Origin of the sequence: Streptococcus suis, from assembly GCF_002960625.1 — a bacterium.
GTDB classification, from domain to species: domain Bacteria; phylum Bacillota; class Bacilli; order Lactobacillales; family Streptococcaceae; genus Streptococcus; species Streptococcus suis_T.
In genome coordinates this window covers 115,344-173,014 of record NZ_POJH01000030.1, presented here as the reverse complement: position 1 = coordinate 173,014, position 57,671 = coordinate 115,344, and the positions used below count along the sequence as shown (strand labels likewise).

General features: G+C 43.2%; 50 protein-coding genes and 1 other RNA gene (1 of these 51 only partly in view). 8 read left to right on the top strand and 43 right to left on the bottom strand.

Annotation, left to right across the window (positions count from 1 at the left end):
• The 3 genes in view from C1G49_RS06810 to C1G49_RS06800 are tightly spaced (each overlapping or abutting the next) and all read right to left on the bottom strand, a layout consistent with a single transcriptional unit that may run on beyond the window.
• On the bottom strand, positions 1–1,404 hold the 5' portion of the coding sequence (locus tag C1G49_RS06810; protein WP_105125090.1) for an ABC transporter ATP-binding protein. It extends 381 nt beyond the left edge of the window; only the first 1,404 of its 1,785 coding nucleotides appear in the window; the start codon lies at positions 1,402–1,404; its stop codon lies beyond the left edge, outside the window.
• Positions 1,405–3,111 (bottom strand): ABC transporter ATP-binding protein, encoded by a 1,707-nt coding sequence (locus C1G49_RS06805; RefSeq protein ID WP_105125089.1) that lies wholly within the window; start codon positions 3,109–3,111, stop codon positions 1,405–1,407.
• Positions 3,104–3,553 (bottom strand): MarR family winged helix-turn-helix transcriptional regulator, encoded by a 450-nt coding sequence (locus C1G49_RS06800; protein ID WP_105118673.1) that lies wholly within the window; start codon positions 3,551–3,553, stop codon positions 3,104–3,106. The genes C1G49_RS06805 and C1G49_RS06800 overlap by 8 nt, the downstream gene beginning before the upstream one ends.
• Before the next feature lie 224 nt (positions 3,554–3,777).
• Between C1G49_RS06800 and C1G49_RS06795 the strand changes: the two genes are divergently transcribed.
• Both C1G49_RS06795 and galU read left to right on the top strand, forming a co-directional pair.
• Positions 3,778–4,794 (top strand): NAD(P)H-dependent glycerol-3-phosphate dehydrogenase, encoded by a 1,017-nt coding sequence (locus tag C1G49_RS06795; protein ID WP_105125088.1) that lies wholly within the window; start codon positions 3,778–3,780, stop codon positions 4,792–4,794.
• A gap of 37 nt (positions 4,795–4,831) precedes the next feature.
• Positions 4,832–5,737: a UTP--glucose-1-phosphate uridylyltransferase GalU gene (galU, locus tag C1G49_RS06790; RefSeq protein ID WP_105125087.1), complete on the top strand. Its 906-nt coding sequence runs from the start codon at positions 4,832–4,834 to the stop codon at positions 5,735–5,737.
• Positions 5,738–5,764: 27 nt separating this feature from the next.
• On the opposite strand, the gene C1G49_RS06785 is transcribed toward galU, so the two are convergent.
• The 25 genes from C1G49_RS06785 to C1G49_RS06660 all read right to left on the bottom strand — a co-directional run bounded on the left by C1G49_RS06785 (position 5,765) and on the right by C1G49_RS06660 (position 35,549).
• A complete protein-coding gene (locus tag C1G49_RS06785) occupies positions 5,765–6,442 on the bottom strand; it encodes a rhomboid family intramembrane serine protease (protein WP_105125086.1) in 678 nt (225 codons plus the stop codon).
• The gene (locus C1G49_RS06780; RefSeq protein WP_105125085.1) at positions 6,426–6,968 is read right to left on the bottom strand and encodes a 5-formyltetrahydrofolate cyclo-ligase; all 543 of its coding nucleotides are present in this window, start codon (positions 6,966–6,968) and stop codon (positions 6,426–6,428) included. The genes C1G49_RS06785 and C1G49_RS06780 overlap by 17 nt, the downstream gene beginning before the upstream one ends.
• Before the next feature lie 40 nt (positions 6,969–7,008).
• The gene (locus C1G49_RS06775; protein WP_105125084.1) at positions 7,009–8,136 is read right to left on the bottom strand and encodes an N-acetyldiaminopimelate deacetylase; all 1,128 of its coding nucleotides are present in this window, start codon (positions 8,134–8,136) and stop codon (positions 7,009–7,011) included.
• A gap of 9 nt (positions 8,137–8,145) precedes the next feature.
• Positions 8,146–8,844 (bottom strand): 2,3,4,5-tetrahydropyridine-2,6-dicarboxylate N-acetyltransferase, encoded by a 699-nt coding sequence (gene dapD, locus C1G49_RS06770; RefSeq protein ID WP_105125083.1) that lies wholly within the window; start codon positions 8,842–8,844, stop codon positions 8,146–8,148.
• 107 nt (positions 8,845–8,951) lie between these two features.
• Complete coding sequence (locus C1G49_RS06765; RefSeq protein ID WP_105125082.1) at positions 8,952–9,791, bottom strand: hypothetical protein; 840 nt, start codon at positions 9,789–9,791, stop codon at positions 8,952–8,954.
• A 105-nt stretch (positions 9,792–9,896) separates the two neighbouring features.
• On the bottom strand, positions 9,897–10,637 hold the full coding sequence (locus C1G49_RS06760) for a metallophosphoesterase (RefSeq protein WP_105125081.1): 741 nt from the start codon (positions 10,635–10,637) through the stop codon (positions 9,897–9,899).
• A gap of 69 nt (positions 10,638–10,706) precedes the next feature.
• The gene (locus C1G49_RS06755) at positions 10,707–12,056 is read right to left on the bottom strand and encodes a glucose-6-phosphate isomerase (RefSeq protein ID WP_105118615.1); all 1,350 of its coding nucleotides are present in this window, start codon (positions 12,054–12,056) and stop codon (positions 10,707–10,709) included.
• Between the two features lie 81 nt (positions 12,057–12,137).
• On the bottom strand, positions 12,138–12,680 hold the full coding sequence (locus C1G49_RS06750; RefSeq protein ID WP_105125080.1) for a hypothetical protein: 543 nt from the start codon (positions 12,678–12,680) through the stop codon (positions 12,138–12,140).
• Positions 12,681–12,892: 212 nt separating this feature from the next.
• An RNA gene (ffs, locus tag C1G49_RS06745) (signal recognition particle sRNA small type) lies at positions 12,893–12,988 on the bottom strand.
• A gap of 41 nt (positions 12,989–13,029) precedes the next feature.
• Positions 13,030–13,551: a tRNA adenosine(34) deaminase TadA gene (gene tadA, locus C1G49_RS06740; protein ID WP_105125101.1), complete on the bottom strand. Its 522-nt coding sequence runs from the start codon at positions 13,549–13,551 to the stop codon at positions 13,030–13,032.
• Between the two features lie 353 nt (positions 13,552–13,904).
• Positions 13,905–15,875 (bottom strand): transketolase, encoded by a 1,971-nt coding sequence (tkt, locus tag C1G49_RS06735; RefSeq protein ID WP_105125079.1) that lies wholly within the window; start codon positions 15,873–15,875, stop codon positions 13,905–13,907.
• A gap of 102 nt (positions 15,876–15,977) precedes the next feature.
• Entirely contained in the window at positions 15,978–17,069 is a 1,092-nt protein-coding gene (gene ulaG / locus C1G49_RS06730; RefSeq protein WP_024376139.1) for an L-ascorbate 6-phosphate lactonase, read from the bottom strand.
• A 131-nt stretch (positions 17,070–17,200) separates the two neighbouring features.
• A complete protein-coding gene (locus tag C1G49_RS06725) occupies positions 17,201–18,889 on the bottom strand; it encodes a BglG family transcription antiterminator (protein WP_105125078.1) in 1,689 nt (562 codons plus the stop codon).
• Between the two features lie 118 nt (positions 18,890–19,007).
• A complete protein-coding gene (locus C1G49_RS06720) occupies positions 19,008–19,625 on the bottom strand; it encodes a phosphate-starvation-inducible PsiE family protein (protein WP_024376141.1) in 618 nt (205 codons plus the stop codon).
• 549 nt (positions 19,626–20,174) lie between these two features.
• On the bottom strand, positions 20,175–20,891 hold the full coding sequence (locus C1G49_RS06715) for an L-ribulose-5-phosphate 4-epimerase (protein ID WP_105125077.1): 717 nt from the start codon (positions 20,889–20,891) through the stop codon (positions 20,175–20,177).
• Positions 20,891–21,754 carry an L-ribulose-5-phosphate 3-epimerase gene (locus C1G49_RS06710; RefSeq protein ID WP_105125076.1) on the bottom strand — a complete coding sequence of 288 codons (864 nt, stop codon included), beginning with the start codon at positions 21,752–21,754 and terminating at the stop codon, positions 20,891–20,893. The genes C1G49_RS06715 and C1G49_RS06710 overlap by 1 nt, the downstream gene beginning before the upstream one ends.
• Positions 21,755–21,759: 5 nt before the next feature.
• Positions 21,760–22,425, bottom strand: a complete 666-nt coding sequence (locus C1G49_RS06705) for a 3-keto-L-gulonate-6-phosphate decarboxylase UlaD (protein WP_029179493.1) — start codon at positions 22,423–22,425, stop codon at positions 21,760–21,762.
• A 95-nt stretch (positions 22,426–22,520) separates the two neighbouring features.
• Positions 22,521–23,006 (bottom strand): PTS sugar transporter subunit IIA, encoded by a 486-nt coding sequence (locus tag C1G49_RS06700; RefSeq protein ID WP_044773537.1) that lies wholly within the window; start codon positions 23,004–23,006, stop codon positions 22,521–22,523.
• Positions 23,007–23,062: 56 nt separating this feature from the next.
• Positions 23,063–23,341, bottom strand: a complete 279-nt coding sequence (locus C1G49_RS06695; protein ID WP_029179495.1) for a PTS sugar transporter subunit IIB — start codon at positions 23,339–23,341, stop codon at positions 23,063–23,065.
• Positions 23,342–23,657: 316 nt separating this feature from the next.
• Positions 23,658–25,106, bottom strand: a complete 1,449-nt coding sequence (locus C1G49_RS06690) for a PTS sugar transporter subunit IIC (protein WP_105118622.1) — start codon at positions 25,104–25,106, stop codon at positions 23,658–23,660.
• 327 nt (positions 25,107–25,433) lie between these two features.
• Positions 25,434–32,102: a pullulanase gene (locus C1G49_RS06680; protein ID WP_161942097.1), complete on the bottom strand. Its 6,669-nt coding sequence runs from the start codon at positions 32,100–32,102 to the stop codon at positions 25,434–25,436.
• 112 nt (positions 32,103–32,214) lie between these two features.
• Positions 32,215–33,156, bottom strand: coding sequence for a LacI family DNA-binding transcriptional regulator (locus C1G49_RS06675; protein WP_105125074.1), 942 nt, complete (start codon positions 33,154–33,156; stop codon positions 32,215–32,217).
• 158 nt (positions 33,157–33,314) lie between these two features.
• Positions 33,315–34,058 carry an amino acid ABC transporter ATP-binding protein gene (locus C1G49_RS06670; RefSeq protein ID WP_105125073.1) on the bottom strand — a complete coding sequence of 248 codons (744 nt, stop codon included), beginning with the start codon at positions 34,056–34,058 and terminating at the stop codon, positions 33,315–33,317.
• Positions 34,059–34,067: 9 nt separating this feature from the next.
• On the bottom strand, positions 34,068–34,727 hold the full coding sequence (locus C1G49_RS06665; RefSeq protein WP_105125072.1) for an amino acid ABC transporter permease: 660 nt from the start codon (positions 34,725–34,727) through the stop codon (positions 34,068–34,070).
• 12 nt (positions 34,728–34,739) lie between these two features.
• Positions 34,740–35,549: an amino acid ABC transporter substrate-binding protein gene (locus tag C1G49_RS06660; protein ID WP_105125071.1), complete on the bottom strand. Its 810-nt coding sequence runs from the start codon at positions 35,547–35,549 to the stop codon at positions 34,740–34,742.
• Positions 35,550–35,789: 240 nt separating this feature from the next.
• Between C1G49_RS06660 and C1G49_RS06655 the strand changes: the two genes are divergently transcribed.
• A complete protein-coding gene (locus C1G49_RS06655) occupies positions 35,790–38,198 on the top strand; it encodes an SEC10/PgrA surface exclusion domain-containing protein (protein ID WP_105125100.1) in 2,409 nt (802 codons plus the stop codon).
• Between the two features lie 263 nt (positions 38,199–38,461).
• Here C1G49_RS06655 and C1G49_RS06650 read toward each other — a convergent pair whose 3' ends face one another.
• Complete coding sequence (locus tag C1G49_RS06650) at positions 38,462–39,088, bottom strand: CHAP domain-containing protein (RefSeq protein ID WP_105118626.1); 627 nt, start codon at positions 39,086–39,088, stop codon at positions 38,462–38,464.
• Positions 39,089–39,455: 367 nt separating this feature from the next.
• Between C1G49_RS06650 and C1G49_RS06645 the strand changes: the two genes are divergently transcribed.
• Positions 39,456–40,220 carry an alpha/beta fold hydrolase gene (locus C1G49_RS06645; protein WP_105125070.1) on the top strand — a complete coding sequence of 255 codons (765 nt, stop codon included), beginning with the start codon at positions 39,456–39,458 and terminating at the stop codon, positions 40,218–40,220.
• A gap of 50 nt (positions 40,221–40,270) precedes the next feature.
• On the opposite strand, the gene leuS is transcribed toward C1G49_RS06645, so the two are convergent.
• The 7 genes from leuS to C1G49_RS06610 form a co-directional block, all read right to left on the bottom strand.
• The gene (leuS, locus tag C1G49_RS06640; RefSeq protein ID WP_105125069.1) at positions 40,271–42,772 is read right to left on the bottom strand and encodes a leucine--tRNA ligase; all 2,502 of its coding nucleotides are present in this window, start codon (positions 42,770–42,772) and stop codon (positions 40,271–40,273) included.
• A gap of 110 nt (positions 42,773–42,882) precedes the next feature.
• The gene (locus tag C1G49_RS06635; protein WP_105125068.1) at positions 42,883–44,724 is read right to left on the bottom strand and encodes a glycerophosphodiester phosphodiesterase family protein; all 1,842 of its coding nucleotides are present in this window, start codon (positions 44,722–44,724) and stop codon (positions 42,883–42,885) included.
• 116 nt (positions 44,725–44,840) lie between these two features.
• Complete coding sequence (locus C1G49_RS06630) at positions 44,841–46,733, bottom strand: M13 family metallopeptidase (protein ID WP_105125067.1); 1,893 nt, start codon at positions 46,731–46,733, stop codon at positions 44,841–44,843.
• A 68-nt stretch (positions 46,734–46,801) separates the two neighbouring features.
• Positions 46,802–47,629: a metal ABC transporter permease gene (locus C1G49_RS06625; protein ID WP_105125066.1), complete on the bottom strand. Its 828-nt coding sequence runs from the start codon at positions 47,627–47,629 to the stop codon at positions 46,802–46,804.
• Entirely contained in the window at positions 47,622–48,482 is an 861-nt protein-coding gene (locus C1G49_RS06620) for a metal ABC transporter permease (protein WP_105125065.1), read from the bottom strand. The genes C1G49_RS06625 and C1G49_RS06620 overlap by 8 nt, the downstream gene beginning before the upstream one ends.
• Entirely contained in the window at positions 48,475–49,239 is a 765-nt protein-coding gene (locus C1G49_RS06615; protein ID WP_105125064.1) for a metal ABC transporter ATP-binding protein, read from the bottom strand. Before C1G49_RS06615 ends, C1G49_RS06620 begins: the two co-directional genes overlap by 8 nt.
• A 14-nt stretch (positions 49,240–49,253) precedes the next feature.
• Entirely contained in the window at positions 49,254–50,177 is a 924-nt protein-coding gene (locus tag C1G49_RS06610; RefSeq protein ID WP_105125063.1) for a metal ABC transporter solute-binding protein, Zn/Mn family, read from the bottom strand.
• Between the two features lie 126 nt (positions 50,178–50,303).
• Between C1G49_RS06610 and C1G49_RS06605 the strand changes: the two genes are divergently transcribed.
• Together C1G49_RS06605 and C1G49_RS06600 are read left to right on the top strand one after the other, a co-directional pair.
• Positions 50,304–50,963 carry a metal-dependent transcriptional regulator gene (locus tag C1G49_RS06605; RefSeq protein ID WP_105125062.1) on the top strand — a complete coding sequence of 220 codons (660 nt, stop codon included), beginning with the start codon at positions 50,304–50,306 and terminating at the stop codon, positions 50,961–50,963.
• Between the two features lie 72 nt (positions 50,964–51,035).
• On the top strand, positions 51,036–51,545 hold the full coding sequence (locus C1G49_RS06600) for a hypothetical protein (RefSeq protein ID WP_105125061.1): 510 nt from the start codon (positions 51,036–51,038) through the stop codon (positions 51,543–51,545).
• 480 nt (positions 51,546–52,025) lie between these two features.
• Here C1G49_RS06600 and C1G49_RS06590 read toward each other — a convergent pair whose 3' ends face one another.
• Together C1G49_RS06590 and C1G49_RS06585 are read right to left on the bottom strand one after the other, a co-directional pair.
• Positions 52,026–52,700 (bottom strand): CPBP family intramembrane glutamic endopeptidase, encoded by a 675-nt coding sequence (locus C1G49_RS06590; RefSeq protein ID WP_105125059.1) that lies wholly within the window; start codon positions 52,698–52,700, stop codon positions 52,026–52,028.
• Positions 52,701–52,764: 64 nt separating this feature from the next.
• A complete protein-coding gene (locus tag C1G49_RS06585; protein ID WP_105125058.1) occupies positions 52,765–53,415 on the bottom strand; it encodes a CPBP family intramembrane glutamic endopeptidase in 651 nt (216 codons plus the stop codon).
• 225 nt (positions 53,416–53,640) lie between these two features.
• On the opposite strand from C1G49_RS06585, the gene C1G49_RS06580 reads away from it, so the two are divergent.
• Both C1G49_RS06580 and C1G49_RS06575 read left to right on the top strand, forming a co-directional pair.
• Entirely contained in the window at positions 53,641–53,928 is a 288-nt protein-coding gene (locus tag C1G49_RS06580; RefSeq protein ID WP_105125057.1) for a type II toxin-antitoxin system RelB/DinJ family antitoxin, read from the top strand.
• Entirely contained in the window at positions 53,918–54,259 is a 342-nt protein-coding gene (locus C1G49_RS06575) for a type II toxin-antitoxin system RelE/ParE family toxin (RefSeq protein ID WP_024398777.1), read from the top strand. The genes C1G49_RS06580 and C1G49_RS06575 overlap by 11 nt, the downstream gene beginning before the upstream one ends.
• Before the next feature lie 94 nt (positions 54,260–54,353).
• On the opposite strand, the gene C1G49_RS06570 is transcribed toward C1G49_RS06575, so the two are convergent.
• From C1G49_RS06570 to C1G49_RS06550, 5 genes are all read right to left on the bottom strand, one after another.
• On the bottom strand, positions 54,354–54,548 hold the full coding sequence (locus C1G49_RS06570) for a hypothetical protein (RefSeq protein ID WP_105125056.1): 195 nt from the start codon (positions 54,546–54,548) through the stop codon (positions 54,354–54,356).
• A 21-nt stretch (positions 54,549–54,569) separates the two neighbouring features.
• Positions 54,570–55,271 carry a CPBP family intramembrane glutamic endopeptidase gene (locus tag C1G49_RS06565; protein WP_105125055.1) on the bottom strand — a complete coding sequence of 234 codons (702 nt, stop codon included), beginning with the start codon at positions 55,269–55,271 and terminating at the stop codon, positions 54,570–54,572.
• Between the two features lie 3 nt (positions 55,272–55,274).
• Positions 55,275–55,499, bottom strand: coding sequence for a hypothetical protein (locus C1G49_RS06560; protein ID WP_105125054.1), 225 nt, complete (start codon positions 55,497–55,499; stop codon positions 55,275–55,277).
• A gap of 40 nt (positions 55,500–55,539) precedes the next feature.
• On the bottom strand, positions 55,540–56,229 hold the full coding sequence (locus C1G49_RS06555; protein ID WP_105125053.1) for a CPBP family intramembrane glutamic endopeptidase: 690 nt from the start codon (positions 56,227–56,229) through the stop codon (positions 55,540–55,542).
• A gap of 122 nt (positions 56,230–56,351) precedes the next feature.
• Positions 56,352–56,534 carry a hypothetical protein gene (locus C1G49_RS06550; RefSeq protein ID WP_105125052.1) on the bottom strand — a complete coding sequence of 61 codons (183 nt, stop codon included), beginning with the start codon at positions 56,532–56,534 and terminating at the stop codon, positions 56,352–56,354.
• Positions 56,535–57,671: the final 1,137 nt, after the last annotated feature.

Here is a 57,671-nt window from a genome sequence, read left to right as displayed (position 1 = left end):
GGTGGCACGAGCTGCGGTTTCCACCATTTCCTGCGAAATGCTCTCATCACCGAAGCGAATATTGTCCGCAATAGTACCCGAGAATAGCACTGACTCCTGCAAAACGATACCGACCTTATCCCGCAAGCTATCCAAGTCATATTCCCGAATATCACGACCGTCAAAAGCCACGCTACCACCATTGACATCGTAGAAGCGGTTAATCAAGTTCATAATGGTAGTCTTACCAGACCCTGTCGGACCAACGACCGCCACCATTTTGCCCTTAGGAGCAGAGATAGACACCTTGTCCAAGACCTTCTGGCCTGGTAGGTAGCCAAAGTCAATGTCCTTGATTTCAACACCTTCTTTTAATTCGGTAAATAGCGGAGCGTTTTGAGGGCGAACCTCCTCAGGCTCATCAAACATTTCCTGAATACGATGAGCTCCTGTGAAAGCTAGCTGCAATTCTGCCCAGCTGGCAGCAACCTGCATGATTGGTTGGTAATACTGCTGCGAATACTGAACAAAGGTCACCACCAGACCAAGTGCGGCAGCTGTTTCCAGCGAGCTATCGTTGAGAACAATGCTGGAGCCTGCAAAGATAACAATGGCAGTATTAACCAAGCTCATACCATTCATAAATGGAAAGAGAATCCCACCAAACAAGCGTCCCTTGAAGGTCGTACGGCGAACTTCTTCATTGAGTTCCAAGAAACCATCAATCGTCTCTTCCTGCACACCCTGTACAATAATCGCTTTTTGTCCGGAAATTTTCTCGTCCATGTAGGCATTGAGCTTAGATACCGCAGCCTGTTGCTTATCCGTATATTTCCGTGATAGGCGGATGATAAGGACCAAGGCAATCAAGGCAACTGGCGTAGAAGCAATGGTCACCAAGGCCAAGCGAGTATCCTGACGGAACATCATGATGACCATACCAATATAAAGAGCGATGTTGGTCACCACTTGGGTCAAGGACTGGTTAAAAGCGTTTTGGATGTTGTCCAAATCACTGGTAAAGCGAGAAAGAATATCCCCGTCCTTGTGGCTATCAAAGAAGGCAACTGTCAAACGTTCCAGCTTGCCAAACAAGCCCTTACGCATACGGTTGGTCGAATGAGCCACGATACGCGTAAAGAGGAGGGTGTAAATCAAGGAAGCCACAACCGTCGCCGCATAGGCAAAGAAAAGATTGAGCATAACCCCGTTAAAATCAGCCATGTCAGGCTGAAAGTCAGCCTGACCAGCTTGATTGGCCATAAAGTAAGCCTGCCCGATTTTCCCCATCTCCGCAATGGCATTTCCAAGGAAAACAGGTGTCTTAACCTGCAAATAGGTCGCTGCCACAATGGCTAGAAAAATCACAGCAAAGGACAGTTTATAGCGTTTGAAATAAAACCAGAAAAAACGTAACGTCTTCATCTATTCCTCCCTCCCTTTCTGTGTTTCGTAGATTTCACGGTAAACGTCATTTGTCGCTACCAGCTCGGCGTGGGTACCTTGGCCGATCAGACGACCTTCGTCAAGTACCAAAATCTTATCAGCTTTGACAACAGAAGAAATCTTCTGGGCAACAATGACAGTAGTTGTCCCTTTCAGGTCGTGGTTTAAAGCCTCTTGCACTAACTTCTCAGACTTGGCATCGAGAGCTGAAGTCGAGTCATCCAAGACCAAAACCTTAGGCTCGCCAATCACCCCACGAGCAATGGACATCCGCTGCTTCTGACCACCAGAGAAGTTATTTCCACGTTCTTCTACTTGGCTCTCATAGGTATCATCCAAGCGGTCGATAAATTCTTTGGCTTGGGCAATACCTGCGGCCCGCTCCAAGCGTTGCAAATCAGCACCAGGTGCCCCTTGACGCAGGTTGTCCGCAATGGTTCCCGAGAAGAGAATAGCCTTTTGCAAGACAATCGATACCGTATCACGCAGGGTGTTCTTGCTGACTTCTTTCAAGTCCCGACCACCGATGGATACCGTTCCTTCCTGTGGGTCAAACAAACGTGGGATTAGCTGAGCAAGTGTGGATTTACCCGCACCTGTTGCACCAACCACACCGACCATTTGCCCAGGCTCAATCTCAAATGAGATATTTTTCAAAGTCGGCTCTGTATCATGTGGATAGGTAAAGCTAACATTGTCAAAGACAATCTTACCAGTCAATTCTTCATCCGCCACATCCTTGAAGGTCATAGCAGGCTCCGTATCCAAGACCTCGCTGATCCGCTTAATAGAGATGGCAGCACGAGAAGCCTGCATCCCCATAAAGCTAGTCATGATAATGGCAAACATGATTTGCATGAGGTAGCTCATAAAGGAAGTAAAGCCACCAACTGCCTCCAAGTTGGTTTCCAACATCCCGGACACCAAGTAGAGCGATGCAAAAATCGCCATGTAGGCAATCAACATCATCAGAGGTTGCAAAATAGAAAAACCGTAGCCGATAAAAAGGTTGAGGTCCAAGAGTTCGTTGGATACCTCCTTGAATTTAGCGTATTGATTTTTCTCCTGAACAAAAGACTTGACCACACGGATTCCACGTAGGTTTTCCTTGGCAATACTGTTCATCTTGTCCATGAGGGACTGGAATTTCCCAAAACGTGGTCCCATCTGCCCCATGACAACTGCCATAATGGCCATAATCAAGACCACCATGAGAATAATCATCCACCAGAGTTCTGGCATGGTCCGTACCGCCATAATGAAGGCTCCGATAAAGAGGAGGGGAACCCGTAGCAAGATGGTAAAGAGCATCATGGTCAAGTTTTGAATCTGGGTCACATCGTTGGTCATCCGAACAACCAAGTTCCCCGCATTAAATTCTTCAACGTTAGCATAAGAAAAGCTCTGAATCTTGCGGAAGGTTTGCTCACGAATATCCGCAGATACTCCCTGAGAAATCTTAGCTGCTGAAATGGTATTGACAAGCCCTGCCAAAAGACCAATTCCTGCAATGATCAGCAGTAATTTGCCCACACGAACAATTTCATCCTTGTCATTGGCCAAGACTGCTGTCAAGACATCCTGCAAATAGCTAGGTTGCATCAAGGTCGTTGCTACGACAATTGACGTCAGCAAGACCGATGCTAAGACGTACCATTTATAGCGTAAAATGGCTTCTTTAAACATGTTTCTTCTCCTTATAGTGTTGAATATTTTCTTTTAATTGATCGGCTACTTGTCTAACCAAATCAAATTCTTCTTTTTGAATACCCCAAAATAGAGAATGGTGCATTTCTTCATGGAAGGCTTTCAGGTGACAGATTTTTCCTTGTCCTTTCTCTGTCAAAACCAACTGCTTATAACGTTTATCAACCTGAGAAGGCAGGACTTGGATAAAGCCATTTTTCTCCATTCGCTTGACCAGGTTGCTGGCAACCGATTTGGAAATCTTCAATTCTACTTCTATATCTTTGACAAAGGTTTCAAGGTCTGACCGCTCCGCGATGAAACGCAAGGCCCAGCCCTGTGGACCAGCTAGGTGCTCCACATCGTATTCTTTAGCAATGGTTTCACTGATTTGTTCAATCTGATTGAGCAAGTTCCGAAAATCTGCAATAGTATGTCCCACGATAACTCCTTTCCTAGAATAATTATCATGAGAACTATTATAGTTCTCTTAGAAACTATTGTCAATGATTTCATCTTCAATTTTCTGAAAATGGCGCCAGTTTTCATACTTCCTGCTGGAAGCATTTTTCTTTATCAAAGCAATATTTGACATGACTTGCAAGCTTTTATTTTTTGCTTATGGTATAATAGTAAATAAATTAACTCAACTAGAAAGGATTTTCTATGACCAAACAAACTATTGCTATCTTGGGACCTGGTTCATGGGGGACTGCCCTGGCTCAGGTTCTCAACGATAACGGTCATACTGTCCGCATTTGGGGAAATATTCCCGAACAGATTGACGAAATCAATGAACAGCATACCAATACCCGCTACTTTAAAGATATTGTCTTAGATGAGAATATTAAAGGCTACAAGGATTTGACAGAAACACTAGACGGAGTTGACGCTGTTCTCTTTGTTGTTCCAACCAAGGTGACCCGTCTGGTTGCCAAACAAGTTGCTCAAGCCCTTAAACACAAGGTTGTTGTCATGCACGCTTCCAAAGGGTTGGAACCAGATAGTCACAAACGCTTATCTGAAGTCTTGGAAGAAGAAATTCCTGCAGATCTCCGTTCAGAAATCGTTGTGGTTTCTGGACCAAGCCATGCAGAAGAAACCATCGTCCGTGACTTGACCTTGATTTCTGCAGCTTCAAAAGACTTGGAAACAGCTGGCTATGTGCAAAACCTCTTCAGCAACCATTACTTCCGACTTTACACCAACAACGATGTCATCGGGGTAGAAACAGCTGGTGCTTTGAAAAACATCATCGCTGTTGGTGCTGGAGCCCTTCATGGTCTTGGATTCGGTGACAATGCCAAAGCAGCTATCATTGCCCGTGGCTTAACTGAGATTACCCGCCTTGGAGTTGCCATGGGAGCCAATCCCCTAACCTACAGTGGTCTGTCTGGTGTCGGCGACTTGATTGTTACAGGAACCTCTGTCCACTCACGCAACTGGCGGGCTGGTGATTTGCTTGGTAAAGGGGAAAAACTGGAAGATATCGAAGCCAACATGGGTATGGTTATCGAAGGGATTTCTACTACCAAGGCAGCCTACGAATTAGCACAAGAATTGGGCGTTTATATGCCAATCACTCAAGCCATCTACAGCGTCATTTACCAAGGAACTAGCATCCAGGACGCTATCAAAGATATCATGTCCGGCGAATTCCGCCATGAGAATGAATGGTCTTAATAAAATAGTTATTATACAAATATAAGGAGATTGCACCATGACAAAAAAAGTTAGAAAAGCCGTTATTCCTGCTGCTGGTTTAGGAACCCGTTTCCTTCCAGCAACTAAGGCCCTTGCCAAGGAAATGTTACCGATTGTGGATAAACCAACCCTTCAATTTATCTTTGAAGAAGCTCTCCGTTCTGGTATCGAAGATATCTTGGTCGTAACCAACAAGGCAAAACGTTCTATCGAAGACCACTTTGACTCAAACTTTGAATTAGAGCACAACCTTCGCGAAAAAGGAAAAGATGATCTTTTGAAATTGGTTGATGATGCAACAGCCATTCGCCTACACTTTATTCGTCAAAGCTATCCAAAAGGGTTGGGTGACGCAGTCTTGCAGGCTAAGGCCTTTGTTGGAAATGAGCCGTTCGTTGTTATGCTGGGCGATGACCTCATGGACATCACAGACGATACCGTTAAACCAATCACTAAACAACTGATTGAGGACTACGAAGCGACCCATGCGTCAACACTTGCAGTTATGCCAGTCCCTCATGAAGAAGTTTCTTCATATGGCGTCATTGCACCACACGGTGAAGGTATCAATGGACTATATAGTGTGGATACCTTTGTAGAAAAACCAAAACCAGAAGATGCGCCGTCTGACTTAGCCATTATCGGTCGCTACTTGTTGACGCCTGAAATTTTTGATATTTTGGAAAATCAAGAAGCTGGTGCGGGCAACGAAATCCAGCTAACAGATGCCATTGACACCCTCAACAAAACCCAGCGTGTATTTGCTCGTGAATTCACAGGAAAACGGTACGATGTCGGAGATAAATTTGGCTTTATGAAAACATCGATTGACTACGCCTTGACCCATCCGCAGGTTAAAGATGATGTTAAAGATTATATCATTGAACTTGCTAAACAGTTACAAACTGAAGAAGAAAAGTAAAAAACTAGCAACCGCTAGTTTTTTTACTTATATCACATAAAATATCCCTAATAATACGGCAATCAAGCCCCAATATCCAATGAAACTGTAGAAAATCTGTTTTCCTGTAAAGAGATTTTTTTCCATAAGAGGCGGAAGGAACATCACAACCAAACAACCTCCAACAGCTCCTCCAATATGCCCTGCCATGCTAATGATTGGATTAAAAAGTCCCAAAACCAAGTTCAACCCCAAAAGAACCATGTAGCGTTGACCAAGAACTTGCAGATAGGGACTGCGGCTAAATTTCCTCAAGAGTGCCATAGCTGCAAAAAGACCAAAGAGCGAGGTCGATGCACCTGCACCAACTACATCTGGTGTAAAGAAGAGTACGAAGAGATTTCCTATTATCCCAGACAAGATATACAGCAGGAAGAAGCGCCGTGCTCCAAATAGTCCTTCTAATTGATAACCCAAACCAAGCAAGGTAATGCTGTTAAAGATAAAATGTTCCCAACCAATGTGGACAAAGATGGGGGACACCAATCGCCACAGCTGAGTTGGATCATACCGCACTACTTGACCATACATGCCACCAAACTCAAAAATCGTATAGGCTGCAGTGGTCTGCCCAAATCGAAATACCTGTATCAATAGGAAAACAAGAGCCGTAACCGCCAACAAGGCATTGGTCACAGGGTAACGCTTATCAAAAAAGTTCTTCAAAAATCAACAACTCCTTTACTGGAATATCAAATAGATCTGGTTCGAAATCATAGACTTGAAAGTATGCCAAGGTCGATACCGTTTTCCCCTGATAATCTACTAGGTAGCGATCATAAAAACCACCACCATAGCCCACTCGAAAACCCGCATGGTTCCAAGCTAAACCGGGCACATGGATCAACTTAACCACAGACTTATCCACAGGTTGTGAATAAGTCCCAGGTTCCCAAACTCCAAACCTAGATTTCACCAAATCATCAGGATTATATTCTACAAAATCCATGCGCCCTTGTGAATAGGTCTTAGGGATGAAAATCTGCTTGCCATCCTTTTGAGCCTGCTCAATTAGGTAAGAAGTATCAAACTCATGGGGCATGGAAAGGTAGGTCCCAAGCGACTTTGCGCCCTGATAAGTATCAGAAGCAAGGAGGCGTTCCGTTAGCTGCTGGCTCCATCTGGCTCGCTGGCTACTAGTCAATCCTTTCAAGCTCTGCAGAACTTCTTTCCGTATACTCACTTTATCCACAGAAACTCCTTTCTTTCAGAAAAAGACTGGAAAAACCAGTCTATCTTGCTTTCATTTTCAAAAAATCACTCAACTTATCCACAGCAAAGGGAAGCACTTCCTCCTTGGGACTAAGGCGAGGATTGTGGAGGGGATAAGGCGTATCCACACCCAGCCAGAACATAACACCTGGTACCTTTTGTAGTAAATAGCCAAAGTCCTCACCCGTCATAGCAGGTGGGCATTCAATCATGTCCACACCGTCAACACCATCAAAGTAGGTCATCAGTTCATCTGCCAGCTGGGGATTGTTCTCCACAGGCAAGTAACCGCTAGGATTGAGCTCGATGTCCAGGTCCACTCCAAAGGACAGGGCGATTCCTTCTGCCACTTCCCGCACCCGCTTTTGCACCAGAAGACTCATGCTCTGGGTCAAAGCCCGAATGGTGCCATGCAAGGAGGCTGTTTCAGCAATAACATTATTAGTCGTACCCGCATGCATGGAGCCAAAGGTCACCACTGCCCCCTCGATGGGATCGACATTGCGGCTGACCACCGACTGAACCTGGGTCACAAAGTAGCTAGCTGCCACCAAGGCGTCATTGGCGGTATGGGGAAATGCTGCGTGCCCACCCTTTCCTGTAAACCGTATCTTGACTTCACAGGTCCCAGCAAAAAGGGTCGCACGGTTGGTGGCCATTTGACCGACTTTGAGGTCTGGTCGGACATGGAGCCCATAAAATTCATCTGGTAACCAATCTCCAAAAGCTCCCGCTTCATACATGAGCATGCCACCTGCTAAATTTTCCTCCGCAGGCTGAAAGAGGAAGAGAAGGTTGTTTCTTGGTTGCTGCTCTACCATTTTCTCCAAAAGCCCCAAGGCAATGGTCATGTGGAAATCATGTCCACAGGCGTGCATACGATCTGAATGGAGGGACTTGAAGTCCAGGCCCGTCTCCTCCACGATCGGTAGGCCGTCAATATCCGCCCGCCAGCCAACCGTCTTTTCAGGAGCGGTCCCTGTCAGATAGACCAAAATCCCAGTCTTCCAAGTGCGGACTTGGGCAAAAGTACAATCTTGCAGTAAACCTTCAATAGTTTCCATAAGAAAGGCGTGGGTCTTGAACTCCTCCATGCCCAGCTCTGGAATCTGGTGGAGGGCCCGGCGTGTCGCGATTAAATCTAGCATAGCTACCTCTTAAAGTGTCCGCAAAGCCTCTTCCAAGGCTGTTTTTTGTTGGGTTTGGGCGTCGATTTCCTTGATGATGCGGGCTGGTACACCTGCCACCACGACGTTTTCAGGGACGTCTTGAGTTACAATAGCACCGGCTGCCACTACAGAGCCGCTACCGATTTGCACACCCTCGATGACAACAGCATTGGCACCTACCAAGACATTGTCACCAACACGCACTGGCTCGGCAGAAGCTGGCTCGATAACACCTGCAAGGACCGCACCAGCACCAATGTGGCTGTTTTTCCCAACAGTCGCACGACCGCCCAAAATCGCACCCATGTCGATCATGGTACCTGGACCGATTTCCGCACCGATGTTGATCACCGCTCCCATCATGATAACAGCATTGTCGCCGATGGTCACTTGGTCACGAATAATGGCACCTGGCTCGATACGAGCGTTAATGTTACGTTTGTCAAGCAAAGGCACAGCTGAATTGCGGCCGTCTTGTTCTACAACGTAGTCCACATTTTCAGTCAAGTTTGCCAAGAGTGGCTCAACGTCCTTCCAGTCACCGAAGAGGACATTGCCTAGTTTTGTCACCTCAACAGGAACAGCTCCTGCCAATTCTCCTTCAAAGGTCACTTTAACAGTGGTCTTTTTCACAGCATTACCGATAAAAGCAATGATTTCTTGTGCAGTCATTTTTTGTGCAGTCATAATGTTTCCAATCTAAAAATAATATTTTTTCTATTATATCAAAATTTTCTGAAAATTTGGGAAGAAATGCAAAAAAATGAAAAAGCCCCAACACTGGGGCTATCACTTTAATCAATCACTGTCTTTTCTAGAGTAAAACTAATTGGAATTGTAGCAATAACATCATAGTCATCATTCATAATTTCAAGAACAATATTGACGGTTGCTCCTTCTTTTAACAAACCGTCCGAGTCACGCATAGTTGCTTCTTTCCATTGACCACTAGAAAGTTCTGCATAAGATAAATCACTTAAACCATAACTTGAAATCACTTGTCTATTGACATCTATGGATTCAATTGTTGATTGAATAGGTATCGAACTATTATTTGTTAGTTTAAATGTATAATAGTTTGTCTGTTCTAATTTTATACCATTTTGGTCATATAAAACTTTTGGTTGGTAATCACTTCCTAGATAGTCTTCATACAGTCCAACTGCCATGTATGGAATTGTAATCTCTGCACCAAATGTTGATTCATAGGTATATCTGCCACTAGTATAACCATAAAGTGTAACATAATCATTTTCTGAAATGGTATCAGTTACCTGAGAGTCATCAATCAGTGCAAGAATCATATTGTCATAATTTCCCTCAAACGCTAATCTAACGATAGTATCACCATCATCATACATAGCTTGAACAATCTTACCTGATACTTTAACCTTTTTCCCATTTTCCATCAAATCATGATTCCAAGTATCATAATCAGATAAAGTAAGATTAGAATAATTATCTTTGTTGGAATCAAACTCAGCGGTGCTTGTATAACTTGAAGAAGCAGTAGCATCCTCAGAGGAAGTTGAACTAGTGGACTCCACTCCTACTGAATTACTCGAACCACTCGTACATGCTACCAAGCTAAAAAAAGAAAGAACAGCAATACTTATTAATGTTAGTTTTTTCATATAATCCTCCAAAAAATTGTGTACAACACCATTATATATATATGCGTTGTCAAGTAGAAAAACAAAAAAATTAGAAGTTCTACCTCCTAATTTTCATCTATTATTTTAATCTTCAATTTCTTTTCTCGGATTGACAGCTCCAACGATGTAATCTTGAACTAAACCTGTGTCATTTAGTACAATTCCGTGGAGAACTCCGCCGTAAACAGCTCCACCATCAATCCCCATTTTCCCATCTGAACTGGTCCAGATTTGGCTAATGCGGAGCTTTGTTTGATAGAGGTTATAAACAGGAGTATGCCCAAAGACAATCATTTTCCCTGTGGTATTTTCAGCCTCATGGAAAGGAGTTCTAAGCCAGACTTTATCATGATTGCTGGTTTCGCGCCAGTCCGGTAAGGTCAAGTCCACACCAGCATGTACAAAGATATATCCTTCTGTTTCCAGATGATAGGGACAAGATTTGACAAAATCAATCAGGTCCCCATATTGTTCCATCACTGCATTAGCATCTACCAATCCATCTACAGGAGCATCCAAGGGACGACCAAGAAGAGAGTTAATCGTCGTATCGCCACCATTTCTCCGATAGTGGTCATAGCGGTCAACCGGATCACGTAACCAGGCCAGAAACATCCGTTCATGATTGCCCGTTAAGCAAATCGCACCCTTTTCCCTCACCAAGCTCCAGACCAATTCCAAACAGGCTTTGGAATTTTCTCCGCGATCAATCAAATCACCTAGAAAAATCAGCTGTTGTCGCTTCTCGTTCCATTTCTTTAAAATATCAAGCAGGAGTTCAAACTTTCCATGGACATCTCCAACTACAAAAAATTCTTTTTTCATAAAATTTATTGTACCACAATTGGAAAGTAAAGAAAAACAACTGACCGTTTCCGATCAGTTTTGATTTTCTTACAAACGTGCGTTCAATTCTGCACCGAGTTCTTCAAATCCTGGTTTGCCAAGAAGAGCGAACATATTTTTCTTGTAGGCTTCTACACCTGGTTGGTCAAATGGGTTAATCGCATTGAGGTAACCAGAGATCGCAATTGCCAACTCGAAGAAGTAGAAGGTGTAACCAAGTGTGAACTCATCTTGTTGTGGAAGAGTGACAAACATGTTTGGTACGCCACCATCTGTGTGGGCAAGAAGTACGCCGTCCGTTGCTTTTTTGTTTACAAAGTCAACGTCTTTTCCTTGCAAGTAGCCAAGACCGTCAAGGTCTTCTGCCATGTCAGGAATGAGGATATTTTTTCTTGGTTTGTCAACACGAACTACTGTTTCAAAGATATTGCGGTTTCCTTCTTGGATAAATTGTCCAAGTGAGTGCAAGTCTGTTGAGAAGTTAGCAGATGTTGGGTTGATACCTTTTTGGTCCTTACCTTCTGACTCACCAGCCAATTGTTTCCACCATTCGCTGAAGTATTGGAGTGATGGCTCATAGTTTGCCAAGATTTCTGTTACATATCCTTTTCTGTAAAGAATGTTACGAACAGCTGCATATTGGTAAGCTTCATTCTCAGCAATCTTATCTGATGTGTAAGTCTTACGAGCTGCGTTTGCACCTTCCATCAGGGCATCAATATCTGCACCAGCTGCTGCGATTGGCAAAAGACCAACTGCTGTCAAGACAGAGAAACGACCGCCGACATCATCTGGAACTACAAAAGTTTCCCAACCATTTGCGTCCGCTTCAACCTTAACTGCACCTTTTGCCTTGTCAGTTGTCGCATAGATACGCTTGTTGGCTTCTTCTTGACCGTATTTCTTCACAAGCAATTCTTTGAAGACGCGGAAAGCAATCGCAGGCTCGGTTGTTGTACCTGATTTTGAAATCACGTTAACTGAGAAGTCCTTATCTGCCACGTAGTCCACCAAGTCAGCAAGGTAGCTTGATGAGATTGAGTTTCCAGCGTAAAGGATTTGTGGAGCTTTACGCTCTTCACGTGTTTGCAAGTTTACAAAGGCATTGCTCAAGAAATCAATAGCTGCTTTAGCACCGAGGTAAGAACCACCGATACCGATAACCACCAAAACTTCACTTTCATTTTGGATCTTAGCTGCAGCTTCCTTGATACGGGCAAACTCTTCTTTGTCGTAGTTTTCTGGCAAATCCAACCAGCCGATAAAATCGCTACCAGGACCTGTTCCTTGACGGAGCATTTGGTCAGCTAGGGTAACTTGTGGTTGCATGTAATCAACTTCTTGAGCACCGACAAATTGGCCCAAGACTTTTGAATAATCAAATGTAATATGTGTCATGTCATTCCTCCATTTATGTACCATAATATGATAACGCTTTATCATGTTTTTTTCAAGGAATTTATCAATTTTCATTTATTTTCATAAAACCGTGCTTGTTCGCATGTTATTTTCTGAAAATTGTTTGTAATTTACCCTTGCATAATAGTCTTCCAAGTACTCCCCGCTTTGTGTCACAGTTATCAATTCTGGACATAGCTTAGACAGTAAATAAAGTGGCAACAAACTGAGATACCAAATAGTCATCACTTCAAAAATGAATTTATTATTATTTCCTCGATGAATATAGCGTTGTTTGTACTCCGCTTTTAGACGAGGATGGGGAATATAGATATGGAAAGGAATGCCCTGAGAAACAATGACCGTCAGTACCATCCTCACCAAAAAATTGAGGGCTACAAGGACCGTCTTTCCCTCTTCGTGTAAGGCATAGGCCTTGTTCACATATACATTTTTATAGTTCTTATCTTTAATGGGACGGGGAGTGGATTTCCGTTCTTCCTTGGTCAAATGTCTGACGCTGCTATTATCATACTTAATATCAGACATCTCTAAATCGACTACATGAGCATATTCCTTGGCCAGGGTCGTTTTCCCCATACCTGGAAAAGCAAATATAAACATAGGCCTTCCTCCTTTTCCCCTGTAGAATAGCAGAGCTAACAAAAAGTTTTCTTAAGTGGAAGTCTATTTTACTCCTTTTTCCCTATAAATCAATAGAAAATTCCAAAAATCAGTCCCCAGACGGAGATAAGAGTACTCGCTAGGCCAGTAGCCCTTATTTCTAAAAACAAGCAAAAGAAAACTCTCTGAAAGCTTAATTTCAAAGGGTTTTTAGACTATACGCAAAAAGAGCACACACCCGACTTCGCTTAGGGCTGCTGGATTCCTCCCCTGACCCGCTTCACGCACGAATGTTGCTCCACTTATTATTATAACACAAATCAATGAAAGTGCAAGTTTGGACTACAAACTAGCTATCCGAAACTGTCCCTTGCTGAGCTTTCAAGGCCTCTTTTTCAGCCTTTTGCTTTTCTCGCCTCTGTCTGAAAAAATCTTGCATAATCTGAGCGCAAGCTTCTTCTAAGATCCCTGTTTCAACTTCCACACGATGATTGAGGCGCTCATCCGTTAAAATGTCGTATAAGCTACCTGCCGCCCCAAACTTTTGGTTGGCAGCACCGTACACCACTTGAGGAATACGGGCCAAGCCGATAGCACCGCTACACATGACACAGGGTTCAATGGTGACAAAGAGGGTCGTATCCAGCAAACGCCAATTGCCCTCCACTCGATTGGCCTCTTGAATAGCCATCACCTCCGCATGCATAATAGCCTGATTAAGCTCCTCACGGGCATTGTGCCCACGGCCAATAATCTGTCCATCCTTGACAATGACACAGCCAATGGGAATTTCATCCTTGTCCAGCGATTTTTGAGCTTCAGTCAAAGCCTGGTTCATAAAATATTCTTTTTCTTCTTGTGTATAGTTCATAGGATTATTATAACAGAAATAGCGTCTAAACCCGAAACTTTTTCCCAATATCAAAAATACCTTCTCGCTTGGAGAAGGTAGGGGGAGAGCAATGATCAATCGATCGTTCAAAAGATATTATAATATATTATTATTTTGTTGTCAAGAGCTAATTAACAATTTATATGCTATTTGAACCGTCCTATAAATCAGTCTAGATAGGAGTGCTGGATAAAGTAATAGCGAAACCTGGAACACTTTATTCTATATTCCTTCTACTGTCCTTATATGTTATACAAAAATACACAGATTGTTAAGAGAGAGAAATTTTGAAAATAGAAAACAGCCCCGAAGGGCTGTCTGTAAGGTTTCTATTACAATTCTCCAACCAATTTCACTACGTTTTCTACAGTGAAGCCATAGTTGTCGATAACTGTTTGAGCTGGAGCAGAGGCACCGAATGTGTCGATACCGAGAACTTTACCGTCAAGACCGACATACTTGTACCAACTTTGAGTTGCACCCATTTCAATTGCCAAGCGACGACGGATGGCATTTGGTAGGATTTCTTCCTTGTAGGCAGCATCTTGTGCATCGAAGAGTTCAGTTGATGGCACAGAAACCACACGAACTTTTGTACCAGCTGCTTCTAGTTCTTTGGCAGCTTTAACAGCCAAGTTCACTTCTGAACCAGATGCTAGAAGGATCGTATCAAAGCCTGCTGCCTCATAGACAACATAAGCCCCTTTTGCAACCTTGTCAAAGTCTGTTCCTTCTTCAACTGTCAAGTTTTGACGGGTGAGGACAAGGGCTGATGGTGTAGACTTGCTAGTCAATGACAAGTACCAAGCTGCCTGTGTTTCACGCGCATCTGCTGGGCGGAAGACATTAAGGTTTGGCATAGCACGAAGTCCTGCCAAGTGCTCGATCGGCTCGTGAGTTGGTCCATCTTCACCAACTGCGATAGAGTCATGTGTGAAGACATAGGTCACAGGAAGTCCTTGAAGAGCTGACAAACGAACAGCTGCCTTCACATAGTCTGAGAAGACGAAGAAGGTACCACCATAGACACGAAGTCCGCCGTGGGCTGCCATACCATTCAAGATAGTTCCCATGGCAAATTCACGCACACCAAACTGGATATTGCGGTTGAGTGGGTTTGCTGCATCCTGCAAACCATCTTCCTTGATGTAGGTCATGTTTGAGTGAGCCAAGTCAGCTGAACCACCTAAGAAAGTTGGCAATACTTTAGCCGCTGCGTTGAGCGCATCTTGTGATGAGTTACGAGTTGCTTGTGAGAAGCCATTTTCGTAAACCGGGAAGTCTTCTGGCTTGATTTCAACTACGTCACGACCTTCCAAGATAGCTGTTACTTCAGCTGCTAATTCTGGATGTGCTACTTTGTAGTCTTCAACTAATTTCACCCAAGCATCGTAGGCTGCGGCACCGCGATCAGCTACATTGGCTTTGAAGTCCGCATAGACTTCAGCTGGAATTTCAAATGGTGCGTAGTTCCAGTCAAGTGCCTTACGAGTTGCTTCTGCTTCCTCTGGTCCAAGCGGCGCACCATGGACTGCGTTTGTACCTTGTTTGTTTGGTGAACCGTGACCGATGACAGTCTTGATTTCGATAAGAGATGGCTTACCAGCTGCCTTTGCCTTTTCAATAGCAGCAAAAATTGCATCCACATCTGTTCCGTCTGTTACGATATCTGTGTGCCAGCCATAGGCATTGTAGCGAGCACGCACATCTTCTGTGAAGGAATCTTTTGTTTCACCGTCCAAGTTGATGTCGTTTGAATCATACAAAACGATGAGTTTTTCTAGTTTTTGAAGTCCAGCGTAAGAAGCCGCTTCTGCAGAAACACCTTCCATGAGGTCCCCATCACCGCAGATTACATAAGTATAGTGGTCAAAGATTGGGAAACCATCGCGGTTGTACTTAGCCGCAAGGAAACGCTCAGCTTGAGCAAAACCTGTCGCAGTTGAGATACCTTGACCAAGAGGGCCTGTTGTTGCATCTACACCTGCTGTATGACCAAATTCTGGGTGACCTGGTGTTTTTGAACCCCACTGACGGAAGTTTTTGATTTCGTCCATGCTGACATCTTCAAAGCCTGAAAGGTGGAGCAGTCCGTAAAGCAACATAGAACCGTGTCCTGCTGACAAAATAAAGCGGTCGCGGTTGATCCAGTTTGGTTGAGCTGGGTTGATACGGAGCTCTTTAGTAAAGAGGCTATAAGCCATTGGAGCTGCACCCATAACAACACCTGGGTGACCTGATTTTGATTTTTCAATGGCGTCAATACCAAGGAAACGAATTGCATTTACTGAAAGTTGTGACATCTTATTCTCCTTTAATAAAGTCATAGTTCTATTATACCATAAAGCGTTTTCGCTTGTCATTTGCAAAAGGCAGGACTTGCGTCCCGCCCTCGGAGTGATCTATTATAGCAAAGCTTTGAATTGAATGTTTGAATCTTCCAAGAAGCAATCGTCAAAGCCACGTGGGTGATGGTATTCAATGCGGTCCTTATCAAGTGGATAGGTGTACTTGCCACCAACTTCCCAGATGAATGGGTGGAAGTCATATTGCAAGCGTTCTTTGCGCATTTTCCAGAGCTGCAAGATTTCATCTGTTGATGCCATGAAGTTAGACCAGATGTCATAGTGAACAGGGATGATTACCTTAGCACGCAAGTTTTCTGCCATACGGAGAAGGTCGATTGATGTCATCTTGTCTTGGATACCGATTGGGTTGTCACCGTAGTTGTTGATAGCAACATCGATATTGAAGTCACGACCGTGTTTTGCAAAGTAGTTAGAGAAGTGTGAGTCTGCACCGTGGTAGATGGTTCCGCCAGGTGTTTCAAAGACATAATTGACTGCCTTACGAGCCATGAGTTCGTCTGTCACAGGAAGTCCTGCCAGTTTACCACCATTTTCTTCGTAGCCTTCGATTGGAAGAGTTACCAAGCAAGTACGGTCGAAGGATTCTACAGCGTGAACCTTGATGTCTTTAAACTCAAAGCTGTCACCTGGTGCGATACGGATGATGCGGTCTGCTGGAACGCCCCATTTTTCCCAGATGTCGCCACTTTCAACTGGTCCTACAAATTTGACATGGTCCAATTTTGGATTATTGATGATGGCAGCAGCTGTGCTGATGTCCATGTGATCGCTGTGGACGTGTGATACAAGGTAGTAGTCCAATTCATTGATGGCAAATGGATCGATAACCATTGGTTGTACACGCAAGTTTGGTTGCAATTTACGGACACCTGCCATGTTAGCCATTTGGTGACCCCAAACCATATCTTTTACTTTTTTAGTTGACTTACCGCGAGATGACCAAAGGTCCATGACCACGTTCGCACCACCTGGTGTCTTAATCCAAACACCACAGTTACCAAGCCACCACATAGCAAAGTTGCCTTCTGGCACTACTTCTTCTTCAATTTCTTCATTAAGCCAAGTTCCCCACTCTGGGAAAGTTGAAAGAATCCATGATTCTCTTGTAATATCTTGAACTTTAGCCATTTTTCATTCCTCCTATAAGGCTGATTGTATTTCTATGTTTCTAGTATATGCGCAAAAGGTCACAAAAAAAAGACCAAATAAAACACAGGCTTGTGTTCACATTTGGACTTTAAGGCTTAGGCAAGCAAAAATCAGTACAAATCTGTTTCAATATCGCGACTAGATACATTTGACAGCAGTTCATTACTGATGAGCTTTTGCAGTCTGCCTTTGAGTTCTTGGGCTGTCTTGCCATCTGATAAATAGCCAGCCAAGAGCTTATCTAACTCTACTGCAAATCCCTGTTTCTCATCAGACAGGCTACGGTATTTGGCAAAGTGGGTGAGATTGAGTACGTCATCGAAATCCAAGATTGGATGGACCCGTACCAGTGGAAAATCCGTTTCCAACCCCTCACTAGTTGTAATTAAGAAATCTACTTCCAACAAATCTTCAACACTTTTAAATTGCTCCGTAGTAAAAACTGCTCCAATTTTCTTGTCAGGCAAATGATGCTGGCACTGTCTATAGAGCAGGCGTTGAACAGAAACTCCCTCATCACAGATTAGATAGATGTTTTGGCTCTGTACCTTGCGGGTTCCACTTCGGCGAATAGCCCCTCCTAGATGAATAGTCAGATAGGCAATGTCCTCATCTGTCAGCTCAATCTCCCATTCCTCCTCTAATATCTTGCCGGAAATTTGGGTAACAGCAAACAGGGTGCTATATTTTTCCTGGATTTGCTTGACCATTGGATTTTTTGATAAAATTCCATAGGTTTTTCTGAAGAGTAGGGCCTTACAGTGAGCCAAGAGATGTCTAGCTAGTTCCTCTGGATTTTCCAATTCAAAGGAAGAATGCACTTCAAAATGATGAATAAAACGGTCAACCACTCGTTTTAATTCGGCAAAATCCTGACTGGTCACATGAACATCGCTATCCTTCCGATAGGATAGAAGCAAAATGGCAATCAAGGAAACCTCAATATCATCTAGCTCCAAATCAAAACTAGACCACAGTGCCTCCTTAAAATCTTGCGCCACCAGATACTCAATCCGTTCTCGAACCTGTTCAAATTCCTTGAGAATGGCGCGTTCTTCCAAGTCATCCAACTCCATATTGCGATAGCTGAGTAAGAGAAAGGGGAGAACCTTAAGCATAAACTCAATCTCATAACGGTTGATTTTCTTCCCTAATTTCTTCTCTAAATCAGGTACCTGTTTCTGCCAAAAACGAGCCATTTCTTCCGAGAAGAGAATTTGATAACCAACTAAATACGATAATTTCTCTTCAAGGACTTGAAGAAAGCCCTTGTTGGCATCTGAAAAAATGCTATAAAGTAGAGAATGAACATACTGGATTTTGTTCAGGGGATGGCAAACTAAGCTATAGCCTTGGCTCTTGGACACATAGAGGGTCATCTTATACTGCTCCTGTGTCAGTTGCGATCGAATTTCATTGAGGTCATTCAAGACTGTGTTACGAGAAACCTCTGTCAGTTCCATAAGCTTTTCAATGGTTACCCGTTCGGGTGTAATACAAATGTAGACCATCATCAATTGAATACGTTCATCCATATTCATAATGTAGCTATAGGAATCAATGGAATCTAAGAGTTGGCGACAGGCTTGCTTTTGCTCTGCGGACAAACGAATGCCTATCCGAGGTAGACTTTCGATTGGCTCAACATGGTCTGGAAAGGCAGCATTGATTTTTTCTAAATGATAATAGGTTTTTCTACGCGATTGTTGCAATTCCTTGGAAATAGCCATAATGGTTTCTGGCTCTTGGATACCAATCAAATGACGCAATAAGGCACAACTGCTTTTATCTAGTAACACCGTTTTTCCCTCCTCTCTTTCTCTATCTTAACACATTTATGCACCAACTCCTAATAATTATAAAAACTGAGCTTATTCGTGCATCTTCATTCAAAATTGCCTACCCCATCCAAAAAGCTTAGTAGATACTCTTAATAATTTCCACCCGTGTAATCAAATCCCCATGCATATTGTCAATCCGTAGAGCCACATTCTTCAGATAGACACAGGCACCAATGGCAATGGTTTTCTCCTCTTCATTGAGTTTGCGGGTCACAAATTCACGCAGGGTTTCACTGCCTTCACTAGGAATTTTTACCCGTGCAATGATATTGGCAACCCTGACCTTCTGACTGGCCCGCATGATGATGTTGTTGGAATCATCAAACTGGGTAAAGAGGTATTTTCTCACTGCAAATAAGATAGCAACCGACGCAATACCAATCAGGTAATCCATGCTGGAACCATGTTCCACAATCAGTTGACGAGCAATGGCAACCAAGAGCACCTCGATGACAGTACTAGGGGATTGTTTGCAGAGCATTTTGATGAATTCGACCCCGACTGCCAAAGTCATGGCCTTGCTTAAAAAACTCTGGATAAAGTTATCCGCTTGAATACCACCCGTCAGTGAACCAACTAAATCCGCCAACAACAAGCCTGACAGCGCTAGGAGGGCTAATCCTAAAATGGCTGATAAAATCAATTCTAGATAGTAGGCGACCTCTGTCAGACTATCTTGTAAAAACTTTCTCATGTCCTCTCCTTTCAAAAAAAGAGGCTGGACCCAAGCCCAGCAACACTTCTCAAAGTTTGCGCCAAAATATCAGCGCAGTGGTTGATTGGGTTTAACAGTCCAGTGGACTGTTAAAGGTTGGAGATAAGATTTGCAAAGTAAATATCCTTAATTCGCGTTTTACACTCCAAATCTGACCTCTACCACTGATGCGAACGAGCTCGCTTTATTTCCAGTTCTCCGAACCTCTTTTGTAGCAAACAAGTTCGCTTCATTTCCAACCTCCAAAGGTTCCCCGAACCTTTTTTGTAGCAAACAAGTTCGCTTTATTTCCAACCTCCAAAGGTTCCCCGAACCTTTTTTGTAGCAAACAAGTTCGCTTCATCTCCAACCTCCAAAGGTTCCCCGAACCTTTGGAGCTATGCGGGGCTGGGACTAAAACGGTCTGGGAATAGACCGTTTTAGCTCAACAACTTAAAATTAGGGCTTGTTGACGAACTCTTCTATGATCGGTCAAGTTCTTTCCCACTCCCTCTCATTCTTCTAATCGTTTTTGGCTAGAAACAAGGCTTAATGGGCATCTCCCTTTTGTCCATAGTAAGCATTTGGACCGTGCTTACGGAGATAGTGCTTGTCCATGATATAGCTTGGTGCTGGTTCCACCCGTAGATTGATTTGTTCGGTGTAGCGGTTCATCCGAGCGACTTCCTCAAGGACAACACTGTGGTAAACTGCCTGAGCAGGATCCTTGCCCCAAGTGAACGGACCGTGATTGCGGACAACAATCCCTGGTACAGCAACTGGGTCGATGCCACGGCGCTCAAATTCCTCAATGATGACTGAGCCTGTTTCCTTTTCATAGGCAGCGTTCACCTCTTCAGCCGTTAAGGAACGAGCGCACGGTACTGGACCGTAGAAATAGTCTGCGTGCGTTGTTCCATAAAATGGAATGTCGCGACCAGCCTGAGCCCAACCCACTGCTTCTGTCGAATGCGTATGAACGACAGCGTGTACATTTGGCCAAGCCTTGTAGAGGGCAACGTGGGTCGCCAAGTCAGAAGAAGGATTGAGGTCACCTTCTACCACATTTCCATCCAAGTCAGTCACCACCATATTTTCTGGTGACAATTTTTCATAATCCACACCAGAAGGCTTGATAACAATGCGACCAAGTTCACGGCAAACTTCTGATACATTTCCCCAGGTAAACTTCACAAGTCCGTGAGCAGGTAGGGCGATGTTGGCTTCATAGACCCGTTGACGCATTTCCTGTAAATCTTTTGGCATTAGTTCAACCCCGCTTTCTCAATCAATGAATAGAGGAAAGCCTGTGCTTCTTTAATGGCTGCACGTGTTTCCTCAACCGTTTCACAATTCTCTGACCACATTTCAATCAAGAATGGACCTTGGTAGTTGGTCTTTTTCAAGACTGCAAACATATTTTTCCAGTCCACACAGCCCTGACCGAATGGTACATCGCGGAATTGACCTTTGGAGCTTTCAGTTACCGCATAGGTATCTTTGAGGTGAAGGGCTGCAATGGAACGGTGTCCCAAGTAAAATTCGCTATAAATGTCATTGTGCCAAGCAGACACGTTTCCAGTATCTGGATAAACAAAGAGATATGGTGAGTCGATTTCCTTCTCAATTGCTAGATATTTTTCAATAGAGTTGATAAATGGATCATCCATAATCTCGATAGCCAACATGACCTGAGCCTGTTCTGCCCAGTCGCAAGCCTTGCGGAGATTCTTGATGAAACGTTCTCTAGTTTCAGGCGACTTTTCTTCATAGTAAACGTCGTAGCCAGCCAGCTGGATGACACGGACACCCAAGTCCTGAGCTAGTTCGATACACTGTTTCATGGTTTCTAGCGACTTAGCTTCAAGAGCAGGGTCATTAGAACCAAGCGGATAACGACGGTGACCAGAGAAGCAAATGGTCGGAATACGGACACCTGTTTCATAGATGGCCTTGACCAAATCCAAACGCTCTTCCTTGGTCCATTCCAAACGAGCCAAGCGAGCATCGCTCTCATCCACCGACATCTCCACAAAGTCGAAACCTAATTCTTTGGCAAACTCCAAACGCTCTTTCCATGTAAAGTGCTTGGGCGTTGCCTTTTCATATATTCCGATTGGTCGTGCCATAGGCCTTACCCCCAGATACGACGGATTTCGTCTTTGAATTCACGCGCCGCAGCTGCTGGATCTGCTGCTTCTGTAATACCGCGACCTGCGATAAAGGTGAAGACATCTACACCCTCGAAGAGTTTGAGGGTATCCACATCAAGACCACCTGTTACAGAAACACGGAATCCCATTTCAACCAATTTTTTCACTTTATTGAGGTCTTTTTCGCCCCAAGTTTCGCCAGCAAGGAGGGCGTCACGAGATTGGTGGTAAATCGCTTGGGAAATGCCTGCGTCCAACCAAAGTTGAGCCTGTTCATAAGTCCAGTCACCGTAAAGCTCGATTTGGATTTCACCCTTGTCGCCACGCACTTCCTTGATAGCCTTCAAAGCCGCTTCCATAGTTGGAATAGTTGCAGAACAGATACAAGTCATCCAGTCCGCACCACGAACGGCATTGTTTTTGGCAACTGTACCACCAGCATCCGCACACTTGGTATCTGCAACGATGATTTTGTCTGGGAAGAGGTTACGAAGAACTTCCACCAATTCGCTACCAACTTGGAGCAAGCAAACCGTACCTGCTTCAATCACGTCAACTTCATGACCAACAGACACAGCAGCCTTAATCGCTCCCTGCAAATCTGAATGATCCAATGCAACCTGTAAATTTGGGATATGTTTTGTCATAATACTATTACCAAGAGTGAATAGACGGCCGATAAAGCTGCCTATTCCCCTTCAATTCCTTTCATTTTTGTCTACGTCAATTTCTAACTGCCAAATTAGCTTTCCAAGTCTAAACCTTCTAAGTAAGGGCTGTTTTTAGACTCTTCAACCATTGCCAATACTTCTTCTGGAGTTTTGCAGGCAATCAAACGCTCGATTGAATTTTCCAATTCGAAGAGGGCGATGATTTGCGGAATAGCTACTGAAGTATGGATTTTTGGATCTGTCGCAGCCAAGGTCAATAGGACAGAAACCTCTTTACCATCTGAAAAGGCTACTGGTTTTGTCAGGGTAATCAAAGCAAAGGAATCTTTCAAAACACCGACACCAGCCTGGGCATGTGGCATAGCCATACCTGGCATGAGCACATAGTAGGGACCGTATTCCTCGGTTGAAGCGATGATGGCATCGTAGTATTCTTCTGTTGCAGCACCACTTTCAATCAACGGTTCAACTGCCAAATGAACAGCTTCCTGCCAAGTTTCAGCTGTCAAGCCCAAACGGATAGAATTGTTTTCAATAAATGCTTTCTGTAAATTCATGATATTCTCCTCTCTATATGAAAGGGGATGGGAAGAAATCCCGCCCCCTTTTTCCATTACAATACTTGACTAAGTTTTGTCTTGATTTCGTTATCGTCCATGAGGTTGTCAAGACCAACCAAATGACCATTTGTACGACCTTCCAATTCAGCGATCAAGTGATTTGAAGCAACAACAATGTCATAGCCTGCTGCCAAACCTTTTGCTTCACCTACTGAGCAAGAAGCAGATTGGAAATCTGTTACACCAAGTTGACGAAGGGCATTTTCAACCTTCATCTTAATAACCATGGATGAACCCATGCCGTTACCACAAGCAGTTAATACTTTAACCATCTTATTTTCTCCTTGTTTTTTATAAAATATATTTTGTTGTTTTTGTTAATGAACCAAGTAATAAATGAAGTTTTGTTCTGTTGATTTTCGAAGAGTTATCGTCTTTCAGTTTGCTTTTAGTACGAGGCAACGAGATGCAGGCTGCTTATACAGTCTAATGGCTGTATAAGGTTGGAAATAACACTTGCGGAGCAAGTCACCACTGCCGAGTACGGCAAAGCGAGTTCAAATAATCTGTAGATTGTTTGAAGTGGGAAATCCAGAAACGGAGTTTCCTCTTTCGTCGAAGTAATAAAAGATAAACTGGATGACGATGTTAGTCCGCTTGCGCCTCACCGCGATAGTAAGCTTCCTTATCTTTTGCTTTTGCAAATTGAAGTTGTGGGATAGCCAACAAGAAGAGGCAGACAAGAACATAACCAGCAACACCGAGGTATTTGAAGGCATAACCGAATGGCAACCATGGGATTTCGAAGTCGATGTTTCCGTGGTAACCACCGCTCAATTCAAGCAAGCCGACGCAGACTGCACCAAGGGCTACTTGAAGGACACCTGAGAGGAAGGAAAGGATTGCTGCTGCTTTCCAACCACCACGCTTGTCAGCGTAAACTGCGATAGCTGCGTTATCAAAGAATACAGGTACGAAACCAGTGATGATAAGGATTGGGCTCTTGAAGATGATCAAGAGAACGATAGTAATCAATTGACCAACCAAACCGAAGGCAAAACCTGAAAGAACTGCGTTAGATGAACCGAAGCCATAAGAAGCTGCAACGTCCACCGCTGGGAATGAACCTGGAAGCAGTTTGCTTGAGATACCTTGGAAGGCATTTGTCAATTCTGCTACGAACATACGTACACCCTGCATCAAGATGAAGAGATATACTGAGAAAGTGAAGGCTGTTTGTACAACGTACATGAAGAATGCTTGCTTAGCTGGGTTGTATGGAGTGCCTGAAGTGATAACTTCTGGGTTTGCCATGATTTCTGGACCCAAGATGAACAAGATGACACCGAAGAAGACCAACATCAAGGTTGCAGATGCAACTACTGTATCGTGGAAGATGTTGAGGAAGCTAGGCAACTTCAAGTTGTCCAAGTTTTCTTCTTTTTTACCAAGTTTTGGAGCAATCTTATCTACAAACCAGATTGCAAATTGTTGTTGGTGACCGATGGCAAATCCACCACCACCTGTCAAGCGTTGTGTTGCTTCAACAGTCATGTTTGAGCTGACTGCCCAGTAGATACCACAGATGATACCAATAGCTGCTGTACCGAATTGGTTACGAAGTCCTGGGATAAGGAAGAGCACCATCAATGAGATTGTTGCAGCTTGTTGTACCATGATGTGTCCAGTGATGAACAGAGTACGAACTTTTGTAACCTTACGAAGCGCAACCAAGAGGATGTTGACACCGAAACCAATCAAGAGGGCTGTTGTTGCTGCTGATACGAAATCAGGAAACTCTTCAGCGATTTTTCCGTTTGCTGCTGCAAGACCGAAGTAAGGGTCAATAACCGCCGCATCGATTTGGAACTTGTGGTTCAAGGCTGCCAAGATTGGACGGAAGGTTGTTACCAAGCCACCAGCTGCTACGTTCAAAATCATGTAGCCGACAGTTGCTTTGATAAACCCTGCAAAGACATCATGAGGCTTTTTCTTTAAGAGGGCATAGCCCACCAATACCAAAAGACCTACGAAGAAGGCTGGATTCTGCAAGATGTTTTGCGAGAACCAGTTTAATGGGGTTTGAAGAAAATCCATTTTTCAATTCTCCTTTTTGAAATGATTTTTATGGTTTTATTATAAGTCTTGAAAGCGGAAACAAAAAGACCAAATAAAACACAGGCTTGTGTTCACTCTTGGACTATTTGTCAATTTTTCTAATGTTTTATACTAATAGTCAATGAAAATCAGACTAAGCGACGCAGATGTAGATAGAACGGAAGTTCATCAAATCAAGTCAACAACGTCTGCTTTTGATTTTCGAAGAGTATAAATAATAAAATTGAATAAGTAGCCTGCTTCTATCCACCAAATAAAAAGAGACCAGAACCATCGGGGTTCCTAGTCTCTTTGGAGGAAAGCTCATTATTCTTCTGGCTTTTTATTCCTTCCTTGTGCAGCGACTGTCAAACCAAGTCCTGCAAGTCCGAGTCCTAAGAGAGCCAAATCGCTCTGACGGTCTCCTGTAGCTGGTAGGCTTTCTTTGTTTGATGTACTGGTAACCTGTTCAGACACTTGAGCCGTTGGAGTAGAAAGACTTGGTTTCAATATCTCTTGCTTCTCAACTGCTTCTGATTTCGCTACTTCTTTTATCACTTCCTTGCTACCCTCAACAACAATCCGTGTCTCACCATCTACAAGAGTTTCTGATAACAAGTTTGTTGCTACTACCTTGCCATCAACCAAGACATCTTGATAAACCAAGACTTTCTTGCCTGCCTTACCTTCTTGTAGGACATAGGATTGACCCTTAGCAAGAGTTTCATCATAGCGAACTTCCTCTGCAATCGGAAGGACAGATTCTTCTGTACGTTCTTTCGTAGTAAAGTCTAGGGTTGGTTTTTCTTCAGCAGTAGGGGCTGTATCCGGAACTTCTGTAACTAGACTGCCTTGTACAACAATCCGTGCCTCACCATCTACAACTGTTTCTGATAACAAGTTAGTAGCGACCACCTTGACATCAACCAAGACATCTTGATAAACCAAGACTCGCTTACCTGCCTTACCTTCTTGAAGCACATAAGATTGACCTTTTGCAAGAGTTGTATCATAGCGAACTTCCTCTGCAATCGGAAGGACAGATTCTTCTGTACGTTCTTTCGTAGTAAATTCTAGGGTTGGTTTTTCTTCAGCAGTAGGGGCTGTATCCGGAACTTCTGTGATGATATAAGGCAAACGAATCACTGTTGCTGTCAAAGGTGCAAGAACAACTGCGCTATCAGTCAATTCGACACCCACTAAATCAGACAATGCTTCTACACCTGCACGTTCACCGTCAACCAGTACTTGACCCTGCAGTAAGTCTTTGTAAATATCTGAAAGAACAAAACTACGTTCCTTACTGTCAGCATTGACAAAGACAGCATAGCGATCACCGTTGCTTGCAATGGTTTGATAGGCAATAACCACATCGTTTGTAGCAATACCATTTTGACCTGGAATTGAAATCAAGCTAACCATTTGATCGACTTGGTCTTTTGTTCCCAAACGGAAGGCATCTGTAGATTTGCGCAAGGCAATCAATCCTTTTGTAAAGGCCTGAGTACGGGTATTCTCTGGATAGAGCGCCTCATCTGTCGCTTTGGTCCAGTCAAACTTGTTGACCGCATCCGATGAATCATAAGAATCATGAATGTAGTATGGATAGTCAAATGGCGTTCCATCTGCATTGGTCAACAAATGAGCTTTGTTCGGTACCTTGTCCTCTGAAACTGGCTCCTTGTAATCAGGATGGCGGAACTGTTTGGTCCGTCCATACTCCTGACCAGAATGGATAAACGGTGTCCCTTGAGCAGTCAAAACTAACAAATTACCCAAACGTTGACGTTGGTGAATTTCAGTGTAGTTTTCAGCAACTGACGGATCTTTCTTGATGGACTGAGCGATAATATCAAAGAGGGTCAAGTTATCATGCGCAGCAATATACTGAATCACATCACCTGGATCATCTGCCAAGAAATTGCCTGGTTGTGCCTTGATGTTATTGAAGACAGATTCTACACTCTTAGCACCACCTGTGATAAAGGCTGGCTGACCTTCGTTTGGATAACCAGATTTAAGTGTGTTGCGAATGTCATCTGAGAATACTGCAACCGTATCTGTTGAACTCATCCAGTCTTGGTCCGCTGGCTGAACAGGCTGATTGGCATCACCTGTAAAGGTTCTCCATCCTTCACCAAGCATAATAATGTTTGGATTGAGTTTTTGAGCCTCGGTAAAGGCCAGCTCAATTGCTTCGGCATCATGGTCCCCCATCATATCGAAGCGGAAACCATCTACCTTAAACTCATCCACAAGATACTTGATGGAATCAACTAAGACACGGCGGCTCATGTAGTGAGTGGTTCCCAGACGACCACCACCAAAGCTTGATTTAGCCGTACCATCTGCCTCCATGAAGTGATAATAGTTTGGCTCTAAATCTTCAAATAAGAAAGTCTTAGAAGTGTGGTTATACACCACATCCAAAATCACACCCATGCCTTGTTTGTGAATTTCATTGACCAGGTTTTTAAATTCCTCGATGCGTTTCATTGGATCGGTCGGATCTGTAGAATACATACCTGTAAAGGCAAAATAACTCTGTGGATCATAACCCCAGTTGTAGTTACTGTTGCTTGACGCGTAATCACTCATCCGCTCTGCATTTTTCAATTCATTGACAAAATAGTAACTCATAACTGGGAGCAGTTGAATATGGGTCACACCCAATTCCTTGAGGTAGCTGAGACGCTCTGCAAAAGCCGCAAAGGTACCGAACTGAGCTGTCAATTCATCCGAAATTGCAGGATCGGATGTGAAGTCACGAACATGTGCTTCATAGATAATCGCATCTTCACGCTGATTGAAGTTAGGAATTGTGGTATAGTTCAAATCGCTTGGACCAACTTCTGATGGATCCACAATCGCCGCTTTGGCAATACGATAAGATGGATCTGTATCTGCCAAATCACTATTCCACTCCGCTAAAGATTTAGCATATGGATCTAAGACAAGAACAGCTTGATCCCCACGAGTGATTTCATAATGGTAGTAGTAACCACGATAGTCCGCGATACCAAGACCTGATTGACCATTCAATTCAAGGTCCCATTGTCCCTTATCGCCCTTGGTCATGGCCAATTTACCGACCACCTTAGACTGGTCATCCTTATCATAAAGAACAACTGCTACACTGTCTGCACTTGGAGACCAGAGAGTCATATCAACGACACTACCAGCCTGACTCACACGCGCACCAAGTTCTCCATCATAAGCATAGAGCTCATCCTTCAATTGCCAGCTCATAGTTGTTGTGAAGCTATCATTGCCATATTTGAGGGTATAGCCCGCATTTTCTTGGTTGAAATCCCCAAGGACTCGCACCTTGTTGCTTGTTGCATCCAAGACAAGGTCCGTCACAGCAACTGTCTGACCATTTTTATCTGTTACAGACAATTTCTCCAAGATGCTATCCTTATCAGCACCTTCCAGCGTTGTAAAGGCTGCTTCTAGAGCTGTTAGGCTAACATGAGAAACACCTGTTACACGGACATTATTGACAAAATAAGGGTTGGTGTAAATAGTCGCATCATCATCCTTGAGGAAGATTTGTGTCTGATTTTTCAAATCTTTAAAGCTATAATCTTTCTGTTGAATCTTCACATCGTCTCCTGACTTGCTTTCATCCAATAGCAAGAAGCCAATGGAACTTGGTAAATCTGTCAATTTGACATCAATATAGGCACCGTACTTGCCTTGGTTTTCAAAATCAATACCATTTGGCCAGTCACCCAAGGTAATGTCAGTCACATCACCCCAAATCCAGAGACCTTTTTGGTCATAATTGCCATCGGTACGGAAGTAATTGATACGGATGTAGCCTTCTTTGAGCGGTTGATAGAGGCTGAGTTGATAGTTTTCATCAAACCAAGCTTCATTCATCTTGGTGCTCATCCGTTCAATAGTCTTGTCACCTGTGATGTTATCACCAGAAGTGTTATTAATCAACAGACTAATCTTGCTGGCTGTTTCATCTTTCATCTTGATGTCCAGATAATAGCCATAGTCATCCTGCTTAGCAGTGCTGAAATTGGTTGCACCCGTTGGCCAAGCACCAAGATCTGACGATGGTTTTTCGACATCATCCCATGTCCATAAACCTAAGCTAGATACATTATCAGATGGTAGAGTTTTAAAGTGAACACGGAAGTAGCCGGCTTCAATTGGTTCTTCAGTCGCTCCTTGCACACTTGCATTGACGATGTCACCTGCTTCTGTCTGAAGGAGCATGGTGCCACCTTGACCGATTGTTGGCAGTTCGACTTGAACAACCCATTTACCGTCTTTCTCGAGAGCTTGATAAGATTTTCCTGTGTAGGCATCTGTTACAACCACATCTTTACCAGATACTTCAAGCGCCATTTCCTTGTTCTCGGTATTGGTTGAGAAGACAAGATAGGCTGCTTGATCTTGGTAACTGCGTTTGCTAATAAGCCAACCTTGGCTATCATTTCCAGCAAGGGTTGTTGTATCACCACGTGATAGCAATGTTGAATTGGCATTGCGGAAAGCCAACAATTTCTGATAGTGGTCTGTGATGTCGCTAGTCTCTACCTTGCTCCAATCGAAATCATACCGGTTGTCATAAACTGGCCAGTTGTTTTGCCCAGATTGTCCCACTTCTTCACCGTAGTAGATGACTGGCTGACCTTTAGCAGTAATCAAAAGACTAGCAGCCAATTTCAGTTTGTCCAGATTTCCTTCTTTTTCTGCGCCACCGATACTGTAGAGGAAACCATCTTCGTCATGACTACCCAAGAATTGACCCAGAGAAGCTGCACTAGTCAGAACCTTGCTACGCTCTTCCAGCTCTTTCCCAGCTGCTTTTAGTTGACCATTGACCAGATATTTGGCAATATCCTTGAAGCCAAAGTCCAACAAGCTGTCCATAGTACCGACTCCCAAGTCACCCTTGGTATCCTTATAATTCGCTCCCCAAGTTTCCCCAATCAAGTGGAAGTCAGGATCTCTATCCACCAATTCATTTTTGAAATGTTGCCATGTGGTATCATCAACGTGTTTGACTGTATCGACACGGAAAGCATAGATAGAGTTGCCCTTGGCAGTTGTTGAGCGTTCCAACCAAGATGCCTGCCAAGCAACCAACTGATTGCGAACCGCAGCTTCTTCTGTCTTGAAGTCTGGTAATCCAGATAATGAGCCTAATTGGTCATCTCCCTGCCTATCTTCTTCCTTAGTTCGTACCATACCTGCAAAGGTTTCTTCTGTACCATAGCCAGCATGGTTAAGCACCACGTCAACAACAATGTTTATTCCTTTTTCTGCCGCGGCATCAATCAATTCGTGGAAGTCGGCTAAACTTCCCAAATGCGGATTAAGTTTCTCAAAATTGGATGCCCAGTAACCATGATAAGCATAGTACTCTCCATCTGTTGCGCTACCGACATTCTGTGGAATATTTTCCACAATCGGAGTCAGCCAGATAGAATCCACACCCAATTCTTTCAAGTAGTCCAGCTTGGCTGTCACTCCTTTGAAGTCACCGCCCTGGTAAAGACCGCGTGGGTTGGTGGCTGTTCCTTCCACTAGCTTGTCATTGCTGGTGTCCCCATTGTAGAAACGGTCTGTCATCATAAAGTAGATAACTTGCTCGTCCCAGTCTTTTTCACCATCTGCCTTGATACGCTCTGGAATGGTCACATCTAGGCTAGTTTCGTAGTAACCGTTGTCCTTGTCATAGACCTTTACAGGAAGACTATATGTCCCTGGCGCTGTGCTAGACGTCGCTTTAATGGTCACACGATTGAGCTCAGTAGAGATTGGCACAAGGCCTCCGCCGATGGCACTTGTATCGACTTCCATTTTGACAATCTCAGCATTTTCAGGGTTGGTGACAGTTACAGATACCAAGCCACTTTCATTGTAGTTGAATGGTGCTTTGCTACTAGCCTCAAGGGTCACATTTTTTGTACCCGGAGTCGCCTTGCTGGTATCAAGTTCTACTTTCTCTTCGATAAAATATGGATTGGTATAGACTTTGTCGTCGTCATTGCGAAGGAAAATTTGGCTATGCCGTTTACGATCTGCAAAGGCTAAATCAATTGTTTTATTGCCTGCCAAATCTGGATTATTCTGATTGATTAGCAGAAATCCAAGTTTAGAATCTAAACCATTCGATAGAGGAATGTCAACATAGGCGCCGTATTTGCCAAGTTTAAAGTCAACGGCACCTGTTGGCCAGCCATCACTCGCTTCGGTCGTATCGCCCCAAGTCCAAACGCCCCAACCATCATAATTGTTGTCTTCACGTGTGTAATTTATGCGGAGGACATTTTCATCTTTGAGCGGCTCATAGCTAGACACGCTATAATCACTAGCAATCCAAGCCTCATTTTGTTCCGGAACAAGAAGCTCCACTTTCTGGTCCGATTCTGTTATTTTTTCCCCATTCTTGAGAACCAGATAACCAATCGTTCCTGGTGTCTCAGATTTTTTAATATCAACGTAATGGCCGTAGTCATCTACCTGACTGCTTGAAAAATTCGCTGTATCCCTTGGCCATTGATTACCATCGGACGGCTCTGCCACTCCACCCCAAGTCCACAATCCTTGGCTCTCTGGCGCTGTTTCATCTACATTTTCAAAGTGCAGACGAATGCTGCCTTCTTCGATAGGAGATTCTGCTGCAGCTCTTTCTGCCACAGGTGTTGCAGTAGTTGCCAGCGGTTCTGCTGATGCATTATCTACTGTTTCAACAACCTCCGTTACTGCTGGAGTCTCAACTGTTTCAGATACTCCAGTAGGATGTGTAGTAGCACCAGTTCTGTCTGTTTCAACCGGTTGCTCTGAAACACTTGTAACAGTAGTCGCCATCACCTCTTCAGCATGGACCATATGACCTGTCCCAGACATCAAAAAAGCTGTCGCAATCCCGACGGATGCAACTCCGATATTAAATTTACGAATGCTAAAAAATTGTTTTTTCTCAAACATGCCACTTGATTTCATCTCACGAATGGATTTCTTTTTCATAGGCTCCTCCACGTAAATTGATTTTTTATAGTATAAGTATATACAATCTTATACGGTCTTTGCAAACGTTTTCTCAAATGTTATCGGTAACAAAAATCAACAAAAAAAGAAACTACTGAGGTGTAGTCTCTCGTTCTATTAATTCTGCTCGGCAAAAATGAGCCAAGCTGGTCAATGGTTTTCCATCAAGCATTTCCATCAACAACTTTACACTGATTGCCCCCATTTTTTGAATCGGTTGCTTCATGGTCGTCAGCCTCGGATTTGAAATTCTGTCAATAAAAAATCCATCGAATCCAATAACACCAACTTCCTGTGGAATGGATTTTCCAATAGCTTGCAGCCCTCTTGTAATTCCCAGTGCTAGGCGATCCGAAGCACAGACAAAACAGGTCTTACCTGGTAAATCGTTTAAATTTCTGATAAATTCTTCTGCGACATGAGAATGATTTGCTAATCGATACAAGCGGCTTTCTCGACCTTCCATAGCCTTTCTATAGCCTTCTTCCCGCCTTTCTTCAAAAGGCTCTTCCAAATCAATGCCCACAAAGAAAACCTGTTCATACCCTTTAGAAAGGGCGAATTCCGTTGCTACCTGAGTTGCTTCCATGTTATCTGAATCAACAAATGGTAGCCCTTCGCTATTCTCTCCAAATAATATAAGCGGTTTTCCTAAACTTTTCAACCATGAATAATCTGACTTTCTGGCACCTGTCACAATGTAGCCATCACACTGATCCGTCACCATCTTCGAATCTGTTACTAGTTGTAAGGTATAATTTCGTTGATTCAATTCCCTCGCTATTCCTTGCAATAAATCAATGTAATATGGTTCAACAACATCCATTTTTTCTAGGATAACTACCTGCACAATTAAGGTTTGCTGTTGAGCCAAGGCCTTGGCTACAACATTTGGCTTATAATGTAGCTCCTCCATCGCAGCTGTGACCAAAGTGCGTAACTCCGACGTAACTTGTTCAGGATGGTTGAGTACACGCGAAACTGTCATCTTCGATACATTGGCTAGCCTAGCCACATCCGCTAAAGTTGTCATTGACACCTCCTACTTTCTTTATATCCCTCTGTTTCATGCAAACGTTTTCCTTATTCTATTATATCGAATTTATCTAAAAAAATCAAAAACGTTTTGATAGTTATAACATATATTTCCTTAGGGAACTAAAAAACACCAGCAAAGCTAGTGTTTTCATTCTATATATCTTCTTTCTGGATGCGAGCCAAGAATTGCTTGGTTCGTTCTTCTTTTGGATGGTCAAAAATATCTTCTGGTCGACCTTCTTCAATAATCTGCCCCCCATCCATAAAAATAACCCGATCAGCCACTGCACGCGCAAAGCCCATCTCATGCGTTACTACTACCATGGTCATGCCTTCCTTAGCCAACTGCATCATGACAGTCAGAACCTCTCCGATTAACTCAGGATCGAGAGCAGAGGTAGGTTCATCAAAGTAAATAACCTCTGGATTGGTCGCAATGGCTCTAGCAATGCCAACCCGTTGCTGTTGACCTCCTGAAAGCTGGCTTGGGTAAAAATCATATTTGTCCGACAAACCAACCTTGTCCAAGGCTGCCTTACCAATTCTTTCAGCCTCTTGCTTGGGTATTTTCCGAGCTACAATTAAGCCTTCCGTCACATTTTGTAGGGCAGTCTTGTTGGCAAAGAGATTGTAGTTTTGAAAAACAAAGGCTGTTCGTTTGCGAATGGCAGCAATTTCCTTGTGGCTAATCTTAGCCAAGTCATAGCTGTCCTCACCGAAAACCAAGTGACCCGCGTCAGCTTTTTCCAAAAAGTTCAAGGAACGAAGTAGGGTCGTTTTACCTGAGCCAGATGGACCCAAGATGACAACCACCTCTCCAGGATTGACCTGAACATCAATCCCCTTTAAAACCTGCTGACCATGAAAGGCCAGTTCTATTCCACTTGCTTGAATCATCTGAACCTCCTAATAAACCGCCAGCTTCTTCTCACCAAAGGCTTGCAGTTTGGTCAAAATGGTTGAAAAGAGTAGGTAGATAAGGGCAACTTCACAGTAAAGAATAAAAGGCTCGTAGGTTCTAGCCGCAATCTGCTGAGTTGCCATAAACATCTCCAAGACCGTAATGTTGGCTGCCAGTGACGTGTCCTTGACCAAACCAATCAAAGTATTAGACAAAGGTGGGAAGGCCACTCGAAAGGCTTGGGGAAGAATAATACGGCGCATGGTCTGGGCAAAACTCATCCCGACAGAATAACCAGCCTCCAACTGCCCCTTAGGTACGGACTCGATAGAAGCCCGAATGGTTTCCGCAACGTAAGCACCTGAGTTAATGGAAAAGACTAAGACTGCCGATGGAAAGGCATCGATGACCAGACCCAAACTTGGTAAGCCATAAAAAATGACATAGAGCTGGACCAAGAGGGGGGTCCCACGGATGATCCAGATGTAAAAGCGAGCCAGTTGCTTGAGTACTGGAAGATTGGCTACCTGTACCAAGGCAGTTCCAATTGCCAACAATAAGCCAAAGGCAAAAGACAGGATTGTCAGTGGAATGGTCACCAACAATCCTGGAACAAGTATCTGCGAAAATGAGTCAATCACTAATTGCCATACTCTATCTGTCATAGTTTCTCCTGCTTACTTGGCTTTTGATACGTCTTCGCCAAAGTATTTGTTTGAAATTTCAGCTAGTTTACCTTCGCTTGCCAATTCAGCCAAGGCTGCATCAATTTCTTTTACTAGGTCTTCATTTCCTTTAACCACTGGGAAGGCTGTTGTAGAAACATCGTCTGTCAAAGCCACCAGTTTAATCGGTGCATCTGCGTGTTGCTTGAGGTAATCCAAGTAAACCAAGTTGTCATTGATGGTCACATCCACACGGTTTGTATTCAACAATTCAACAGCCTGTGCAAATCCATCTACACCAACAACTTCAGCACCGTTTTCACGTGCCAAATCAGCCCAGTTACTTGTCAAGCTGTTAGCAGATTTTTTACCTGCCAAGTCAGCAAAACCTGTAATCTCTGTATTGTCTTTCTGAGTTACCAAGGCTCCATAGATATAGGTATATGGTGTTGAAAAATCATATTTTTCTTTGCGCTCGTCTGTCACACCGACCTGGTTAGCAATAGTATCAAAACGTGCTACGTCCAAACCTGCAATCATGGAATCCCACTTGGTTTCAACAAACTCGACCTTAACGCCCAATTTCTCAGCAACTGCTTCAGCCACTTCTACATCGTAACCGACCAATTTTCCACTCTCATCGTGGTAAGAGTAAGGAGCATAGGCACCTTCCGTACCGATTTGAATGACACCTTCTTCTTTGATTTGTGCCAAGAGAGTTTTGTCTGTGCTGCTTGATGAGCTAGTTGATGTTGAAGAACTGCAGGCTGCTAAAGTAAAAGCTGCTAGGGCTGTTGTTGCAAATAAAGCTAATTTTTTCATGAATTGTACACTCTTTCTTTTTCAGATTGTACTATCATATCACGAAAGAATCTTATGAGCCAATATATAATTTCTATCAGGGGTATAAAAATTTTAAAACAGAAGCATGGTTGTGAAAAAAGGTCTACAAGATATTATCGTTCGTAATTTACATTTCTTTATGAATATTCATAAGTATTTATTGACTTAAATTTATTTTTGAGTTATGCTAGATAAAAATAAACATATATTGGAGATTCTATGAAAAAGAATTTGATCAAGTCGTTATTTTTATGCTCTGCTTTCCTAGCTACAGCTATTGCAAATCAGGTAGAGGCTGAAGAGGTAAAGCCAAATCCTGAAACAATTGAAGCTATTAAGACTCAAGGAATCTCAGACCTAGAAACATTAAAAGCCAGCATCCCTGTAGAGGTTGCGGCAAACGAAGTAACTCCAGAAGATGTCACTACTGTTGATACAGCTATTGCTGAGGCTACGACAGAATTGACTGAGGCTAAAGCAGCTGTCACTAGTGCAGAAACCGCAGAAGCAACGGCAACGAATACTGTCGAAACAGCTAAACAAAATCTCAGCCAAGCCGAGCAAGACCTAAATGCAGCTACTCCAGAAACTATCTCTCAAGCTGAACTTGCTGTTTCTGAAGCTGAAAAATCAGTAACAATTGCCAATCAAACTGTAACTGAAAAACAAGCAACTGTCGATACTGCGAAAGAAGCTGTCGCCAACCAAGAAGCGGCAATTACAAGTGCAGAATCAGATTTAGCAACTGCAAAAGCTGACTTAGTCACAGCGCAAGAGGCAGAATCAAACGCTCAAAAGGCCATTGATAGCGAAAAATCAGCAGCTACTACACTTGTTGCTGAAAAACAAGCGACTGTGGATGCTGCACAAGCGAAAGTATCTACTGCAGAGGCCGAGGTACAAACTGCTAAACAGGCAGATGCCGAACGTCTAGCTAATATTACGGTAGCTAAGACTAATGTAGTCGCTGCTGAAGCCGAGGTCAAGTCAAAAGAAGCTGAGATTGCTGATGCAGATACCGTACGAAATACAATTACCATTAACTCTGACTATTTGGCTGCTGTTAAAGCTTCACAAGAAGTTAGTGGCCGCGTTAAAGATATCAACAATCTCTTTGCTCTTGCTGCTACGAATAAGGCAATAAATAATTACGTATCGAACAACAAAGACAAGAACACACTGATCGATGTCAATACCATGTCTGATGAAATCTTACGAGACTTGACCTTTTTTGCCGCAGACCTAATCAATCAAGTTCGTACGCAAACTGGAAGCGGTCCTATTACAGTTACCGAAACAGGTTTACAATTTTCTAAAGATGTCAAGGCAGCATCGATTGCGAACAACACTTTATTCTATGATTTAGCAGCCGCATCTACCGTTTATAATAACTCTCATCCATATAAGACAGTGACTGCCTTTCGCCAAGTGTCCGATGCTGTAAATCCATTAAAACCTCAGATGACTGTTGATGAGCTAAAGCAACAGATTTATGATACCATTATCGGAGCATTATTTGTACCATATAATAACGAATCATTGAGTAGTTCCTTAAGTGTCCTCGGACTGTTGGAATCTTATGACTTAAAAGGAAATATTCTCGTCTACGAATACCATGCTGACACTAAGGAAGGCTCTAGACGTAACAATTACAACAGTATTGCTCTGGTTTCGCGCGAAAAATTAATTCAAAACAACCAGACAGCTGCAAATAATGAACCTGTCTTGACAAATCCATACAGCAACCTGACTTCTGAAATTGATACAAAGCAAAAAGCCCTTGCAACCGCCCGTACTGCTCTACGTGAAGCGCAGGATGCTTTAGCGAAGTTAGAAGCCACATTCGAAAAAACTCCTAGTGCTGAAATTTCTTTAAAATATGCTAAAGAAGATTTAGAAAAAGCCAAAACAGAATATCAACAAGCCTTGTCTGCCTTGAATAGCGATGCTGCTTTGAAGGCTAAATTGGAAGCCTTGAATAGTGCTAAAGCACTCGTTGCAACCAAGCAATCTACTGTTACAGCAACTCAAAACAAGGTTGATACAGAGAAAACTAAACTTTCAAACCTTCAATCTGCTCTATCAAGTGCCAACCAAGCATTAACAGAAGCTCAAGCAACGGTTGTTACAGCAGAAACAGCTGTTACCGAAGCCAAAGCCTACGTAGAACGTCTAAAAAATGCAAAACAAAATTTCAATGATGCTCGTACAGTTCTTGAACAAGCTGAAGCAGATTTGGCTACCAAGCAATTGGAACTAAACAAAGCTAAAGCCACCCTAGAAATGACTCAGACCTACTACGACTTACTCCAAGATTTGAAAGTACAATTGGAAGCAAAATTGACGAAACAAGTACCTGCTCCATCTATTACTCAAACTCAAGTAACCGTTCCTAATAAAACAAAACCACAGGTCCCATCCTCTATTACAACTCAAACTCAGCTTGCCGTTGCAAATGTGACAAAACCACAGGCACCAACATCAAATCATGTCAAAACAAGCAAAGTTGCATCTAATCTACCAAATACAGGTGAAGAAACAGATTATTTCGCTACTGTTTTCGGAGTAGCATTAGCTTTACTCGGGTTTGTAATTCACAAACGTCGCCGTAATGAAGATAGCATCTAATAACGATAAATATTGCATATAACAGCAAACTAAGCGAACGTATTCAGGATTGTTCTGAAAGATAGTCAGCTGTGTGTAAGTCAATTTACTTTTGGACCAGAATTCTAATTAAAGTTAGAATTCTGGTCTTTTTCTGTTTAGACACTCTACATTCCAACACAATGGAGAGTACAGGTAGCTTTTTCTTTATTTGAGAATGTACAGCTACAAAAAAAGTAAGGAAGAAAGTCTTCAAGACGTTCCTCCTCTTCTCTCATGAGTGTTTATACCCCAGCTGGAGGGTAAATATAACTTACAGTTCCTTCGCTAGTGGTTGTTGGATCAAAGAAGCCACGTACATTGCTTGGATAGTAGGCTCCGCCATAGTTTGATTCCATTACTTGAATGGTACCATCAGCCGCTACATCGGTAACATAGGCAACGTGACCATAGCCACCGTCTGTCCAGACAGCGATTGCGCCAACCTTAGGAGTGGTTCCTACTTCATAACCAAGAGCTGCTGCACTGGCTGCCCAGTCGCCACCATTTCCCCAATAGTTGCCAACCCAAGGCGCCATTTCTTTGGCTCCCCATGTACATTGACCAGCAGGATAGGTATTGGCTGTGTATTCTACAGCAACCTCTGATACCATATTCGTAGCAAGGGCTGCTTGGGCTGCGGCTTCCGCAGCTGCTTTTTCTGCCGCAGCCTTTTCAGCTGCAGCTTTAGCCTCTGCTTCTTGTTTCAACTGCTCTTCCTGCTCAACCTGAACCGTTAAGACTGATAGACTAGGACTATCTGTCAATTCTGTGTCCGCCTTAACAGCTTCTTGTCCCAAAGCTAGCATTCCTCCCAAGATAGCAGTAGCAAGGGCAACTTTCATTGTTTTGTGAAGTTTGTGTTTATTCATACCTATTCAAATCCTTTCAAATTATACTCAATGAAAATCGAAATCAGACTTGCTCCAAAGGTTCGGGGAACCTTTGGAGGTTGGAAATAGGCGAACGAAGTTCGTTTCACACTGATGCAGATAGAACTCTGTTCCTTTTATATTTCAAGGGAATAGGCTGAAAACCTCCTCAGGAGCTTTTCAGTCATCAAATCAAGTCAACAACGTCTGAGGTTGATTTTCGAAGAGTATTACTTCTTCATCTATCCTAACCAATTTATCTTGCACAAGACTTAAAGAAATGTAACAAGTATGACAGCTGTTTTGCAGGTAGTTAACATTTGACTTTCAGCATGCTATAATAGAAATAAATGTCAGGAGTTTGTTTATGAAAGATATTGTGTTAATTCACGGAACCTGGTGTGACGGTTCGGTATGGGGAAATTTCGCTAGTAAGCTAGAAAAAACGGGCTTGCGGGTTCATACACCTAGCCTACGCTACCACAACTTGCCCTATGATGAGGTTATGGAAAAGGTCGGTGCGGTTAGTCTGACAGACTATGCCGATGACTTGGTGACCTTGGTTGAAAGTTTGGAAGAGCCACCTTTACTCTTGGGACATTCTCTGGGCTGTTTACTCGCCCAAATGGTCGCTGAACGCACACAGGTGGCTGGCATGATTCTCATGGGCCCTGCTCCGACAGCAGATATCTTCGCTTTCTACCCTACCATGATTCGTTGCTTCATCCGCCATTTCTTACGCTGGGGATTTTGGAAAAAGCCCATGCCACCTTACAAGGATGAGTTCTTCCGCTACTGCTTAAACGTTCAGGACCCTGCCCTCAAAGAAGATATTTTCAAGACCTTAGTACCTGAGTCTGGCAAGGTCTATACCCAGATGGTCTTTCCTTTCTTTGATAAAAGCAGAGCAGGATACGTCGATTTCAGCAAAATTACAGGACCTGTCCTAGTCATCACAGGAAGCGAAGACAAGATGACCGTTTCTGCTATTGCCCGAAAAACAGCAAAAAACTACAAGGACTCTGTTCTGGTCTCCCTAACAAGTGCAGACCATATGTACGAGTCTGGCAAGTTCCAAGACAAAACCCTCTCTGTTATCCACGCTTGGTTGAGCGAGAAGAAGTATCTATAGACAGCCAAAAACGACCTCCAAGACGGAAGTCGTTTTCTTATTATTTACATTTATTTCACAACAATATTAACTAGTTTGTTCGGAACCGTAATCACCTTCACCACTGTTTGACCAGCGATTTCAGCTTGGACTTTTTCGTCTGCAAGGGCAATTTTTTCAAGTTCTGCTGGTGCTAAGTCTTTGGCAACGGTCAAGCGGGCTTTTACCTTGCCCTTGATTTGGACAACGATTTCCACTTCGCTTTCTACCAGCTTGCTTTCGTCATAGATTGGCCATGCGACATAGCTGATTGACTGGTCTGTTGCTACCAGACCCTGCCAGAGTTCTTCTGCCAAGTGTGGCGCAAATGGAGCAATCAATTGGACAAAGCCTTTGGCGTATTCGACATAGAGCTTATCTTCCTTGTTGGCTGCGTTGACAAAAATCATGAGCTGGGCGATAGCCGTGTTGAATTTCAGGTCTTCAATATGCTCTGTCACCGTCTTCACAGTTTCATGGTACACTTTATCAAGCGCTCCGCTATTTTCCGAAGAAATTTCCTTCGTTGTAAGCAGGCGATAAACACGGTCCAGGAACTTACGGCTACCTTCGAGGCCTTCTTCTGACCAAGCGATTGACGCGTCAAGTGGGCCCATGAACATCTCGTAGACACGGAGGGTGTCCGCACCGAACTGCTCAACCACATCGTCTGGGTTGACTACGTTTTTAAGGGACTTGGACATCTTAGCAGGTGCCTGCTCCAACTCTTCACCAGTTTCGATGTTGAAGAAAGAACCATCACGTTTTTCAACTTTATCTGTCGCTACAAGGGCACCACGGCTGTCGCGGTAGCTAGTTCCCAAAATCATGCCCTGGTTAAAGAGTTTTTGGAATGGCTCTTTGGTCGGTACAACGCCAAGGTCATAGAGGAACTTGTGCCAGAAGCGAGCGTAGAGCAGGTGAAGGACCGCGTGCTCGGCACCACCGATGTAAATATCCACCGGCAACCAAGCTTTGAGAAGCTCCTCATCTGCCAATTTCTCATCGTTGTGCGGGTCGATATAGCGAAGGTAGTACCAGCTAGAACCCGCCCATTGTGGCATGGTGTTGGTCTCACGGCGACCTTTTACGCCGTCTTCCCGCACCACTTCCAACCAGTCTGCCAGGTTAGCAAGCGGCGATTCCCCTGTACCTGAAGGCTTGATGTCTGAGGTTTTTGGCAATACCAGAGGTAACTCATTTTCTGGTACTGCTGTGGAAGTGCCGTCTTCCCAGTGGATGATTGGAATTGGCTCACCCCAATAACGCTGGCGGCTGAAGAGCCAGTCGCGGAGGCGGTAAGAAATTTTCTCCTGACCTACACCATTTTCTTCCAACCAAGCCACCATTTTGGCAATAGCTTCTTCCTTGTTAAGACCATCTAGGAAGTCAGAATTGATGTGGGCACCGTCCTCTGTATAAGGAGCTTCTTCTACATTGCCACCTTCCAGAACTGGAATGATGTCCAAACCAAACTGCTTGGCAAATTCCCAGTCACGCTCATCGTGAGCAGGAACAGCCATGATAGCACCTGTTCCGTAGCTTGCTAGCACATAGTCCGCAATCCAGATTGGTATTTCCTTGTTGTTCACAGGGTTGATGGCGTAGGCACCTGTCCAAACACCTGTCTTGTCTTTAGCCAGGTCAGTACGAGCCAGGTCTGATTTGAGAGAGGCTTGGCGTTTGTATTCTGCCACAGCTTCTGCTTGTTCAGCTGATGTGATACTATCTACCAAGTCATGCTCAGGGGCAAGGACTGCGTAGGTCGCACCGAAAAGGGTATCAGGACGAGTTGTGAAAACAGTGAAGTCCTTGTCTGTGCCCTTGATTTTGAAGGTCACATTGGCACCCGTTGACTTACCAATCCAGTTGCGTTGCATGTCCTTGATTGACTCTGGCCAATCAACTTCTTCTAGGTCGTTGAGCAAACGCTCCGCATAGGCTGTGATTTTCAGCATCCATTGACGCATTGGCTTGCGGACAACTGGATAACCACCACGTTCAGACGTTCCGTCAGGAAGGACCTCTTCGTTGGCGATCGCCGTTCCCAATTCCTCTACCCAGTTGACAGGCACTTCTGCCTCATAGGCGAGGCCTTTTTCATACAACTTGGTGAAAATCCACTGGGTCCACTTGTAGTAGTTAGGGTCTGTCGTATTTACCTCACGGTCCCAGTCGTAAGAAAAGCCAAGGGCGTTAATCTGACGCTTGAAGTTGGCGATGTTTTCTGCCGTAAAGTCAGCTGGGTCATTTCCCGTGTCCATTGCGTATTGCTCTGCTGGCAAACCAAAGGCATCCCAGCCCATTGGGTGAAGAACGTTGTAGCCTTGGGCACGCTTGTAACGGCTGAGAATGTCGGTCGCCGTATAGCCCTCTGGGTGACCAACGTGCAAGCCCGCCCCAGACGGATAAGGGAACATATCTAGGGCATAAAAGTTTGGCTTGTCCGCATCTGTTCCCGTCTTAAAAGTATGATTTTTTGCCCAAAATTCCTGCCATTTGGGCTCGATTTCCTTGTGATTGTAGAAGCTCATATCATTTCTCCAATAAAATTGATTATTTTCTTATTATATCACGAAATCAGGAAAGAAAAAAGCAGGATTGTAAACCCTGCTAAAAATAGCTTTTTCATGTTTATTGAGTATTATTCCCCCAGAACCGAATCCACAATGACTTCAAAGTCCGTCCGTTCATCACGCGCCTTGATGCCAGCCTTGACATCAAGAACATAGTCCGTGATGATGCCGTCAACTTCTGAGTTGACAAAGCGTTGGATGGATTCATCTGTATTGACTGTCCAGACAATAACTTTCTTGCCTTGGGCTTTCAGGTCTGCTACCTTTTCTGGACTAGCTTCTGCCTCTTCCATAATCAGATAATCGCCCTGCAAATCTTCTGTCTGACCAATTGAGAAATAATAGAGGTAGCCAGACACCATCTCAGGATAGGTTTCTTCGATGTAGGTAATCAGCTTGTAGTCCAAAGACAGCAGAGCCACTTCCTTTTCAACACCATAGGCCTTGACCATGGCAACAATGTCATCCACCATTTGCTTGTCAGCTGTTTTACCTTTTAACTCGATAAAGAGGCCAATCTTACCCTTGCTGGCTTCGATCACCTCCTCAATCGTAGGAACAGGCTGGGCTGGACGGCTGCTGTCAAAGGCATCGGCAACTTGCAAGTCTTGGATTTCAGCCAGAGTCATCTCACTAGAACTACGGCTGTCACCAGCAACACGCTTGAAATCACCGTCATGGTTGAGGACATAGTGACCGTCTTTGGTCCGTTGAATATCAATCTCAGACCAGGCCACCCCTTCCTCCGCAGCTGCTAAAATACCTGCAATCGTATTTTCAGCACCCAGGTCACCTCCACCACGGTGGGCGACTAAGGCAATCTCACGATTTACACGGAAAATCGTGTCAAAATGCTGCACCAACAAGTAAGCAAAGCCAAAATTTCCTGCCAAGATGAGCAGAATCAAGCTGGTCACCAAAAACTTGGTACGCAGGCGAATGGTCGGCAAGATGTCCTCCCGCCACTTACTGGCCTTGGTCGAAAGTGTGACCGCTGCAGTACGACCCTCAGCCTCTTCGTAGTCATAAAAGGCTTCTGTCACTCGATAAATCATCATCGGCGGAAAGAGGAAGGTTAGAAAGCTGACAATATCCACGACTACAAGGAGGATAAACAAGAGATACAAACGACTTTGATTTGTCTGCTCTGCCTGACTGGCCAAAACATAGGTAAGCAGGGCTACCAAGGCAACAAAGAGAGGGAAAAAGTAGACAAGGCCATTTTTCACAAAAATCCCGACAAGTCGCTTGATGAGCGCTCGACCGTATTTCTTTGTCAGGTCAAGAGAGGAGCGAATAGCTGAACCAATCGTTTTCCCACCAATGAGAACATAGTGGAAGGTGAATATCAGTCGATAGCTCAGATAGGTCAATATCAGGAGAACTCCTATATAAAGCGATAGATAAAGAGGGTTGGCATAAATCACCGAAGTGATAAAGTTGGGAATCTGGAACTGACGCATAGGGCCAATGGTGACACCCAAGCCCAAGAGCGGGAAAATCAAGGACACATAGACCATGAGCAAGAGGCCTGCTGGACTAAAGAGGGACTTGAGAGAGGTCAAGCCCAGCCAGAGCATGTGCCGGGCGGTCATTTCAATCTTTTCTTCCTTTATAAGAGCACTGGTCAAGATAAAGGTGTTGATATCTAAACCAATCAAAATCACCATCATGACCAAGGTCGCCAAAAGAAAGCCAATCCCTTGGAAGCTCAAAAGAAAGGATACATAGTCCCCACTGGAAATCCCTGTCCGCCCTGATAAGGCTAAAAAAGTATCAATGGCAAAGGAATACAAGGGATAAATCACTAGAGCCAACAGCCCCTTACTAAGCAATTGGTATTTAGTGAAAAGCCAGACAATCCGACCACGAAAGGCCCAGCTGGTTGAAACCTTCTTTCCTGTTTTCATATCTCCTCCGAAAAGTTTTTTTGTTATTGTACCATAATTTATATTCTGTAACAATGCCGACTAGAGAGTGCTATTTCCCACAAGAAAAGGCTGGGAAATCCCAACCTTTGTCTGTTTTACCAAATAATCACGCGGTCTTCTTTTGCACGCCACATGCCGTCGCCTTCTTGAACGCCAAAGGTTTCATGGAATTCATCGAAGTTTGGTAGCTGGATGTTGGTGCGTAGGTGACCTGGTGCATGAACATCCACACTAGCCAACATCTGCATGAACTCAGGACGGGCCTTCATCCGCCAGATGCGAGCAAAGTTAGTGAAGAATTCCTCTGCGGAGAAGTCATCTTCTGACTTGGCTGCTTCTAAGGCTGCAGCAATCCCACCAAGGTCGGCAATGTTTTCTGACACAGTCAACTTACCATTGATTTTGGCACCGTAAGAATCCTGACCTTCAAACTGGTCGATGACCTGCTGAGTACGGGCTTCAAAGGCTGCATAGTCTTCCTCTGTCCACCAGTTGTTGAGACTGCCGTTCTCATCAAAGGAAGCACCGTTTGAGTCAAAGGCATGGGAAATCTCGTGGGCAATGACGGCACCGATACCGCCGTAGTTAGCTGATGAAGACTGTTCTAGCGAGTAGAAAGGCGCCTGCAAAATGGCTGCTGGAAAGACAATCAAGTTTTTCTGTGGGTTGTAGTAGGCATTGACCATATGAGCTGGCATGCCCCATTCCTTCATGTCCACAGGCTTGTTCCACTTACTCCAACCATGAGCAATGTCAATCTTGTTTAGTTCGATGGCATTTTCCACCAAGGACTTACTTGGGTCAACAATCTTCTTATAGTAACGCTCTGGCAAGGCTTCTGGGTAGCCGATGTAAGGCTTGATAACATTGAGTTTGACAATGGCCTTGTCACGCGTTTCCTGAGCCAACCAGTCTGCCGTTTCCAAACGAGACTTGTAGACCTCAATCATCTTGGCAACTTTTGCTTCCACATCCGCCTTAGCTTCTGGTGAGAATTTTTCTCCAGCATACCAAAGACCGAGGGCTTGGTTAAAGTAACCTTGTGCCAGATTGTAGGCTGCTTTTTCTTGGTTTTGAGCCTGCGGTGTACCAGAAAGGGCACGGCTGTAGGCTCCTGCTAGAATACGGATTTCATCCGACAGGAAGGCTGTATAAGCTCCTGCCGCTTTCAAAATCAAGGTCGCCTTCAAAAGCTCCCAATTATCCGCACTGTAAATTTCCTTAGCAGCCTGCCAGAAGCGTTCCTCAGGCACGATAATCTTGTCTGGCGTTTGCCCTAAAATCGCTGTGAAGAAATCATCCAAAGGCAACTCTGGTGCCAAAGCAGTAAAATCTGCCCACTCATACGGATGATAGAGTTTGGCGTACTCAGAACCCTCTTCATTTGACAAGACATACTTGGCAATCTTAGCATCCAATTCCAAACGTTTATCTAGGAGATCCTTGATTTCCTCATCGCTGAAACCGAACTTAGGCAAGAGAGCTTCTTGACTCTCTCTCCACATTTTGAGCAATTCGGCTCCTTTTTCATGACCTTCTTCATAGTAGGTCGTATCTGGCAAGATAATGCCTAGAGAATCTGCCCAAAGAACATTGGTTTGGGCATCCATAAAGTCAGGTGCCACGCCAAAAGGCATGAGGTTTGGCTTGCCTGCCAACTCATATTCTGCCAACTTGCTGGTAAATTCTTCGAAAGAGTTGAGAGCCTTGTACTCTTCAATCAAGGCCTGAGCGGGCTCTGCTCCCAAACGGTCACGGGTTTCATAGTCGGCTACTTGTTTGTGGAAAGCCACGAAGTTTTGCAAAATGCTATCTTCTGGGACAGTTTCCCCCGTCAACCAAGCATTTGTCGTATCAATCATGAGCTTTTCAATCTCGTCCGCCAGGTCTGAAAATCCACCTGTTCTTGGCTTATCATCTGGAATGACGGCTGTTTTTGCCCATTCACCATTGACGTATTCGTAAAAATCATCTTGTAAACGTGTCATTATTTTCTCCTTTGCTTGTGTGTTACTTACTATAATAACAAAAAAGTCTGACAATTTCATTTGCCAAACTAAATTTTTAGGGTATTTTTTAGGAAAAAGCTGACGCAGACTGTCAGAAGCCCCATGACCGAACAGGTTCCAGACATGGTCAGGTCAAGCCAGCTGGCAAGACCAAAGCCTAGAACAATCATCAGAATGGCGCAGCATTGCCCCAAAACTAAAAACTGACAGAAATGCTTCGACCAAGGTAAAGCTGCCATGCTGGGTGCTAGTAAGAAAACAATGACCGCCATGGAGCCGACCGCCTCAAAGGACGATACCGTTGTCAAGGAAACCAGAAAAATCAATCCCAACTCCAGCCTTTTAGTGGCAATCCCTTGGAGTTTAGCCTGCTCCTTGTCCAAGAGATAGAGAGTCAGAGCTTGAAAATTCAAGAAAAAGAAGACCAGCAAGACCAGCAAGAGCCCGACGGACTTGACCAAGGCCAAGGGTAGGGATAGACCAAAGAGGTCCAACCTGTTAAGAGGGGCAAAGAGCACCTCGCCCATCAGAACCATATCCAAGTCCAGATGGACATTACGGGCAAAGAGGGAGATGAGAATAACAGCTAGGGCAAAGAAAAAGGTAAAGAGCAAGCCCGTCGCCGCATCCTGAGCCAACTTGCGAGTGTGTAGCCCCTCAATCGCTAGAACTGTCAGTAGACCAAAAACCGCCGCCCCAAACAAGAGCAGGGGGGAATCTAGGCTGTGACTGACAAAGAAGCCCAGTACAATGCCCAAGAGGACCGAGTGGGACAAGGCATCTGCCAGCATGGCCTGATTGCGTACCACCAGGACAGACCCAATCAAGCCACAAGAAGAACCGACAGCTAGTAAAATCAATAAGACCTCAAGCACCTGCATTCTCCTTTCTGATATAGGTCACATAAGCAAAAGCCACTAAAGAGGACAAGCTTAAGCAAACAATAATAGCCGGCCCAGTCGATAACCCTGTCACCACCGAACTCACATAGCTTCCAAGAAGGGCTGAAAATCCAGCAATTCCTGCTGCTAATACCAAGGTCTGGCCATAGGACTTTCCTAAAAGCAAGCCAAAGACGGCTGGAGCTATCAAGAAACTACTCATCAGGATAGCCCCAACCACCTTCAAGCCAACCGCAATCAAACTCATCATCAGAAACAAGGTCAGGCGGTCAATCTTTTCCACAGGAATCCCCACTAGCTTGGCAAATTGTCTGTCAAACAGATAAAGCTTAAGTGACTGGTAGTGCCAGCCAAATAGGAACAAGGCTAGCAAGGCTACTAGGCAAATCAATACAACATCATCCAGTTGCATAAAGGCAGCCTGACCAAAAACATAGTTTTCCAAGCCTGCCTGGGCAACTCCTTGAAAGGCAACATTGCCCTGAACATACTGCTTGAGAACCAAGCCCAGTCCAAAAAAAGCCGCTGAAACCAGGGCCAAGGCATTGACCCGACTGGTCCGTCCTCCTCGACAGAGCCAGCTAACCAGACCATAGGACAGGTAACCCGAAGCCACCGCTCCAATCAAGAGGAGCAGGGGTTGGCGTGACTGAAAGACCATATAGGACAGGATGATACCTGGATAGGCCGCATGCCCCAAGCTATCTCCGATTAAACTCTGCCTAGTCAAGACGCTAATGGTCCCGATTTGACTAGCCGCCAAGGCTAAAACAAGGGTTCCCAGAGCTACTGTCCAAAAAGAATAGTCCTGCAAGAGATCAAACATGACCAAGCCCCTCCTTTAGAAACAAGGCAGGTTCCTGACCATAGGCAGCCTGATAGGCTTGCAGCAAATCCACCTGCTCCATAGCCCCCTCTGCCACCAAGCGACCATTGAGCCAGAGGACATAGTCAAAATACTTTTCCAAGGTCAAAAGGTCATGGTGGATGACCAAAGAGGTCTTGCCTTCTTGCTGGAACTTCTTCAAACAGTCCATGATGACGTGCTCTGTCACCTGATCAATCCCAGCCAAAGGCTCGTCCATCATGTAGAGTTCAGCTTCCTGAGCCAAGGCCCTAGCTAGAAAGACTCGTTGCCGCTGACCTCCCGATAACTGATCAATCTGACGATTGCGTAAATCACTGATCTTCATCTCTTCCAGAGCCTGCTCTGCCTTTTCCTTATCCAAGGAACTTGGTCGGCGGAAGAAACCACTGGTATGGGCAAACCGCCCCATCAGGACAATATCCAGAACCCTTGCAGGAAACTGCCAGTTGACCTGGCTGGCTTGGGGAATATAGGCAACCTTTTTCTGAATGACTTGGTCCAACCGCTGCGACTGACCCAGTAGCGAGACCTTGCCCGTCACCCCTTTTTCTAAGCCCAAGATGGCCTTGAACAAGCTGGATTTCCCTGCACCATTTGGTCCGACCAAAGCCGCACGACAACCCTTGGGCAGCTGAAAACTGACCTGATCTAGAGCCTTGACCTGTCCTGCACCATAGTGCAAGGACAAGTCTTCAACTCTCAGTATTTCTTCCATTCTTCCAACCTTTCTTACTGCAAATGCTCCACAATTAACTGGACATTATGCTTATACATATCGATAAATGTCGCTCCCTCTTCCCCTTCTGGTGCTAAGGAATCTGAGAATAACTCCTTGCCTTCACCGCTGACAATCGCTACCTGACCACCCTTGGCCTTGACAGCTTCCTGCAATTTTTCCATACGTTCTGGACTGGTTGTTGACTCGGTGAAGATAGCCTTGATACCATGTTCTAAAATCATATTGACCGTTTCAATCATATCGCTGTTGGCAACTTCAGACTCGGTACTAATGCCCTGCGGTGCATAGAGAGTGAAGTCATAGCTGGCTGCGAAGTAGTTAAAGGCATCATGTGGGGTAACTAGGTAACGGCTCTCAGCAGGTAGGACACTCAACTCTTTTTCAATCCAAGTATGCAAGTCATCCAACTGAGCCAAGTAATTTTCCGTATTTTTCTGAATCAGCTCTGCTTTTTCCGGAAGCAGTTTTTGCAACTCCTCAGAAGCTACCGCTACCGCTGATTTATAGAGAGGAATAGAAAACCAGAAGTGAGGGTCCACAATCTGCTCCCCGTCTTCATCCATGGTAGTCAAATCCGACTGGTCAAAGTTCTTAGACACCGCCACTCCCGTCTTTTCCAAGGCTTCCACCATCTTGCCTTCAAAATGCAAACCATGGTAGAGAACAAGGTCAGCCTTTTGTAATTTTGATAAATCACTAGATTTGGCTACGTACAAATGAGGGTCTTCCCCCGCTGGAATTAGTAGATCCCGCTCCACCTCATCTCCTGCCAGCTGATAGACCATATCGCTGAGGAAAGAGGTCGTGACTGCCACTCGTGGCTTGTCGGAAGCCTCTGGGCTTTGCGTTGAACGACAGGCTCCTAGTCCGATAAGGGACAATAGCAGAGCCAAACTAAGAATTAGTTTTTTCATGATAGGTTCTCCTTTGCATTTTGTTAGGCATGCTTAACTTTAGTTTTAATATATATTAAAAAATTCTTTCTGTCAATGATTTTTATAAAATTTTGGTATACTATTCTTACTAGAAAGTGAGAGAATATGACACCAAACAAAGAAGATTACCTGAAAGTCATTTACGAACTAGGGCAGACAGAACAGAAAATCACCAATAAGCAGATTGCTGAAAAGATGAATTTTTCCGCCCCAGCCGTTTCCGAAATGCTGAAAAAAATGGTCACGGAAGAGCTGATTGAAAAAGATAAATCAGCAGGTTATCTCCTCAGCCAAACTGCCTTGGAAATGGTAGCCAACCTCTACCGCAAGCACCGCCTGATAGAAGTCTTTTTAGTTGAACAGCTGGGCTATTCCCCTGAACAAGTCCATGAAGAAGCTGAAATTTTAGAACACACCGTTTCAGACCATTTTATCAACCAACTGGACAAACTGCTGGGCTATCCCCAAACCTGCCCACACGGTGGTAGCATCCCAAAAGAAAACCAGTTGCTTGTAGAACGCTACCAGACCCGGCTGTCTCAACTGACCGAAACTGGCAGCTACCAACTGGTTCGTATCCATGACTTCTACCAGCTTCTCCAATACCTGGAACAACATGAGTTAGCTGTCGGCGATCAACTACTTGTGACAGCCTTCGACCAGTTTGCCCAGACCATCACCATCCAGTACAAGAACAAAGAACTGGCTATCCCTACAGCCATCGCCCAAGAATTATTCGTAGAAAAGACTAATCGCCCAGCCTAATAAGCTGAGCGATTAGTTTTGTATTAGTAAAAAAGAGAGGAATGCCGAATCAAAATCTAAAGGAAAAAGAGGATGAAAAAGAAATTACTTGTTGCCCTTATCCTAACCTTCATAAGCCTCCTACTTTGGGGGATTGGAAAGCTGTATATCGCATATAATCTCTCTCACTACGCAGGGTACTATGTCCAACAGTTGCCTCGGAAAGAGGGGACCAATCCTGAGTTGGTCATCATTTTAACTCATCTGGACAGTATTGAAAGACCTTCGACCAATAAATTATCCTATGACCTTGATGGGAATGGTGCAATTTTACTAAATAATTCTATAATATTAAGTAATGGTCCCTACATTCGTATTTGGAATTATACAGAAAATAAAAAATATATTTTCAATAATTTCGGTAGTTATTCTTATTATTACACTGATGATATAGACCAAAAAAAATATGATTCACAATATCAAAAAGAGGCGGAATTACTCCTCAATAAAATCCTGCCCCCTATCTTAAAAGCACAACCCAAACCAAAAATAAACCTTCAAAATCTATTTAACGACAAATACTACAAACAGTTTAATGAATAAGCATGCAGTTAAAATTAGGTATAGAGGGCTATTTTTGCTGTTCATTGAGTATCAAATCTCCTCTATTCTCTTTCAAAACCAATCGCCCAGCCTAAACAAGCTGAGCGATTATTTTTTCTTCCAATTGCGGAAAATGGATCTAGTTGCAAAAAACACTTGCCCTAGGATATATACCAAACCCAAAAAAGAACCTATATAAAAACAGCCCAAGAGAAAGAAAGGATTGTAGGTTATAGGCTGCACGACAAACATGAACATGAGCACCAAGCCCCACCGCATGCCCCAGGTCATCTTTCTCTGAATGAACCATTCCAGCCTATCTTCTCCAACTGAACTTCTGGTTTCCAGATATTCTTGATTGAGGTCTTGAAAAAATTTTCTCATATTCCTGCTTACCTCTACACTTGATTGTTAGCAATTATAAAATTGCCACTTATCCTCAGTATACAGGCATTTCCGTAAAATGTCTACTGTCAATTTTTATCCACCAATCTGCACCATACCAAATAAAATTTGGAGGAATAAAATGAAGGCATTATAGAAGCTATGTGCAAGGATAGTATCCGTCATTCGTCTATTGCACATATACAGATAGCCCAGATAAGTCCCTGTGATAAAGTGACCTAAAAATGCCACTGAAAAGCTCCAAGTATGACAATAGGCAAATAGAAGGGCAGAAAATACGATGACCATTTGAGGATGCTTAGGAAAATACTGGGCTGTCTTTTCTAACAAAATTCCTCTGTAAAGAAATTCTTCTAAAACTGGAGCAAACAAGACAACTGAGAGAGCCATCACCCAAAAATTGTCCGAATTTAACTGATTGACTATATCCAAGGCGTTAGAATCACTAGGGCTAAGACCCAAATACTGCCAAAGGAGGTTCAGGCCAGTTTCTCCAGTAAATACCAGTGCTGTCATTCCGACTATTTTTAAAACATTCAGCTTCTCTCTTGAAAAGACTTGATGCTTCATCATTCCTCGTCTGATGACAGAAAGTAGTGCCAATATTGCAAAACCAAGCCCTATCATGACTGAAAGTTTTAGTAGCACATTCTCTTGAAAGGCTGTTATCCCCACATAAACTGGAAATTGAATGAGCAAAGTGAGCAACAAGGTACCCACAGCTAAACCGATGGATTTTATTATTTTCATATTCTCGCTTCCTTTCCATTGTCATTTATAGCCTATTCAATTGTTTTTCACAATGCTCACACCTTTATATACTTATAACATTTAAAACGGTCACAATACTGTTCGACAAGATATGTACCACTATCAGATATTTGAGATGGTTCGTTTTATAGTAAATCCAAGAAAACAAAAATCCTGGAAAAAGTGCCGACCAGAAACTAAAAGAAATTTCATAACTATGTACAAAAGCAAATAAAATGGCTGTAATTAACACGCTAATGATTGGATAGTGCTTACTCCTTATTCTCTCCTGAAAGCTTCCCCTATAGAGATACTCTTCTCGGATAGGAGAGAGAATATTTGTACTAAGCAAGACCATCCAGCCATATTTGGACTGAAATAGCTCAAGCATACTACTATTATCAACCGTCGATCCAGATAATCGCAAGGAAACATTTAATAGTACAATTTTAATAATGATTACCAAAATAACCAATCCAAACAATTTACCATAGCTATAGCCTTTTGCATCTAAACTATTGTCACGACAGTTTTTCCGAAGAGTTTCCAATAACCCAAAAACGAAAAGAGTGAGAAGAATCCAACAAAACACATGTAGGATATAACCAAGTAGATGTTCATCTATATTCCCCCAACTCATCTCAGCAATGAAGGGGACTTGTATGACTAAGGTTAACAATAAAACCTGCACTATGCTTTTTATCCAATGAATCATTACTACTCTCCCGTTCTAATAGAATCTTTTTATGAACTTAGTATACAGCAAATCAACACACTATTCTCATCCCTGTCACGAACGGTCGCTATTTTGTAATGAATGACCATTTTTTCGAAGTCACCGGATATTATCCAAGATATTCAGTACCAGATTATCGCTTGACAGATGTAAAACAAATAGCTACACTATTGTTATACACATTAGAATTTGGAGTCGAAGACAATGGCAGGATTGGTTAGGGATAGACAATATAATTTTAGAGTAAATGCACAAATACTGGAACAAGCAAAAATAATCTTATCAGAAAAAGATATGACCCTTTCTGATGCTCTTAATTTATTTGTAGAAAGAGTGGTTGAAGAGCAAGATTTGCCAATAAAAACGGTAGAAGAGGCACGTGCAGATACTTTTCTAGATGAGTTGATTGCAGAGCTTGATGAAGGCTACCAAGAAGTTTTATCAGGACATACGACACCTGCTCGTGAGGTATTCGCCAAATATGGTCTATGAAGTACATTTATCTGCTAAAGCCGAACAAGATTTAGAGGAAATCTACCAGTATTATGTCCGCGAATTTTCAGAATCAAGTGCTCGAAAGGTGCTTGCATCTCTAAGCACAGCTATCTTGACCTTAGAAATATTTCCAGAGGGATATATTGACCTCGACGCTCGTCTGGGACGAGCATTATTCCCAGAAGGAAAAACAAGGATGATTCCTGGAAAACAGCACCTCATCTTCTATTTGATTCGTGGCTCTCGTGTAGATATCCTTCGCATTAGAGGAGCAAGGACAGACTACCTAAACAACCTAGACAATCTATTCAAGCAAACCCTCAAATAACGAGATACTTTCCCACCTTCAACAAGTCTATCGAAACGAGTGTGAATAAAAAGCTGATTGCTCAGCTTTTTTCATTTTATTTTCTACCACTCCCTCATCCAAAAACAAAATATAGAAATTCCCCGAATTCTTGCCCTGCTGAATAAATCGCTGGTACAAGAACTGATCCAAGTGTCGTCAAGGTCAGAGCTACTCCTACCCAGACCAAGAATTTCATTGCAAACGGGGAAGACTCATAAGCTGTTTCAACTTCTTGGTATTTTTTATCTAATTTTTCCATCATTGTCATAACTGAACTCCTTTAACATCACTAACCAAACAGTACCAATAAGTAACCAATAATTGAGAAGATAACCATCAAGCTATTGTTCAAGATATGAACAAGAATCGCATCCACAATATTGCCACGACGAGCATAGGCCAAATAGAAGACTGCCCCAAGCAAGAAGTAAAGTGGCAACTCAACTGGATAAATCGTATGAAGAAGAGCAAAGACAGCTGAACTGATTATCAATTTTAGCCATTTTTGATGTTCTTTGAAGAAATAACTGCTAAACAAACCTCTGAAAACAAGCTCTTCCATAAAAGGAGCAAAGACGCCTATTGCCATATGAAATGCAACAAAGTATAGTGGAAACATCTTCGCCAATTGCTCATTTGTAGCCAAAAGTGCTGCATCGTTGGCCGTGGTGGCATTGCCAGTAACCAACTGGGTCAATAACGTTCCGCCAATACCGACAACTCGTCCGGCCAAGAAAAATAGCAGAGCAAACCCAAAATCTTTCCAAGTAAATGTGAACCGTTTTTGCTGATCAGGTAGACCTTTCTTATACCGTTTCCAAGTCCACACCACAATAGCCGTCGCAATGACCAGATAGCCAATGCCAGAAACCCACTGCATGACACCTGACATCGAATCCTGTATGGCAATCAATCGCATCGGAGTTATGTTAATCGCAACGATGACAAGAATCAAACCAATAAATTTTAAAATATTTTTAACACGTTTCATAAGCTAGTCCTCCTTTTTAGTCTTATTCACTTTCATTAGAAAATACAATGCAATAAATACAGTGGGATAGAAGTCAGATGAGAAAACATCTACTGTTTTTCCAAGAACAAGCCAAACCACTAGGTGAATAAGAACGGCAGTGACCAAAATTCCTACAACAAGCCCTTGCAAGAACTGCATAATTTTATTCGTTTCTTTGATAGTCATCATTTGATGTTTGTTTTCCATTTTCAGTTCTCCTTTTCATTAATAATGTTATTCTGTCGGATTATCCCAGCAAAATAACTACCATAACTACTGCGAAATTGTGTAAACAATGTGCAATGCTAGGTATTCTAATATCATCAGTTGAATAATAAGCTAGTCCATAAATTAGAGAACTTATTAACTGACTATTAAATGCAATTTGATAATCATGACTATACGAAAATATGAGAGAAGTAACAACAATAGAACCCCAACCTATATAACGTGATAGTTTCTCTTGAAGAATTCCTCTATATAAAATTTCTTCCAAAATAGGCTGAGTAACGATTGTGGTTAAAAGATACAATATAAAGACTATCGGTCTTTCCTTCATTTCCAGTATTTGTGTCGGAACTGATCCTACATTATAGCCATTTCCAACATATAGAATCGTCACATATACTAATGTCAAAAAAAGTGTCACTGATGAGTAGATAACTAAACTTTTTTTATTTATTTTTCCTTGTTTAAACTGTAGTAGATTAAACGTAATATCCAGTCGTTTAGCAAAAGATGATAGAAACCAAAGCGATAATAATACAAAAGCAATACACACTATAATTCGAATAGTATCTCCTGTAAGATTATTACTAACATGGATACGATCATCGCTAAAAGTTGATACAACCGGGGTTTGAGTAAATATAGATAAAAACATAAACCCCAAAATAGATATCAAAACATAGCCACACTTTTTTAAAATATTAACCATTCTATCAACCCCACTTTAACATCCACCAGTATATTTTTTCTTATTCCATCCATCAAGAAATGAGCATACACCTGCAAATACTTTTTCGGCAACTTTAATAATGTCTCCGCCGAGATTAATGCCTACTTTACCTTGTTTTGTTCCTTATTCGCTAAAGCAGTAAAAGTAATGATTGAACCTGGGATACTAACTGCCAAAACATTGAAAAAATCTTTAAGGCTATCGTCTGACACGTTCGCACTAATCTTAAACACTAAACATAGTGCAATAGCAATCAATACTGCATAGAATTTTTTATTCATCATCTTCAATTCTCCTGTTCTTGTTTTCTTTACACTCTTAGTATAAGCCAACTCAGCACAAATTTTTCATCCATGTCATGAACGGTCGTTATTTTGTAATGAATGACCATTTTTTATCGATTCATTAAGTTGTGATATAGTTTTTTGCAAAATTTCTCTAATTTTTCTTCAACGAGAACAAATAGATACAGTCCATAGGGAGTTATGAAGCGTGGTACAAAATTCTTGGTGACAAGTAAGTACAGCACATACAAGGTATAGACTATCATAGCGACATGTAGCAATTGTTCTTCTGTCATAGCAATTTTCTTTTTCACTGTCATCTCGTTTCTCCTTGTTCTTATTTTTTACACTCTTAGTATAGACCAACACACCACCATCTTTTCATCCATGTCATGAACGGTCGTTATTTTGTAATGAACGACCATTTTTTCGAGAAAATTCATAAACTCCAGCCTTTTGACTGGAGTTGAAAGTGACAGATTGTAAAATCAACTAAAATAGTTTGAATTATGATTTCTACATAAAAAAACAAAAAATTATGATAAAATAATATTGCTGTCGGAAACCGATTGCGTTCTTCAATAGGAGTTCGTGAAAGGGGGTGAATAGCTTTGCATTACATCTTAGAGCTCTTACTTGCTGTTATGGCAAATGTAGCTGCATACTGCATTTGCAAGTGGCTAGATAGCAAGTACAACGACCACAGCTAGCCCAAACCACACCCGTTAATCTCTCAAACTAGAGAACGTAAAAAAGCCCTCAGAAACTGCAATTTCTGAGGGCTTTGGTGTGCTTTGCACTACATCTTTCTAACTTAGTATAGCAGATTTTAGACAAATTTCAAACTATTTATTCATAAACATAAAACATCTGTTATCCACAAAGGCATTTACAATGCTTGTAATCAATAACCTCCGAGAATTCCACTCTAAATCTCTCAGGTGTCGATTCATAAGTCCCTAATATCTTCTTGCAGAAAATGGCCTCCTTTGTATCTCGTACAAACTGACTAGAAGCATTGACTTGATGCGATTTAGTCAACATCAGCCTCCAACATTGATTTAAACACCTCAGCTGAATAAACTGTTCAAAAAGCAAGGACTGATAGCCTTTTTGAATATCTTCTACCAAACGAAA

Coding starts and splice junctions, on each gene's coding strand:
- C1G49_RS06585 (WP_105125058.1), bottom strand. CDS start 53,415: ATGATTCATTGGATAAAAAGCATAGTGCAGGTTTTATTGTTAACCTTA.
- C1G49_RS06610 (WP_105125063.1), bottom strand. CDS start 50,177: ATGAAAAAACTAATTCTTAGTTTGGCTCTGCTATTGTCCCTTATCGGA.
- C1G49_RS06670 (WP_105125073.1), bottom strand. CDS start 34,058: ATGATTCAAGCAAGTGGAATAGAACTGGCCTTTCATGGTCAGCAGGTT.
- galU (WP_105125087.1), top strand. CDS start 4,832: ATGACAAAAAAAGTTAGAAAAGCCGTTATTCCTGCTGCTGGTTTAGGA.
- C1G49_RS06655 (WP_105125100.1), top strand. CDS start 35,790: ATGAAAAAGAATTTGATCAAGTCGTTATTTTTATGCTCTGCTTTCCTA.
- C1G49_RS06635 (WP_105125068.1), bottom strand. CDS start 44,724: ATGAAAACAGGAAAGAAGGTTTCAACCAGCTGGGCCTTTCGTGGTCGG.
- C1G49_RS06620 (WP_105125065.1), bottom strand. CDS start 48,482: ATGTTTGATCTCTTGCAGGACTATTCTTTTTGGACAGTAGCTCTGGGA.
- C1G49_RS06700 (WP_044773537.1), bottom strand. CDS start 23,006: ATGAATTTACAGAAAGCATTTATTGAAAACAATTCTATCCGTTTGGGC.
- C1G49_RS06565 (WP_105125055.1), bottom strand. CDS start 55,271: ATGAAACGTGTTAAAAATATTTTAAAATTTATTGGTTTGATTCTTGTC.
- C1G49_RS06775 (WP_105125084.1), bottom strand. CDS start 8,136: ATGCTAGATTTAATCGCGACACGCCGGGCCCTCCACCAGATTCCAGAG.
- C1G49_RS06575 (WP_024398777.1), top strand. CDS start 53,918: ATGGTCTATGAAGTACATTTATCTGCTAAAGCCGAACAAGATTTAGAG.
- C1G49_RS06715 (WP_105125077.1), bottom strand. CDS start 20,891: ATGCCAAAAGATTTACAGGAAATGCGTCAACGGGTCTATGAAGCCAAC.
- C1G49_RS06555 (WP_105125053.1), bottom strand. CDS start 56,229: ATGGTTAATATTTTAAAAAAGTGTGGCTATGTTTTGATATCTATTTTG.
- C1G49_RS06645 (WP_105125070.1), top strand. CDS start 39,456: ATGAAAGATATTGTGTTAATTCACGGAACCTGGTGTGACGGTTCGGTA.
- C1G49_RS06795 (WP_105125088.1), top strand. CDS start 3,778: ATGACCAAACAAACTATTGCTATCTTGGGACCTGGTTCATGGGGGACT.
- C1G49_RS06690 (WP_105118622.1), bottom strand. CDS start 25,106: ATGGATTTTCTTCAAACCCCATTAAACTGGTTCTCGCAAAACATCTTG.
- C1G49_RS06550 (WP_105125052.1), bottom strand. CDS start 56,534: ATGATGAATAAAAAATTCTATGCAGTATTGATTGCTATTGCACTATGT.
- C1G49_RS06660 (WP_105125071.1), bottom strand. CDS start 35,549: ATGAAAAAATTAGCTTTATTTGCAACAACAGCCCTAGCAGCTTTTACT.
- tadA (WP_105125101.1), bottom strand. CDS start 13,551: ATGAACTATACACAAGAAGAAAAAGAATATTTTATGAACCAGGCTTTG.
- C1G49_RS06720 (WP_024376141.1), bottom strand. CDS start 19,625: ATGAGAAAGTTTTTACAAGATAGTCTGACAGAGGTCGCCTACTATCTA.
- C1G49_RS06705 (WP_029179493.1), bottom strand. CDS start 22,425: ATGACAAAACATATCCCAAATTTACAGGTTGCATTGGATCATTCAGAT.
- C1G49_RS06605 (WP_105125062.1), top strand. CDS start 50,304: ATGACACCAAACAAAGAAGATTACCTGAAAGTCATTTACGAACTAGGG.
- C1G49_RS06755 (WP_105118615.1), bottom strand. CDS start 12,056: ATGACACATATTACATTTGATTATTCAAAAGTCTTGGGCCAATTTGTC.
- ulaG (WP_024376139.1), bottom strand. CDS start 17,069: ATGGCTAAAGTTCAAGATATTACAAGAGAATCATGGATTCTTTCAACT.
- C1G49_RS06675 (WP_105125074.1), bottom strand. CDS start 33,156: ATGACAACTTTAGCGGATGTGGCTAGGCTAGCCAATGTATCGAAGATG.
- C1G49_RS06765 (WP_105125082.1), bottom strand. CDS start 9,791: ATGAAAAAACTAACATTAATAAGTATTGCTGTTCTTTCTTTTTTTAGC.
- leuS (WP_105125069.1), bottom strand. CDS start 42,772: ATGAGCTTCTACAATCACAAGGAAATCGAGCCCAAATGGCAGGAATTT.
- C1G49_RS06760 (WP_105125081.1), bottom strand. CDS start 10,637: ATGAAAAAAGAATTTTTTGTAGTTGGAGATGTCCATGGAAAGTTTGAA.
- C1G49_RS06650 (WP_105118626.1), bottom strand. CDS start 39,088: ATGAATAAACACAAACTTCACAAAACAATGAAAGTTGCCCTTGCTACT.
- C1G49_RS06615 (WP_105125064.1), bottom strand. CDS start 49,239: ATGGAAGAAATACTGAGAGTTGAAGACTTGTCCTTGCACTATGGTGCA.
- tkt (WP_105125079.1), bottom strand. CDS start 15,875: ATGTCACAACTTTCAGTAAATGCAATTCGTTTCCTTGGTATTGACGCC.
- C1G49_RS06665 (WP_105125072.1), bottom strand. CDS start 34,727: ATGACAGATAGAGTATGGCAATTAGTGATTGACTCATTTTCGCAGATA.
- C1G49_RS06590 (WP_105125059.1), bottom strand. CDS start 52,700: ATGAAAATAATAAAATCCATCGGTTTAGCTGTGGGTACCTTGTTGCTC.
- C1G49_RS06750 (WP_105125080.1), bottom strand. CDS start 12,680: ATGTTTATATTTGCTTTTCCAGGTATGGGGAAAACGACCCTGGCCAAG.
- C1G49_RS06570 (WP_105125056.1), bottom strand. CDS start 54,548: ATGACAATGATGGAAAAATTAGATAAAAAATACCAAGAAGTTGAAACA.
- C1G49_RS06560 (WP_105125054.1), bottom strand. CDS start 55,499: ATGGAAAACAAACATCAAATGATGACTATCAAAGAAACGAATAAAATT.
- C1G49_RS06695 (WP_029179495.1), bottom strand. CDS start 23,341: ATGGTTAAAGTATTAACTGCTTGTGGTAACGGCATGGGTTCATCCATG.
- C1G49_RS06630 (WP_105125067.1), bottom strand. CDS start 46,733: ATGACACGTTTACAAGATGATTTTTACGAATACGTCAATGGTGAATGG.
- C1G49_RS06600 (WP_105125061.1), top strand. CDS start 51,036: ATGAAAAAGAAATTACTTGTTGCCCTTATCCTAACCTTCATAAGCCTC.
- C1G49_RS06680 (WP_161942097.1), bottom strand. CDS start 32,102: ATGAAAAAGAAATCCATTCGTGAGATGAAATCAAGTGGCATGTTTGAG.
- C1G49_RS06805 (WP_105125089.1), bottom strand. CDS start 3,111: ATGTTTAAAGAAGCCATTTTACGCTATAAATGGTACGTCTTAGCATCG.
- C1G49_RS06710 (WP_105125076.1), bottom strand. CDS start 21,754: ATGGCACGACCAATCGGAATATATGAAAAGGCAACGCCCAAGCACTTT.
- C1G49_RS06580 (WP_105125057.1), top strand. CDS start 53,641: ATGGCAGGATTGGTTAGGGATAGACAATATAATTTTAGAGTAAATGCA.
- dapD (WP_105125083.1), bottom strand. CDS start 8,844: ATGACTGCACAAAAAATGACTGCACAAGAAATCATTGCTTTTATCGGT.